This window comes from Kribbella sp. NPDC049174 (genome assembly GCF_043197365.1).
Taxonomy (GTDB): Bacteria; Actinomycetota; Actinomycetes; order Propionibacteriales; family Kribbellaceae; genus Kribbella.
In genome coordinates this window covers 1-57671 of the sequence record NZ_JBICSZ010000015.1, presented here as the reverse complement: position 1 = coordinate 57671, position 57671 = coordinate 1, and the positions used below count along the sequence as shown (strand labels likewise).

Annotated in this window: 47 protein-coding genes (1 of these 47 running past the window's edge); 23 read left to right on the top strand and 24 right to left on the bottom strand. The window is 67.5% G+C overall.

Annotated elements, in window-relative coordinates; genetic code table 11:
* Positions 1-115: the 5' end (the start) of a MerR family transcriptional regulator gene (locus ACGFIF_RS41370; protein ID WP_393162849.1), read on the bottom strand. 320 nt of this gene lie to the left of the window's left edge; 115 of the gene's 435 nt are visible here — the first part of the coding sequence; the start codon lies at positions 113-115; the stop codon falls past the left edge of the window.
* A 42-nt stretch (positions 116-157) separates the two neighbouring features.
* Positions 158-1192 (bottom strand): aminotransferase class V-fold PLP-dependent enzyme, encoded by a 1035-nt coding sequence (locus ACGFIF_RS41365; protein ID WP_393162847.1) that lies wholly within the window; start codon positions 1190-1192, stop codon positions 158-160.
* 87 nt (positions 1193-1279) lie between these two features.
* Between ACGFIF_RS41365 and ACGFIF_RS41360 the strand changes: the two genes are divergently transcribed.
* The gene (locus tag ACGFIF_RS41360) at positions 1280-2323 is read left to right on the top strand and encodes an aldo/keto reductase (RefSeq protein ID WP_393162845.1); all 1044 of its coding nucleotides are present in this window, start codon (positions 1280-1282) and stop codon (positions 2321-2323) included.
* Positions 2324-2348: 25 nt separating this feature from the next.
* Here the strand turns inward: ACGFIF_RS41360 and ACGFIF_RS41355 are convergent, their stop codons facing one another.
* Entirely contained in the window at positions 2349-2780 is a 432-nt protein-coding gene (locus ACGFIF_RS41355) for a MarR family winged helix-turn-helix transcriptional regulator (RefSeq protein ID WP_393162843.1), read from the bottom strand.
* A gap of 59 nt (positions 2781-2839) precedes the next feature.
* Here ACGFIF_RS41355 and ACGFIF_RS41350 point away from each other — a divergent pair, with 59 nt between their 5' ends.
* From ACGFIF_RS41350 to ACGFIF_RS41315, 8 genes are all read left to right on the top strand, one after another.
* A complete protein-coding gene (locus tag ACGFIF_RS41350; protein WP_393162841.1) occupies positions 2840-3244 on the top strand; it encodes a VOC family protein in 405 nt (134 codons plus the stop codon).
* A gap of 57 nt (positions 3245-3301) precedes the next feature.
* Positions 3302-3514: a hypothetical protein gene (locus tag ACGFIF_RS41345; protein ID WP_393162839.1), complete on the top strand. Its 213-nt coding sequence runs from the start codon at positions 3302-3304 to the stop codon at positions 3512-3514.
* A gap of 68 nt (positions 3515-3582) precedes the next feature.
* Positions 3583-4587 (top strand): LacI family DNA-binding transcriptional regulator, encoded by a 1005-nt coding sequence (locus ACGFIF_RS41340; protein WP_393162837.1) that lies wholly within the window; start codon positions 3583-3585, stop codon positions 4585-4587.
* A 178-nt stretch (positions 4588-4765) separates the two neighbouring features.
* Complete coding sequence (locus tag ACGFIF_RS41335; RefSeq protein WP_393162835.1) at positions 4766-6061, top strand: extracellular solute-binding protein; 1296 nt, start codon at positions 4766-4768, stop codon at positions 6059-6061.
* Positions 6062-6076: 15 nt separating this feature from the next.
* Positions 6077-7021: a carbohydrate ABC transporter permease gene (locus tag ACGFIF_RS41330; RefSeq protein ID WP_393162833.1), complete on the top strand. Its 945-nt coding sequence runs from the start codon at positions 6077-6079 to the stop codon at positions 7019-7021.
* On the top strand, positions 7018-7887 hold the full coding sequence (locus tag ACGFIF_RS41325) for a carbohydrate ABC transporter permease (RefSeq protein WP_393162831.1): 870 nt from the start codon (positions 7018-7020) through the stop codon (positions 7885-7887). The genes ACGFIF_RS41330 and ACGFIF_RS41325 overlap by 4 nt, the downstream gene beginning before the upstream one ends.
* A complete protein-coding gene (locus tag ACGFIF_RS41320; RefSeq protein WP_393162829.1) occupies positions 7884-8870 on the top strand; it encodes an arabinan endo-1,5-alpha-L-arabinosidase in 987 nt (328 codons plus the stop codon). The genes ACGFIF_RS41325 and ACGFIF_RS41320 overlap by 4 nt, the downstream gene beginning before the upstream one ends.
* A 32-nt stretch (positions 8871-8902) precedes the next feature.
* Positions 8903-10399 (top strand): alpha-N-arabinofuranosidase, encoded by a 1497-nt coding sequence (locus ACGFIF_RS41315; protein ID WP_393162827.1) that lies wholly within the window; start codon positions 8903-8905, stop codon positions 10397-10399.
* On the opposite strand, the gene ACGFIF_RS41310 is transcribed toward ACGFIF_RS41315, so the two are convergent.
* The gene (locus ACGFIF_RS41310) at positions 10383-10835 is read right to left on the bottom strand and encodes a GNAT family N-acetyltransferase (protein WP_393162825.1); all 453 of its coding nucleotides are present in this window, start codon (positions 10833-10835) and stop codon (positions 10383-10385) included. The genes ACGFIF_RS41315 and ACGFIF_RS41310 overlap by 17 nt on opposite strands.
* 25 nt (positions 10836-10860) lie before the next feature.
* Positions 10861-11574, bottom strand: coding sequence for a siderophore-interacting protein (locus ACGFIF_RS41305; RefSeq protein ID WP_393162823.1), 714 nt, complete (start codon positions 11572-11574; stop codon positions 10861-10863).
* An 89-nt stretch (positions 11575-11663) separates the two neighbouring features.
* Here ACGFIF_RS41305 and ACGFIF_RS41300 point away from each other — a divergent pair, with 89 nt between their 5' ends.
* Positions 11664-14255 (top strand): GNAT family N-acetyltransferase, encoded by a 2592-nt coding sequence (locus tag ACGFIF_RS41300; RefSeq protein WP_393162821.1) that lies wholly within the window; start codon positions 11664-11666, stop codon positions 14253-14255.
* Between the two features lie 108 nt (positions 14256-14363).
* Positions 14364-15860 (top strand): fibronectin type III domain-containing protein, encoded by a 1497-nt coding sequence (locus tag ACGFIF_RS41295; protein ID WP_393162819.1) that lies wholly within the window; start codon positions 14364-14366, stop codon positions 15858-15860.
* A gap of 161 nt (positions 15861-16021) precedes the next feature.
* Here the strand turns inward: ACGFIF_RS41295 and ACGFIF_RS41290 are convergent, their stop codons facing one another.
* Complete coding sequence (locus tag ACGFIF_RS41290) at positions 16022-16846, bottom strand: SAM-dependent methyltransferase (RefSeq protein ID WP_393162817.1); 825 nt, start codon at positions 16844-16846, stop codon at positions 16022-16024.
* Between the two features lie 89 nt (positions 16847-16935).
* A complete protein-coding gene (locus ACGFIF_RS41285; RefSeq protein WP_393162815.1) occupies positions 16936-17400 on the bottom strand; it encodes a response regulator transcription factor in 465 nt (154 codons plus the stop codon).
* Between ACGFIF_RS41285 and ACGFIF_RS41280 the strand changes: the two genes are divergently transcribed.
* Positions 17377-17610, top strand: a complete 234-nt coding sequence (locus ACGFIF_RS41280; RefSeq protein WP_393162813.1) for a hypothetical protein — start codon at positions 17377-17379, stop codon at positions 17608-17610. The two genes, ACGFIF_RS41285 and ACGFIF_RS41280, sit on opposite strands and share 24 nt — an antisense overlap.
* Positions 17611-17712: 102 nt before the next feature.
* On the opposite strand, the gene ACGFIF_RS41275 is transcribed toward ACGFIF_RS41280, so the two are convergent.
* The 6 genes from ACGFIF_RS41275 to ACGFIF_RS41250 all read right to left on the bottom strand — a co-directional run bounded on the left by ACGFIF_RS41275 (position 17713) and on the right by ACGFIF_RS41250 (position 34026).
* Positions 17713-17919, bottom strand: a complete 207-nt coding sequence (locus ACGFIF_RS41275) for a hypothetical protein (protein WP_393162811.1) — start codon at positions 17917-17919, stop codon at positions 17713-17715.
* A gap of 171 nt (positions 17920-18090) precedes the next feature.
* A complete protein-coding gene (gene treZ, locus ACGFIF_RS41270) occupies positions 18091-19818 on the bottom strand; it encodes a malto-oligosyltrehalose trehalohydrolase (RefSeq protein ID WP_393162809.1) in 1728 nt (575 codons plus the stop codon).
* Positions 19819-19823: 5 nt separating this feature from the next.
* Positions 19824-22229: a malto-oligosyltrehalose synthase gene (gene treY, locus ACGFIF_RS41265; protein WP_393162807.1), complete on the bottom strand. Its 2406-nt coding sequence runs from the start codon at positions 22227-22229 to the stop codon at positions 19824-19826.
* A complete protein-coding gene (gene glgX, locus ACGFIF_RS41260; protein WP_393162805.1) occupies positions 22226-24343 on the bottom strand; it encodes a glycogen debranching protein GlgX in 2118 nt (705 codons plus the stop codon). The genes treY and glgX overlap by 4 nt, the downstream gene beginning before the upstream one ends.
* 218 nt (positions 24344-24561) lie before the next feature.
* On the bottom strand, positions 24562-25227 hold the full coding sequence (locus tag ACGFIF_RS41255; protein ID WP_393162803.1) for a hypothetical protein: 666 nt from the start codon (positions 25225-25227) through the stop codon (positions 24562-24564).
* Positions 25228-25458: 231 nt separating this feature from the next.
* The gene (locus ACGFIF_RS41250; RefSeq protein WP_393162801.1) at positions 25459-34026 is read right to left on the bottom strand and encodes a DNRLRE domain-containing protein; all 8568 of its coding nucleotides are present in this window, start codon (positions 34024-34026) and stop codon (positions 25459-25461) included.
* A gap of 275 nt (positions 34027-34301) precedes the next feature.
* Here ACGFIF_RS41250 and ACGFIF_RS41245 point away from each other — a divergent pair, with 275 nt between their 5' ends.
* The 3 genes from ACGFIF_RS41245 (at position 34302) to ACGFIF_RS41235 (ending at position 37952) form a co-directional block, all read left to right on the top strand.
* Entirely contained in the window at positions 34302-34778 is a 477-nt protein-coding gene (locus tag ACGFIF_RS41245) for a hypothetical protein (RefSeq protein WP_393162799.1), read from the top strand.
* On the top strand, positions 34775-36907 hold the full coding sequence (locus ACGFIF_RS41240) for a bifunctional polysaccharide deacetylase/glycosyltransferase family 2 protein (RefSeq protein WP_393162797.1): 2133 nt from the start codon (positions 34775-34777) through the stop codon (positions 36905-36907). The genes ACGFIF_RS41245 and ACGFIF_RS41240 overlap by 4 nt, the downstream gene beginning before the upstream one ends.
* Positions 36908-37013: 106 nt before the next feature.
* Positions 37014-37952, top strand: coding sequence for a zinc metalloprotease (locus ACGFIF_RS41235; RefSeq protein WP_393162795.1), 939 nt, complete (start codon positions 37014-37016; stop codon positions 37950-37952).
* A gap of 47 nt (positions 37953-37999) precedes the next feature.
* On the opposite strand, the gene ACGFIF_RS41230 is transcribed toward ACGFIF_RS41235, so the two are convergent.
* Positions 38000-38671: a TetR/AcrR family transcriptional regulator gene (locus ACGFIF_RS41230; protein ID WP_393162793.1), complete on the bottom strand. Its 672-nt coding sequence runs from the start codon at positions 38669-38671 to the stop codon at positions 38000-38002.
* Between the two features lie 85 nt (positions 38672-38756).
* On the opposite strand from ACGFIF_RS41230, the gene ACGFIF_RS41225 reads away from it, so the two are divergent.
* Positions 38757-39449 carry a DUF4386 domain-containing protein gene (locus tag ACGFIF_RS41225; RefSeq protein WP_393162791.1) on the top strand — a complete coding sequence of 231 codons (693 nt, stop codon included), beginning with the start codon at positions 38757-38759 and terminating at the stop codon, positions 39447-39449.
* Here ACGFIF_RS41225 and ACGFIF_RS41220 read toward each other — a convergent pair.
* Complete coding sequence (locus ACGFIF_RS41220; protein ID WP_393162789.1) at positions 39418-41091, bottom strand: alpha-amylase family protein; 1674 nt, start codon at positions 41089-41091, stop codon at positions 39418-39420. The genes ACGFIF_RS41225 and ACGFIF_RS41220 overlap by 32 nt on opposite strands.
* Before the next feature lie 78 nt (positions 41092-41169).
* On the opposite strand from ACGFIF_RS41220, the gene ACGFIF_RS41215 reads away from it, so the two are divergent.
* From ACGFIF_RS41215 to ACGFIF_RS41205, 3 genes are all read left to right on the top strand, one after another.
* Positions 41170-41937 carry a S1 family peptidase gene (locus ACGFIF_RS41215; protein WP_393162787.1) on the top strand — a complete coding sequence of 256 codons (768 nt, stop codon included), beginning with the start codon at positions 41170-41172 and terminating at the stop codon, positions 41935-41937.
* A 127-nt stretch (positions 41938-42064) separates the two neighbouring features.
* On the top strand, positions 42065-43642 hold the full coding sequence (locus ACGFIF_RS41210; RefSeq protein ID WP_393162785.1) for a flavin monoamine oxidase family protein: 1578 nt from the start codon (positions 42065-42067) through the stop codon (positions 43640-43642).
* The gene (locus ACGFIF_RS41205; RefSeq protein ID WP_393162783.1) at positions 43639-44295 is read left to right on the top strand and encodes a Rid family hydrolase; all 657 of its coding nucleotides are present in this window, start codon (positions 43639-43641) and stop codon (positions 44293-44295) included. The genes ACGFIF_RS41210 and ACGFIF_RS41205 overlap by 4 nt, the downstream gene beginning before the upstream one ends.
* A gap of 7 nt (positions 44296-44302) precedes the next feature.
* Here the strand turns inward: ACGFIF_RS41205 and ACGFIF_RS41200 are convergent, their stop codons facing one another.
* Positions 44303-44527 carry a hypothetical protein gene (locus ACGFIF_RS41200; RefSeq protein WP_393162781.1) on the bottom strand — a complete coding sequence of 75 codons (225 nt, stop codon included), beginning with the start codon at positions 44525-44527 and terminating at the stop codon, positions 44303-44305.
* Positions 44528-44619: 92 nt separating this feature from the next.
* On the opposite strand from ACGFIF_RS41200, the gene ACGFIF_RS41195 reads away from it, so the two are divergent.
* The 3 genes from ACGFIF_RS41195 (at position 44620) to ACGFIF_RS41185 (ending at position 46504) form a co-directional block, all read left to right on the top strand.
* Complete coding sequence (locus ACGFIF_RS41195; RefSeq protein WP_393162779.1) at positions 44620-45510, top strand: LLM class flavin-dependent oxidoreductase; 891 nt, start codon at positions 44620-44622, stop codon at positions 45508-45510.
* A complete protein-coding gene (locus ACGFIF_RS41190) occupies positions 45507-45884 on the top strand; it encodes a cupin domain-containing protein (RefSeq protein ID WP_393162777.1) in 378 nt (125 codons plus the stop codon). The genes ACGFIF_RS41195 and ACGFIF_RS41190 overlap by 4 nt, the downstream gene beginning before the upstream one ends.
* A gap of 128 nt (positions 45885-46012) precedes the next feature.
* Positions 46013-46504, top strand: coding sequence for a hypothetical protein (locus ACGFIF_RS41185; protein ID WP_393162775.1), 492 nt, complete (start codon positions 46013-46015; stop codon positions 46502-46504).
* Here ACGFIF_RS41185 and aceB read toward each other — a convergent pair.
* From aceB to ACGFIF_RS41155, 6 genes are read right to left on the bottom strand one after another with little or no spacing between them, the layout of a single operon-like run.
* Positions 46501-48063, bottom strand: a complete 1563-nt coding sequence (gene aceB / locus ACGFIF_RS41180) for a malate synthase A (protein ID WP_393162773.1) — start codon at positions 48061-48063, stop codon at positions 46501-46503. The genes ACGFIF_RS41185 and aceB overlap by 4 nt on opposite strands.
* Positions 48064-48073: 10 nt before the next feature.
* The gene (locus ACGFIF_RS41175) at positions 48074-50116 is read right to left on the bottom strand and encodes a beta-galactosidase (RefSeq protein ID WP_393162771.1); all 2043 of its coding nucleotides are present in this window, start codon (positions 50114-50116) and stop codon (positions 48074-48076) included.
* On the bottom strand, positions 50113-51573 hold the full coding sequence (locus tag ACGFIF_RS41170; RefSeq protein ID WP_393162769.1) for a hypothetical protein: 1461 nt from the start codon (positions 51571-51573) through the stop codon (positions 50113-50115). Before ACGFIF_RS41170 ends, ACGFIF_RS41175 begins: the two co-directional genes overlap by 4 nt.
* Positions 51570-52385: a carbohydrate ABC transporter permease gene (locus ACGFIF_RS41165; protein ID WP_393162767.1), complete on the bottom strand. Its 816-nt coding sequence runs from the start codon at positions 52383-52385 to the stop codon at positions 51570-51572. The genes ACGFIF_RS41170 and ACGFIF_RS41165 overlap by 4 nt, the downstream gene beginning before the upstream one ends.
* Positions 52382-53329, bottom strand: a complete 948-nt coding sequence (locus tag ACGFIF_RS41160; RefSeq protein WP_393162765.1) for a carbohydrate ABC transporter permease — start codon at positions 53327-53329, stop codon at positions 52382-52384. Before ACGFIF_RS41160 ends, ACGFIF_RS41165 begins: the two co-directional genes overlap by 4 nt.
* 5 nt (positions 53330-53334) lie before the next feature.
* The gene (locus tag ACGFIF_RS41155) at positions 53335-54636 is read right to left on the bottom strand and encodes an ABC transporter substrate-binding protein (protein ID WP_393162763.1); all 1302 of its coding nucleotides are present in this window, start codon (positions 54634-54636) and stop codon (positions 53335-53337) included.
* A 134-nt stretch (positions 54637-54770) separates the two neighbouring features.
* Here ACGFIF_RS41155 and ACGFIF_RS41150 point away from each other — a divergent pair, with 134 nt between their 5' ends.
* Positions 54771-55781 carry a LacI family DNA-binding transcriptional regulator gene (locus ACGFIF_RS41150; protein WP_393162761.1) on the top strand — a complete coding sequence of 337 codons (1011 nt, stop codon included), beginning with the start codon at positions 54771-54773 and terminating at the stop codon, positions 55779-55781.
* Here ACGFIF_RS41150 and ACGFIF_RS41145 read toward each other — a convergent pair.
* Both ACGFIF_RS41145 and ACGFIF_RS41140 read right to left on the bottom strand, forming a co-directional pair.
* The gene (locus ACGFIF_RS41145; protein WP_393162759.1) at positions 55778-56635 is read right to left on the bottom strand and encodes an LLM class F420-dependent oxidoreductase; all 858 of its coding nucleotides are present in this window, start codon (positions 56633-56635) and stop codon (positions 55778-55780) included. The genes ACGFIF_RS41150 and ACGFIF_RS41145 overlap by 4 nt on opposite strands.
* A complete protein-coding gene (locus ACGFIF_RS41140; protein ID WP_393162976.1) occupies positions 56632-57186 on the bottom strand; it encodes a TetR/AcrR family transcriptional regulator in 555 nt (184 codons plus the stop codon). The genes ACGFIF_RS41145 and ACGFIF_RS41140 overlap by 4 nt, the downstream gene beginning before the upstream one ends.
* Positions 57187-57671: the final 485 nt, after the last annotated feature.

The following is a 57671-nucleotide window of genomic DNA, read 5'->3' as shown; positions in this document are numbered from 1 at the left end:
TCGACTCACGTCGTACCGGATCCGCAAGCAGGCCCTCGCGTTCGTAGAACCGCAGGGCGTGCACGCTCAGCCCGGTCCGCTCCGCCACCTGTCCGATGCTCAGTCCCGTGCTCATAGGCGGCACCTTAGCCCGGAGCTAGACCACCCTCTAGATGTTTTATCGCAAAGGTTTCAGCGCTGTCAGGGCCTGATGGACGTCGGCCGGCGTCGTGTAGATGTGGAACGACGCCCGCAACTTCCCGTCCCGGACGGCCGCGCGGATGCCCGCGGCGGCGAAGGCCTCCTGCGCTCCGGCCAGTGAGGTGCTGACGATGGCGGAGTTGGACGGCGGCAGGCCGAGCCCGTCGCGGAACTCGTTCGCCAGGTCGAGGTTGTGGCGGCGGATCGTCTCGACACCGATCTGCTCGACCAGCTCGAGCGCGGGTGCGGCGCCGACGTAGCAGAACCAGGCCGGCGACTGGTCGAACCGACGGGCGCCGTCGGCGAGCTCCATCCGCGATCCGTAGTACGAGTCGTGCACGGTCCGGCCGGCGTACCACCCGGCGGCCGACGGCCGGCAGAGCTCCTGCAGACGCGGCGAGAGGTAACCGAGCGTCGCGCCACGAGGCGACATCAGCCATTTGTAGGTGTGGACGACGAGGGCGTCGATCCCGTCCACGGTGAGCGGCAACCAGCCGACTGCCTGGCTCCCGTCGATCACCAGCAACGCGCCGATTTCCTTGCTGGCAGCAATCACCGCGGGCAGGTCGAGGACCAACCCGGTCGACGACTGCACCGCACTGACCGCGACCAGGTCGATCCCGGGCCGGATCGCCCCGACCAACTCCTCCCCCGGTACGGCGACCACCTCGACGCCTCGGTCCTCCTGCACCTTCCACGGGAAGACGTTCGAGGTGAACTCGACGTCGTCGGTCAGCACCTTCGCACCGTCCGGCAACGCGGTCGCGACCGGCGCCAGCGCCGCGGAGACCGTGCTGCCCACGAACACATCGGCCGCATCGGCACCGACCAGCCGCGCGAACGACTCCCGGCTGCGGGTGGTCGACTCGTCCCACGGCTCCCAGCTCGTCGCGCCGACCCGCCAGTCGGACAGCGCGGCCTGCAGCGCCTCCCAGGCGGGCCGCGGCGGCAGCCCGTACGACGCGGTGTTCAGCCAGCCCGGCTCCGGATCCCACAGTCCTGAGAACTCCACGTGCTCCACCCTACGCACGGCTTGACCTAGACAGCGCTCTAGCTCCTAGCGTTCGAGACAGCAGAACCGGGAGCTAGGAGCTTGTACATGCGTTATCGCACGCTGGGTGGGACCGGGATCGAGGTCAGTGCACACTGCCTCGGGACGATGATGTTCGGCGCGGTCGGCAACCCCGACCACGAGGACAGCGTCCGTATCATCCACGCCGCCCTGGACCAGGGCATCAACTTCGTCGACACCGCGGACATGTACTCCCGCGGCGAGTCCGAGGAGATCGTCGGCAAGGCGCTCAAGGGCCGCCGCGACGACGTCGTTCTCGCGACCAAGGTGCACTTCCCGCTCGACGACGGGACCCGCAACCGCAGCGGCAACTCGCGCCGGTGGATCGTCCAGGAGGTGGAGAACAGCCTGCGCCGGCTCGACACGGACAGGATCGATCTGTACCAGATCCATCGGCCCGATTACAGCACGGACATCGAGGAAACCCTGTGGGTGCTGACCGATCTGGTCAGCCAGGGGAAGATCCGCGCGTTCGGGTGCTCGACCTTCCCGGCCGAGGACATCGTGAACGCGTACCACGTCGCCGAGCGGCGTGGGTACGGGAAGTTCCGGACCGAGCAACCGCCGTACTCGCTGATCAGCCGGGGGATCGAGCGGTCGTTGCTGCCGACGACCCAGCGGCTGGGCATGGGTGTGCTGACGTGGAGTCCGCTGGCGTCGGGGTTCCTGTCCGGCAAGGTCCGCAAGGACCAGCCGGTCGATCTGACCACGGGCCGGGCCGCGCTGACGCCGTTCCGGTTCGATCCGTCGATCCCGGGGAACGCGGCCAAGTTCGACGCGGTCGAGCAGCTGATCGAGGTTGCCGAGGGCATCGGTTGCACACTGCCCGAACTGGCGCTGGCGTTCGCCACCACGCACCCGGCGGTGACGTCGGTGATCAGCGGGCCGCGCACGATGGAGCAACTCGACGGCCTGCTGAAGAGCGCCGACCTCACCCTGGACGATGCCACTCTGGACCGGATCGACGAGATCGTCCCGCCGGGCACAGATCTCTACCAGCCAGACGGCGCCTGGCGGCCGCCGTCGCTCACCACTCCGGCTCTCCGCCGCCGGCCAATCACCGAGCGCTGAGCCGCGACCGGCGCACAGACGGTGGTCAGTGATTGACAGAACGTGCCCGGACCTTCGTGACCAGGGCATGTAGGGTCGCCCGTTCGGCTGCGGACAGTGGCTCGAGGGAGGCCTGCTCCACCTCGCGGATCACCTGGCCGGCGGTGGTCAGCGCGGCTCGGCCCTTCGCGGTCAGGGTGATCCGGTAGCGGCGGCGATCCGCGGGGTCGCGCTCGCGACCGACCAGCCGTTTGCTGATCAACTCGTCCATCAGCCGGACCATGTCACTCGGGTCCATCCCCAGCCCGGCGGCCAGGCTGTTCTGCGCCGCCGGGCCGTGATCGCCGAGCTCCGCGAGGGCGGCGTACTGCCACAGCGTCAGACCCGGACGATCGGCCAGCCGGTCCGCGATCGCCCGCCGGCTCGCCACCGCCACCTTGTGCAGCACGAAGGTGGTCGTCCCCGCCAGAGTCTCCATCGGCCTATTGTAGGCTGATACCAATCGTTGGAAGTTACCAACTAATTGAGGAGCTCACGATGGACGCGCTGTACCCACGGCTGCTGGTCCGCGATTTCCCTGCCGCCGTTGACTTCTACCGGACCGCACTGACCGAGTTGTACGACGTCCAGCCGGTCAAGGTGATCCCGGAGGCGCAGTACGCGAACTGGGACCTGGACGGCCAGACCGGCCTGGTGCTGTTCGGCCGCACGATGATGGCGACCACGATCGGCACCGGCGACCTACCACCGGACGCTCCCACGCAGGACGCGGCCATGCTCGTCTTCAAGGTCGACGAGGTCGATACAGCGGTCGAGGCCCTGGCGAAACTCGGTGCGATCGTTCTGTCACCACCCCAGGACCGTCCGCAATGGGGCCCGAATCTCCGCACCGCCCACCTCCGCGCCCCCGACGGCACCCTGCTCGAGCTCCAGTCGTACTGAGGCTTTTCAATCGTTGGAGATGGGGCACTGAGAAGGGAGATATCGGAAGGAAACGACGTGAGGACGATGGAACTGCCGCAGTCGATCCGCAATGCCGCGGAACCCTGGACAGCGAAAGAACTGAGCATCCTGAAGAAACTGGCCGCCGACAATCTGCCACCCTCGGTGATCGGCATGCGACTCGGCCGGCCCGAGCGGGCCATCCTCAGCAAGGCGATCCAGGTCGGTATCACGCTCACCCCACTGAACCGCCCGCCGTACGGCGCTTGACCCACACCCGGTCGCCGGGTGCATTACGGTGTGTGGGAACCAGGGACCGGTGAGTCGGGGGTGATGCCGTGGCAGTGACGATGCGGGACGTGGCCCGGCATGCCGGGGTGTCGCCGAAGACGGTGTCCAACGTGATGAACGGGTATCCGTACATCCGCGAGGAGACCCGGATCAAGGTGCTCGCCTCGATCGATGCCCTCGGCTACCAGATGAACATCTCGGCCCGGAACCTGAAGTCCGGCCGGACCGGCATCATCGGCCTGGCCGTCCCCGAGCTGAGCAACCCGTACTTCGCCGAGCTCGCCGACGCGGCGATCGCGGCCGCCGGCGAGCACGGCCTGACGGTGATGATCGAGACCACCAACGCCGACCGTGAGCGCGAACTGACCGCGCTGGCCCGGCCGCGCGGCCATCTCGTCGACGGCCTGCTCTACAGCCCGCTCGGGCTCGGCCCCGATGATGTCGAGCAGCTCCACACGTCGACCCCGATGGTGCTGCTCGGCGAGCGGATCTTCCACGGCCCGGTCGACCACGTGATGATCGACAACGTCGAGGGCACCAAGGCCGTCGTGCGGCATCTGCTCGACCAGGGCCGCCGCAGGATCGCGGTCATCGGCATCCGTCCCGGCGAGCAGGTCGGCACCGCGGCCATCCGGTACGGCGCCTACGCCGAGACGCTCGGTGAGTACGGCGTACCCGTGCCGGAGCAGCTGGCCGTGTCGGGCGGGAAGTGGCACCGGTCGAGCGGAGCGGACGCGATGGAGGAGCTGCTCGCCACCGGGCAGAAGTTCGACGCCGTCTTCGCCCTCAACGACACGCTGGCCCTCGGCGCGGTCCGTGCGCTGACCGCACACGGCATCCGGATCGCGGACGACGTCGCGGTCGCGGGGTTCGACAACATCGACGAGGCCAGCTACAGCAGTCCGACCCTCACGACGGTCGACCCGAACCGCATCCAGATCGCCCGGACCGCGGTCGAGCTGCTGGTGCGGCGGATGGCCGGTGACGACTCCGAGCACCAGGAGATCGTCGCGCCGTACCAGCTGCACGTGCGCGAATCCACCGCCGGCTGACCGGTCACCCAAAGCCACCGGACCCGAAGGGTTGACGGTCCCGGAGCACCCGGGCATCATCTCTACACCGATGTAGTACACCGATGTAAAAGCATGCACCGGCCGTCCGTACCCGGGGCCGGCGCGGCGGTTACGCACGCCCGGAACCGTGCTCCACCCCCGCCAGGAGGACACGAAGATGCTGCCTGAATCACCCCCACCCCCAACCCGTCGAGCCGTCCTCGGCGGTCTGCTCGGCGCCGCCGGAGCCCTCGCCCTGAGCGGCTGCGGCAGCCTCGGATCCACCCCCCGGGTCCGGGAATGGAACCTGTTCGGCGGCGGAGACGGTGCCCGCCTGCTGCAGATCCATCAGCAGTACGTCGCCGAGCACCCGGACGTCCAGTTCGAGGCACACACCTTGGCCTGGGGCCCGCCGTTCTACACCAAGCTGGCGATGTCAGCGGCCGGCGGCCGGGCGCCCGAGGTGGCAACCCTTCACTTGTCCCGGCTGAAGGGTTTCAGCCCGGCCACCATGCTCGACCCGATCCCGGTCGACCTGCTCAACGAGGCCGGGATCCGCGAGGAGGACTTCCTCCCGGCGACCTGGAACCGCTGTGTCGTGGACGGGAAGCTGTACGCAGTCCCGCTGGACCAGCACCCGTTCGTCCTCTACTACAACACCGACATCTGCAAGAAGGCCGGCCTGCTCGACGCCGACGGCAAGATCAAGCCGGTCAAGGGTGTGGACGCCTTCGTGGAGATGATCAGGGCGGCCAAGGAGACGACCGGCAAGTACGGTGCCTCGATCGAGACGACCAACCCCTGGCGCATGTGGTGGACGCTCTACGGGCAGCTCGAGGGCAAGTTCTTCAACGAGGACGGCACCGAGCTGATCATCGACGACGCGAAGGCGCTCGAAGCCCTGGAGCTGATGGCGAAACTCGCCGCCGACGGCCTCGTCCCCCGGTCGGCCAACTACCCGGCCCTGGTCGCCCAGTTCACCAGCGGCGACGTCGGCCTGAGTTTCAACGGCGAGTGGGAGGTGACGACGTACCAGACCGCGAAGATGCCGTTCAGCATGGCGCCGTTCCCGGTCGTGTACGACGTACCGGCGTACGCCGGTGACGCGCACACGTTCGTGATGCCGCATCAGGCGAACCGGAGCAAGGACGACACGAAGGCGACGGTCGAGTACATCGCCTGGATGCTCAAGCACAGTGCGGACTGGGCGGCCGGCGGCCACATCCCGGCGTACCAGCCGGTGGCGGAGAGCCAGGACTACCTGGACCTCAAGCCGCAGGCGGAGTACCGCAGTGTCGCGCCGGACGTGCTGTTCGACCCGGACGCGTGGTTCAGCGGCTCGGGCGCCCAGTTGCAGAACGAGGCCGGGGCCGCCTTCAGCGGCGTCTTCTCCGGCCAGGCGACGCCGAAGGCCGCGCTCGCGCAGTTCAAGGCAGCCACCCAGACGCTGCTCGACACCCCGTCCCCGGTCTGACAGGAGGTCACCCCCATGGCCGTGCAGACACCACCTCGAGTAACACCTGGTACGCCGCCCACCGCGGTGAAACCTGAGACCGGGCAGCCGTGGAAGGAACGCTGGGCGGGACTGTTCTTCGTCGCGCCGTTCCTGCTGCTGTTCGCGGTCTTCCTGGTCTGGCCGACGGTTTCCGGCCTCTGGAACAGCTTCTTCAACACCAGTCTCGCCGGGGTCCAGCAGGAGTTCCTCGGCCTGCAGAACTGGCGGGAGATGTTCGGCGACCCGGCCGTCTGGTCGTCGCTGAAGAACACCCTCGTCTTCACCGCGATGAGCACCCCGCCGCTGGTGATCATCGCGCTCGTGATGGCCTTGCTCGCCAACCGGAAAGGGTTGCTGGGCTGGCTGTTGCGGTTCTCGTACTTCGCTCCGTTCGTGCTGCCCGCGACCGTCGTGACGCTGATCTGGGTCTGGATCTACCAGCCCGGGTTCGGCCTGGTGAACGGTCTGCTGACCGCCGGCGGGTTCGCCGAGATCGACTGGCTGAACACCGAGAACCGGGCGATGCTGGCCGTGGTGATCACGACCGTCTGGTGGACGGTCGGGTTCAACTTCCTGCTCTATCTCGCCGCGCTGCAAGGGATTCCGGCCCAGGTCTACGAGGCGGCCGCGATCGACGGCGCGAACGGCCGGCAGAAGCTGTTTCGGATCACGCTGCCGCTGCTCAGCCGGACCACCGGGCTGATCATCGTGCTGCAACTGGTGGCGTCGCTGAAGATCTTCGACCAGATCTACCTGATGACGAACGGCGGTCCGAACTACGCGACCCGGCCGATCATCCAGTACATCTACCAGAACGGCTTCACCAACTACCGGATCGGTTACGCGTCGGCGATCTCGTACATGTTCTTCGCGATCATCGTGATCGTCTCGGTACTGCAGTTCAAACTCTTCTCCGGCCGGAAGGAGGGGGCGGAATGACGACCGCCACGTTGCCGGCCGCGACCAGGTCCGGACCGGTCGAACCACGCTGGAGCTTCCCGAGGGTGGCGAGCATCGTCGGGGCGGTGATCCTGGCCGCGATCTGGCTGGTGCCGTTGCTCTGGGCTCTCGACACCTCGCTCAAGCCGGAGCCGGAGACCACCCGGTCCCCGATCACCTGGTTGCCCGAGGCACCGACTACGGCCGCCTACCAGAGTGTGATCGAGCAGGGCGACCTGCTCCGCTGGTTCCTGAACAGCACCATCGTGGCGATCCTGGTGACGGCGCTGACGTTGCTGGTCTCGGTGCTGGCGGCGTACGGCTTCTCCCGGACGAACTTCCCCGGCCGGCGGGCGCTGTTCGCGCTGATGATCGCGGGCATCCTGGTCCCGCCGCAGGTGCTGATCGTGCCGCTGTTCCAGGAGATGACCGGTCTCGGCCTGGTCGACACCTACTGGGGCATCGTGCTGCCGCAGGTGGTCGCGCCGGTGATGGTGTTCGTACTGAAGAAGTTCTTCGACGGCATCTCCCGCGACTACGAGGACGCCGCCCGGGTGGACGGCGCGACCCGGTGGCGGATCGTCTGGAGTGTGATGGTGCCGATGTCGCGGCCGATCCTCGTTGCCGTCGGCATCTTCACCTTCATCGGGGCCTGGAACAACTTCCTCTGGCCGTTCATCGTCACCACCGACCCGTCGATGATGACGATCCCGGTCGGGTTGGCCAACGTGCAGGGCTCGTACGGTCTGCGGTACGCGCAGATCATGGCCTCGGCCGTGCTCGGCGGACTCCCGTTGCTGATCGTGTTCGCGCTGTTCCAGCGGCACGTCGTCCGTGGTGTCGGTGACGCGGGGATCAAGGGATGAGGCGATTCGCGGCACTGGCCGCGGCGGCCCTCCTCGTCCTGAGCTCAACCGCGGGCGCCACGGCCTCGAAGGACCCAGGTGTTCCTCAGCTGACCGGCGACCTGCGCACGCACGACCCGGCATTGATCAAGGACGGCCGCGACTGGTACGTCTTCTCGACCGGCGACCCGGCCGTTGCCGACGGCACCGTTCAGGTACGCCGTTCCCCGGACGGACGCCACTGGACGACGGCCGACACGGTCTTCGACGCCATCCCGGCGTGGCTGCGAGCCGAGGTCCCCGGGGTGTCGAACCTCTGGGCTCCCGAGGTGATCGAGCACGGCGGCACCTATTACCTCTACTACTCTGCGTCCACCTTCGGCTCGAACCGATCGGTGATCGCGCTGGCGACCAACACCACCTTGAATCCGGACGATCCGTCGTACCGGTGGGTCGACCGCGGCGTGGTGCATCGCTCGGTGCCGACCGACGACTACAACGCGATCGATCCCGGTGTCGTGGTGGATCGCGCGGGAACGCCGTGGATGGCGTTCGGGTCGTTCTGGAGCGGGATCCGGATGGTCCGGCTGCAGTGGCCGTCCGGGCTCGCCGTTCCCGGTCAGGGCGAACCGCTCCGGCTGGCCGACCGGCGCGTCCCGCCGAACGCGATCGAGGCGCCGTACATCGTCCGGCGCGGCGACTGGTACTACCTGTTCGTCTCGTTCGACTTCTGCTGTCGCGGGTCGGACAGCACGTACAAGATCGCCGTCGGCCGTTCGCGCGCCGTCACCGGTCCGTACGTCGACCGGCTCGGCACACCGCTGCTGCAAGGAGGCGGCACGGTGATCCTGTCCGGATCCGGCTCGATGGCCGGCCCCGGCGGCCAGTCCGTCTCTGACGGCTGGCTGGCCCATCACTACTACGACACCCAGGCCGGCGGGGACTTCCGGCTCGGCCTGCGGCGGATCCACTGGGGGCCGGACGGCTGGCCCCGGATCACCTGAAACCAGCAATCAGTCACGACAGGAGCAACCTGGTGCCCTCTGCCAACATCACCCTCGACCCCGCGTTCACGATCGCGCCCGTGAACCGCCGGACGTTCGGCACCTTCGTCGAGCACATGGGCCGCTGCGTCTACACCGGCATCTACGAGCCCGGCCACGCCACCGCCGACGAGGACGGCTTCCGCAAGGACGTCCTCGAGCTGACCCGCGAGCTCGGAGTGTCCGTGGTTCGCTACCCCGGCGGCAACTTCGTCTCCGGCTACCGCTGGGAGGACGGCGTCGGCCCGCACGAGGGCCGGCCGCGCCGGCTCGACCTGGCCTGGCACAGTGTCGAGACGAACGAGTTCGGCCTGGACGAGTTCATCCGCTGGTGCGCCAAGGCCGGGGTCGAGCCGATGATGGCGATCAACCTCGGCACCCGCGGGGTGCAGGAGGCGCTCGACCTGCAGGAGTACGCGAACCACCCGGGCGGCACGGCCCTGTCCGACCTGCGCGAGCAGCACGGCGCGTCGCCGTACGGGATCAAACTGTGGTGCCTGGGCAACGAGATGGACGGCCCCTGGCAGATCGGGCACAAGACGGCGGAGGAGTACGGCCGGGTGGCGGCCGAGACCGCGCGGGCGATGCGGATGATCGAGCCCGATCTGCAGCTGGTCGCGTGCGGATCGTCCTCGTCGGCGATGCCGACCTTCGGCGACTGGGAACAGACGGTACTGCGGGAGACGTACGACTTCGTCGAGTACATCTCCTGCCACGCGTACTACGGCAACGACGACGGCGACACCGCGTCGTTCCTCGGCTCGGCCGTCAACATGGACCGCTTCATCGACGCCGTGGTCGCGACCGCGGACGCCGTCGGCGCGGAGCTGAAGAGCACGAAGAAGATCGACATCTCCTTCGACGAGTGGAACGTCTGGTACGGCGCCCGCTCGCGCCGGACCGACGAGGATCCGGACGGTTGGGCGGTGGCGCCGCGGCGGATCGAGGACGAGTACAACGTCACCGATGCCGTTGTCGTCGGCAACCTGCTGATCTCGCTGCTCCGGCACAGCGACCGGGTCGGCGTCGCCTGCATCGCGCAGCTGGCGAACGTGATCGCGCCGATCATGACCGAGCGCGGCGGCCCGGCCTGGCGGCAGCCCACCTTCCACCCGTTCGCGATCACCTCCCGGCTCGCCGCCGGTCAGGTACTGCGGCTGGAGACCGACTCGCCGACCGTCAGCACGACCAAGTACGGCGACATCACGGCGGTCGACGCGGTCGCGACGTACGGCGAGGGCAAGCTGGCGGTGTTCCTGGTCAACCGGTCCACCGAAGGCCCGATCGAGGTCACCGTCGACGTCAGCCGCGCCGGTGTCGCCACGATCGCCGAGGCGCTGACCATCCACGACGAGGACGGCCTGGCGACGAACTCCGCCGACCATCCCGACCGCGTCACCCCGCAGGCAGCCGACGCCAAACTGGTGGACGGCAAGCTGACCGTCACCCTCCCGGCGGTCAGCTGGGCCGCAGTCAGCCTGGCCGGCTGAACTGCGTGACGGTGACCCCCGGCGCGATCTCGATCCGAGTGGTCTCGTGGTAGCCGCGGGACTTGTAGAGGGTGACCGCCGGGGTGTTCGCCGTGCCGGTGGAGACCAGGCTGGTCCGCCGCGGTTCGAGGTGGTCGAGGTGGTCCAGCAGCGCGCGGCCGTGGCCGCGGCGGGCGTGGGCGGGGTCGACGATCAGGCGGGAGATGTCGACCGTGTCGTCGTCGGGGAACTCGTAGGCGACCGCGCCGACCAGGACGTCACCGTCGTACCGGCCGAGCCAGTGTTCGGTGGACGACATCAGGCCGTCGAGGTCCTCCTGGAGCGGCGGGATGCCGTCGAAGCCGATCAGTTCGGCCTCGACGGCGTACGCGTGGTGCTGGATCTCCAGCAGCCGTTCGGCCAGGGCTCGGTCGCTGAGGTCGAGGGGTCTGATCACGCGCGCCAGGCTACTGCCGGACCGCTCAGGCCGCGCGCCAATAACCGAGCGCCTTAACCCGGTGCTTCGGGATCGACAGGTCCTTCAGGACGTACGACGTAAGCGCGCGGGTGGTGGCCGTGTCGCAGGCGATCCACACGAACGCGTCGGCCGGGTCCCCGATGAATTTCGGCAGGTCCGCCTTCACGCCCTCGACCATGTCCGGGCGTGGAACGGTCCGCAGTTCGTGGTGCTCCGGGTTGATCCGGAACGGCAGTTCGTGATCGACATCGTGGGTGGTCTCGAACCAGATCGTCGCGGGCAGCTTCGGCGCGACCGCGAGCAGCGAGTTGATCGCCGGCAGCGAGGCCGGATCGCCGATCACCAGCATCCGCTCCGGCAGCGGGTCCGGCACCTCGAACCCGGTCCCCTGCACAGTCGCCTCGATCGTGTCGCCAGGCTCGGCCTTGCGGGACCAGTCGCTCGCGCACCCGTCGTGCAGCGCGAACTCCAGGCTGAAGGTGCCCGCCGCGGCATCCGGATCGACCAGCGTGTACGCCCGCTGATGCGGCTTGCCGGCGTTGTCGAACCACAGCCGCACCCACATCGTCGGGTGGACGCCGATCGCCTCGAGCAGTCCGCCGTCGGTGAAGTGCACCCGGCGGTAGCGCTCCGTGACCTGTTCGGCACCCGTCACGGTGAAGGTGAAGTCCTTCCCGCGGAACAACTTGAGCACCACGTGTTCCCAGCCATGCCCCACGACTTTCCTCCAGCGAGAATGGCCGTTGCGGCCGAAGGTAGCTGCCTTGTAAGTTAGCCCAGCCTAACCTAACTGAAGCGAGGACTGCAGTGAATGCTCGGGTCTTCCGGGACGCGTACGGCGTACCGCAGCTGCAAGCGGGAGACCCGTTGGCGCTGGTGTACCTGCAGGGCCTCAACGCGGCTCAGGACCGCGCCTGGCAACTGGAGCTCGAGCGCCGCCGGTTCCTCGGGACGAGTGCGGCCTTCCTCGGTGCGGAGGCCGCGCCGTGGGACGTGTTCGCACGGCAGGCACGGCTCGCCGACACCGCACAACGCTGCTTCGAGGCGCTCGACGACGAGCTGCGCGAGTGGAACACGGCGTACGTCGAGGGCGTCAACCACGCGATGCCGGTCGGAGCGGCCCGGGCGCCCGAGTTCGCCCAGACCGGGCTGACCACCCAGAAATGGGAGCCGTGGGCACCGCTCGGGATCTGGCTCGCGGTCCACATCCTGTTCGCCGGCTTCCCGAGCAAGCTGTGGCGGACGCACGTCGCCCGTCATCTGGGCGAGGAGGCCATCGAGCTGTTCTCGTCGGAGGGCCCGCGGACCGCGGGGAGCAACGGCTGGCTGATCCCCGGCTCCCTGACCAGCTCGGGCCAGGCGATCATCGCGGGCGACCCGCACCGCTTCATCGAGAGCCCGGGCGTCTACCAGCAGATCCGGTTGTCCTGCCCCGAGTACGACGTCCTCGGCCTCGCCGTACCGGGGATCCCGGGGATCGCCCACTTCGGCCACACCGGCACGGTCGCCTGGGCGATCACCAACGCGATGTCGGACTACCAGGACCTGTACGCCGAACAACTCCGGCGGACCGGGTCGTCGGTCGAGGCGCTCGGCCCGGATGGCTGGAAGCCGGCCTCGAGACACATCGAGGTCATCGAGGTGGCCGGTGCGGATCCGATCGAGATCGAGGTGATCGAGACCGAACGCGGTCCGGTGATCATCGACAACGCCGAGCAGACCGTCAGTCTGCGGTACCCGCCGCGGGTGACGGGACGGCTGGGCTTCGAAGTGCTGCCGAAGTTGCTGCGGGCAACCACTGTCGGTGACGTCGACGCTGCGCTGGAGACGTGGGTGGAGCCGGTCAACGTGGTGCTGGCGGCTGACACGTCCGGTGGCCTGTTGCACCGGACCGCCGGCCTCGTCCCGACGCGTCACGAGTCCAACCGGCTGCGCGTCGTACCGGCATGGGACGCGGATCATCAGTGGCAGGGCTGGTACGAGCCGATGCCTCGGGCAACTGTCGACGGCCCGGCGGTGATGGCGAACGCGCGTGAGCTGGCCGCGCCGATGGGTGTCGAGTTCGCCGCGCCGCATCGATCCCGGCGGATCCGGGAGCTGCTGGGCTCGCAGCCGACCTGGTCGGTGGACGAGATGCCGTCGATCCACTCCGACACCTATCTGGGCTCGGCGGGCAGTCTGCTCGACGTGCTTGCCGGCTTGGCGGATCTCTCGCCGGAAGCTGTTGCCCTGCGCACCGAACTGCTCGAGTGGGACCGGCGGATGGACGCGTCGAGCACCACCGCGTCCTCGTTCGCCGCGGTCCGCAAGGCGCTCGTGTCACGGTTGGCCGACCGCTTCGCCGTACTGGAAGGTGATGCCGGCTGTCCGGAGGTGTTCCAGCCCTGGATCGACCCGCTGACGCATGTGTCGTACGCACTGGAGAATCTGCTCGGCACCGACCTGCTTCCCGAGGTCAACGTGAGTTGGCTGGCGCGTGAGGCCCTCGAGGAGGTTGCCGCGCGCAAGCCCCGGCCGCCGTGGGGTGAGACCCATCAGTTGTCGCCGCTGCACATGTTGCGTGGTCCGCTGTTCGCGCCGGGCGAGGAGCCGATCGACCTCGGACTGTCCGGCGATCACCACTGCGTGATGTCGACGTCGAGCCTGCCCGGTCTCACCGACGTGTGCATCCGCGGTTCGGCGGCGCGTTACGCCTTCGACCTCGCGGACCGCTCGGCCAGCGGGTGGGTGGTTCCGTTGGGGGCGTCCGGGGTACTCGGGGATCCGCATCACCACGACCAGCTTCCGCTGTGGCTCCGTGGCACGCTGGCCCCGGTCCACGGTGAACTCACTCGGGTCGAGAGCTCCTTCGAGCACGTGGTCGACGGGTTCGGCGCGGTGCGGATCGTCGAGGCCGATCCCGACCGCGACCTGGACCTCATCCACGGCTGGGTGACGGCCGAGCGGGCCGGGTTCTGGGGGATGGGCCATTTGTCCCGGGACGAGATCGCCGGGATCTACCGGTTCCTCGACTCGGTGCCGACGCATCACGTGTACCTGGTCTATCTGGACGACGTACCGACGGCGCTGCTGCAGACCTACGATCCGCAGGCGGATCCGGTCGGAGCGGCGTACGACATCCAGGCCGGCGACATCGGCCTGCACTTCCTGGTCGCCCCCGGCGACCCACGCCCGAACTTCACCGGCAACCTGCTCAGGGTCCTCGGACAGTTCTTCTTCGTCCACCTCGGCCACCCCCGCGTCGTCGTCGACCCCGACATCCGCAACGACCGAGCCATCGACCGCTTCCACCGCACCGGCTTCGTCCTCGGTTCCGAAGCCAAGATCACCTACCCCGACAACACCACCAAGACGGCCCAGCTGGCCTTCCTCACCAAGGACCGTTACCTGGGCGGATGACAAAATGCCCTTGATGGCCGAGATTCCGCTCGACGCGCTGGTGCCGCACGCAAGCGGGCCGGTCGCGTCCAGGGCGACCTGTGCCAACTGCCGCTCGCGGCCACCCGGATGTCCTGCCCAGTCTCGGCGCCGAAGGGCCACAAGGGCGCACTGACCGTGATCGGCACCAAGGCGGTCTTCGTCGACCTGACCGCCCGCGACGTCCATGCGCTGTCCGATGACGGGTTCGGCGAACGCACCGGGCTGGGCGAGGTCGACGTACCGGACAATGCCCTTGTCGCGGGCAACGATCTCGACGGCCGGGTGGCGATCGTCGACCCCGGCAAGGGCGTCGTCCACCTGGTCGACGTCGGTACCCAGCCGGCCGCGCCGATCACCAGGCCGATCAGGCCCGGCACGTACGACAAGGTCGCCTCCTCCGGTCAGGGCCTCGCGCTGCTGGACCGGAAGAACGCGGATCTGGTGCCCCTGGGCCGCGACGGCAAGGAGACCTCACACCAGAAGGTCGCGAGCCGGCAGCGGGACGACGAGGAGAAGCGCGAGCCGAACCTGTTCCGCGGTGACGACTCCCGGGTGTACGTCGAGAGTTCGAAGGGCGACCGGGGCGTCGTGGTCGACCGCGAGGGGAACGCGGAGACCGTGGAACTCAGCACCGACGGGCAGGACAACCGCGAGAAGCCGGCCAAGCCGATCCAGACTCCCACCAGGACCCCGCCGCCCGCCAAGACTCCATCGCCGGTCAAGACACCGCCGCCGCCCGTCAAGACGGAGACACCGGAGCCGCCGGACCGCACGACCACTCCGCCCGGCGGTGACAGGAGGACGCCTGGGAAGACGCGGACGACGCCGCCGCGAAAGACGACCCGGCCGAGGTCGACACCCACCAACCAGGCGACCGCGAAGGCAGGCCGCCCGGGTGCACCGGTCGGTGTCAGAGCCCGGGCCGGCGACGGTTCCGCGACCGTGACCTGGCAGGCCGCTACGCCGAACGGTGCCGCCATCACGTCGTACAAGCTGAGCTGGTCCGGTGGATCCACCACGGTCGCCGGTACGGCGCGGTCGGCGACGATCACCGGTCTGGCCGACACGACCGGGTACTACATCACCGTCCAGGCAGTGAACCGGATCGGGGTCGGTCCAGCGGTCCGGTCGAACCGGGTCGAGCTCAAGTGGACCGTGGCCGAGTCACCGCGCGAGCTGCTGGTGAAGTCCGACGGCGTCAGCGGGACGCTCGTGCTGGCCTGGGACACCCCCGACATGAAGGACGGGACGCTCCTGAACTATGCCGTCACGATGGGCTCGCAGACGAAGACGACGACGGCTCAGCAGATCACCTGGTCCGGGCTGACCAACGGGAAGAACTACACATTCGTGGTCCGGGCCGTCACCCGGGCGCCGGACGGCCTGGAGCTGACCGGCTGGCCGGCCAGCCTGACCGCGGCTCCGGTCGGCGCGCCGCAACGGACCAAACGTGTGGTCGCGTCCCGTGGTGCGGGCGCGGAGTACAAGGAATGCCAGCCGCCGGCCTGCGCGTTCGTCCAGGTCCGGATCGAGAACCTGCGGCCGAACACGGACTACGAGATCAAGCCGTGGACGTCGAAGTAGGGCAACTTCAACCCCGGCGCGACCCTGCGGACGAGCTCCGAAGGGCATCTCCTGATCGACGACCAGTTCCCGTGTGGCGCCGTCGGTCAGACCGTCTGGGCCACCGTCACCGGACCTGAAGGCACGTACACGTCCAACAAGTTCGTCTGGAACTCGGACGGCTAGTTCTTGACCGCGAGGACGGCGGCGATCAGGCGTTGCCATTCGGTCAGGTCGTCGACGGGCTCGGGGTTGCGCCACTCGACCGCCGGGACCAGGCCGGGCTCGAGGACGGTGAAGCCGTCGCCGAACAGCGCGAGGATCTGCTCGTCGGTGCGCCACCGGCCGCGGCCCAGCGACCCCTGCAGCACCTGCTCCAACTCCTGGCTGCGTGGGTCGTTCTCGCTGCGGAAGTGACTGATGAAGATGTGGCTGCCGGACGTGATGCGGTCGGACCAGAACTTGACCAGGCCGGCCGGGTCCTCGTCGTCGTTCACGTGGTGCAGGGTCGCGCTGAAGACGACGGCGACCGGCTGCTCGAAGTCGATCAGCCGCCGGGTGTCCGGGTGGTCGTAGATCGCCTTCGGCGTGCGCAGGTCGGACTGGAGCACGGTGGTGTTGTTGTTCTCGGCCAGCAGTGCGCGGCCGTGCGCGAGCACGATCGGGTCGTTGTCGACGTACACGACCTTCGCGTCCGGGTCGTACCGCTGGGCGACCTGGTGCACGTTGTCGGCCGTCGGCAGCCCGCTGCCCAGGTCGATGAACTGCCGGACCCTGCGATTCGACACCAGTTCGCGGATCGCGCGGATCAGCGCGCCGCGGTTGTCGTGCGCGATCTGCTGCGAGCCGGGCAGGTCCTTGATGAACTTGTCCCCGAAGGCGCGATCGACGGCGAAGTTGTCCTTGCCGCCGAGCAGGTAGTCGTAGGTCCGCGCGATACTCGGCTTGTTCATGTCGAACCCGGGGTACGGCGGCTTCTCCGGCACCTGCTCGTCTCCAACGGCCATCGCGGCGGTCCCTCCGATCCGGTATTGACCCCAATCACTCTATGCGATGCGGGGACTACGTGATCTCGGGCCCCGGCCTGTCCGCCGGATCAGCTGGCCCGTTCCAGCAGCCAGCCGCGGTCGGCCGCCTTCACACCGGCCTGGAAGCGGCTGCGCGCGCCGAGCCGGTTCATGATCTGCGCGACCATCCGCCGTACCGTCCGGACCGAGATGCCGAGCTGCGCCGCGGCCACCTCGTCGGTCGCGCCGAGGGCGAGCAGCCGCAGCATCTCCTGCTCACGCAGCGACAGATCGGTGTCGTCGGGCAGCACGTCACCAGCCAGCGGTACGGCGTCCGGCCAGATCCGCTCGAAGAGCTCGATCGCCGTAGTGACCACGCTGGTCAGCCGCAGTACGGCGACGCTGCCGTTCGCCGTATCCGCGGGCAGGACCGCGACCCCGCAGACGTCGTACCGGCAGCGCGTCGGTGGTCGGTGCGTGGGCCGAGGCGCGGACAGGCTTCGCGCCCATGGCGTGCCGTGACCGCGGGGATGACGGTCCGGGATCTGGCGCACGCCGCGCGCGAACTGCCGGACACCGAGACAGGACTCACCCGCGTCGCGCGGGCGGTCGATCACGCGCTCTGGTCCGGCGGGCCGGGTGGTGCGGAGCTCAGTCAGCAGGCGTGGACCGGCGTGCGGGAACTCCGCAAGGCACTCGGGGCACGGCCGTGGCTGGACCGGCTGCAGGCATCGCTCGAGGTGCGAACGCTCTTCAGCCGCTGACGTGCATGCCGCAGCGGCCGTCGGGTTCCGGCACGACGGCCGCTGTGGTGACTCTCGGCGAATGTGCGGTGACCTGGTCTGGCGGGCCCTGCCACCGACTCGTCAGCCGATGACGGTCTTCTTCTCGTCCCTGCCGAGGTGCTCACGGCCGGCCGGATGCCGTTCGCGCGGTTGCTCGTGCAGTGCGTGGTCGGCCGTTCGTGGCGCCGGGCACACCGGGCCGCGGCGGATCGGACCGCCACCCAGCCTCCGGCTCTTCCACTGCTTCTCTTCGTAGTCGTAGTAAGTGTCGACGCCTCCGACTGTCATATATGTCCTCCCGTCAACCCCGCGTCCCCTGCTGGCGCATTCAACAGTCCGGCACGAGTGGCCTGTTTCACAAGCAATTCCGGAAATCCCCATCGACAAACGGATTCGAACAGCCGGATGTGTTCGATTCCCCCACAAACCTGCACCAAACCCGTTTAATGCTTGACGTTCTCAGACCACCACGACGGCCACGCCGTGACCAGCCAGCCGGACACCGTCGGTGACCGGATCCGCCGTACCGAAGGCCATCACCTGGTACGACGGGGTCCCGTCGACCGGCACCACGGCCTCGCCGGCGGCCAGGTTCACGACGATCCGGAAGCGGCCGCGGGTGACCACAAGCCAGTCGCCGTCGGCGTCGAAGGCGATCCCGACCGAGTCCAGCCGATCGTCGCGGAGGTCCGGCGTCCGGGCCCGAAGCCCAAGCAGGTCGCGATACCAGGCGAGCAGCTCGTGGTGCGGCGGCTCGTCCTGCTCGGACCAGTCGAGGACGGAACTGCGCCAGGTCTCGGGATCCTGCGGGTCCGGGATCTCCTCGGCGTCCCAGCCGTACGCCGCGAACTCCCGCCGGCGACCGGTCCGGACAGCCTCGGCCAGCTCGGGTTCGTCATGGTCGGTGAAGTAGCGCCAGGGCGTGGAGGCACCCCACTCCTCACCCATGAACAACATCGGTGTGTACGGCGAGGTGAGCACGAGCGCGGCCCCGATCGCGAGCTGGCCGGGTGTCAGCGCGGGCCGGTCACCGAGCGCGCGGTTGCCGACCTGGTCGTGGTTCGAGGTGTAGGCGAGGAACTCGCCGCCACGGTGCCGGGCCGGGTCGACCGGCCGTCCCCAGTCCTTGCCGCGGAAAGTGGAGTACGACCCGTCGTGCAGGAACACCTGGGTCAGCGTCTTGGCGAACACGCCGGGCTCACCGAAGTCCACGTAGTACCCGGCGCGTTCACCGGTCAGCAGCGTGTGCAGCGCATGGTGGAAGTCGTCGCTCCACTGCGCGGTCATGCCCCGGCCGCCCTCGTCCACCGGCTCGACCATGCGCGGGTCGTTGAGGTCCGACTCGGCCACCAGCCCGAGCGGCCGGCCGAGCTGCTTCGACAGCTCCGCGGTCTCCGACGACAGCTGAGCCAGCAGGTGCGTCGGACTGTCGTCAGCCAGGGCATGTACGGCGTCCAGCCGCAGAGCGTCGAGGTGGAACGACCGGAACCACCGCAGCGCGTTGTCGCAGATCCACCGGCGCACCTCGGTGCTGCCGGTGTCGTCGAGGTTGATCGCCGGTCCCCACGGTGTGGTGTGCCGGTCGGTGAAGTACGGCCCGAATTCGCCCAGCCGGTTCCCACTCGGTCCGACGTGGTTGTAGACGACATCGACGCAGACAGCCAGGCCGACCTCGTGACAGCGATTCACGAACCGCTGCAACGCTTCCGGCCCGCCGTACGGCTCATGGACGGCGTAGAGGTGCACACCGTCGTACCCCCAGCCGTGCCGGCCTGGAAACGCAGCAACCGGCATCAGTGAGACCACCTCGACGCCCAGCGCCACCAGGTAGTCCAAGTGCCCTGCAGCCGCGTCCAGCGTGCCTTCCGGCGTGAACGTGCCGATGTGCAGCTCGTAGAACACAGAACCCCGCACATCCCGACCGGTCCACTCGCTGTCCGTCCAACGGAAGTGATCCTCGTCGAACACCCTGCTGAACCCGTGTACGCCGTCCGGCTGCCAGGCACTGCGTGGATCCGGCAGAGGCCCGACCCCGTCGACGGTGAACGCGTAGTCCGTCCCGGGCCGGGCCTCGACCACGTCCCGGCGCCACCAACCGTCACCCGCCCAGCGCATGGGCAGGGTGCCGTCCCGGAGCACCACGTCGACAGACGACGCGGAAGGTGCCCAGACGCGGAAGGTGTGCACGGGCTTCAGCTCCTTACGAGCAGGGCCACCGGGAGGTCCTCCAGCAGTTCGTGGATGCGGGCTGATCCACTACCCACGATGCGGCCGGTCAACACGTTCTTCCACTCACCACTCGGCAGGACCACCGTGCTCTCGCCCCAGCCGCCCAGCCGATGCAGAGCGGCCGGGAGGCGGGTGGCGACTGTGATGACTGCGTCGCCGCGGGCGAAGGCGACCGCATGGCCGTTGGAGGTTGGCAGTGGGGTGTAGGTGCCGGTGAAGGCGTCCGGGTACTGCCTGCGGATGCGGAGTGCTCTGGACGTGACGAGCAGCTTCTCGTCGGCGAGGTTGTCCGGCTTGGCGCCGTCGTCGAGACGCTGCAGACGGTCGATCCGGTGCTGATAGTCCACCGGCCGCCGGTTGTCAGGGTCCACCAGCGACAGGTCGACCAACTCTGTGCCCTGGTAGACATCCGGTACGCCGGGCATGGTCAGCTGGACCAGCTTCTGGCCGAGCGTGGCCGCCCGGACGAACTCGGTCTGCCTGGCGGCAAAGCGTCGTACCGACTCCACGACGGCTGCGTCCGCGAGGACTGCGGTGGCGAAGGTGACGACGGCCTGTTCGTACTCCTCGTCCTGGGCGGTCCAGGTGGTGTGGCGCTTGGCCTCGCGGATCGCCTTGAGGAGATAGGCCTGCAGACGATCCTCAGGGAGCGGACCGTCGTCCCAGGTGCCGAAGAGCGTCTGCCAGAGCAGGTACTCCGTGCTGCCGTCGAGCAACGGACTCCGGTGGTCCTCCGACAGTCGCCGCCACTCCCGGACCGCCTCCGACCAGGCGGCAGGCTGCTCGGACAGCACACCGAGCCGTGCCCGCACATCCTCGGATCGCTTGGTGTCGTGGGTGGAGAGCGTGGTCATCGTCTTCGGCCAGTGCTGGTTCAGCCGGGCCGCGAAGGCGTGGAACTCCTCGGGAGTCACGCCGAAGTGCTCCGGATCCCCACCGACCTCGTTGAGCGACGAGAGCCGGAACCACCGGTAGAACGCGGTGTCCTCGACCCCCTTGGCCATCACCGGACCGCACGTCTGCTGGAACCGGATGATCAGCTCGTGCCGCGCGTGCTCGTCGATCCTGCTCGCCGTACCGGTCTCCTGGCCGAGCAGCAGGTGCAGTACGACGTCCAGCGTCTCCTGCCGGTCCTCGTCCAGGTTCTCCCGCGCCTTCTCGGCCGCACGCTCCAGAGCACGAACAGCATCCGGTCCAGGCTGCTCCCCTGGTACGACATACGCGCGGTAGATCTCGAAGTGGACGAGTAGCTCCACGACCACCTCGTGGAACGCACGACGGGTGTGGTCACGCAGCCGTACGTCGTCCTGGCAGATGCGGGCCAGCAACTCCACCAGCCGGTGCACCTCGGCGTACTGCCCGTGCTTCACGACCTCCCGCTTGGCCTCCTCCACCACCGGGCTGAAGTCAGCCGGCTCACCAGTCAGCTCGGAGTGGAGCGCTGCGAGCGGTGCAGCACCGGCCGGGTCGACGAAGAGACCTCCGACGCGCAGTAGGGCGTCGTACCCGGTGGTGCCGGCGCAGGGCCAGTCGCGGGGGAGCTCCTCGTCGCCTTCGAGGATCTTCTCCACCACGACCCATGCACCACCGGTGCGCTCGGCCAGGCGGCGCAGGTACCCACGCGGGTCGGCCAGACCATCCGGGTGGTCGATGCGGAAGCCGTTGAGCTTTCCCTCGTGCAGGAGCTCCAGCAGCAGCGCATGCGTGGCTTCGAAGACCTCCTGCGTCTCCACCCGGACGGCAGCGAGTGTGTCCACGTCGAAGAAGCGACGGTAGTTCAGCTCCTCGTCAGCGACCCGCCAGTGCGCCAGTCGGTACCACTGCTCGGTCACCAGCTCCGCGATCGGCAGGTCCGCCGTCCCTGGCCGCAACGGGTACTCGTGCTCGTAGTACCGCAGTACGTCGCCGTCGACCGACAACTCGTTGTCCGCCAGCACCCTGCCGATGCGCTGACCCAGCACCGCCATCAACAACGGCTGGTTCCCCGAACCCCAGTCGACGTCGAACCACTCCGCGTACGGCGACCCCGGCCCATCCCGCAGCACCGACCACAGTGCCTTGTTGAGCCGAGCCGGCGTCGGCACCGCCACGTGATTCGGTACGACGTCCGACACCGCACCCATCCGATGGTCGACCAGCCGTGCGGCCAGCCGGTCGAACGCAGGACGACCCCCGGCCGGCTCGGACAGCCGACTGTGGTCCACCACGTCGTACCCGTGGGTGGAACCGGGCGCGGCCTGGAGGATCGGAGACAGGTACGCATGGGAGATCCCGAGGCTGTGCAGATACGGGACGACGGTCGCGGCGTCGTCGAACCCGAATCCGGCATGCAACTGCAGCCGGTACGTCGCCTGCGGGACCGAGTTCATCCGGCCGCCTGCCTCGGGCGGGTCAGGACCAGCATGCCGTGGGCCTCGATCCGGATGGTGCTGCCCGCGAGGTGCTCGCCTCCCTCGGCACGACCGGTCGGCCTGATGGTGTCCACGACCACGGACCACGCCTCGCCGTACTCCTTCGCGGGCAGCAGGAATTCCTCCGGCTCGTAGTTGCTGTTCAGCAGGATCAGGAACGAGTCGTCCACCACCGGCTCTCCGCGCGGGTCCGGCTCCGAGATGGCGTCACCGTTGAGGAACACGGCCACTGCGCGGGCGTCGTCGCGGCTCCAGTCGCCGTCCTGCATCTCCTGGCCGTCGGGGGTGAACCAGACCAGGTCGCCGAGCCCGTCGACCCCCGTGTCGCCGTGGAAGAACCGGCGGCGCCGGAACACCGGGTGCTCGTGGCGCAACCGGACCAGCGCACCGGTGAACTCCAGCAGGTCCTGCTGCTCCTCGGTGAGGTCCCAGTTCACCCAGGCGAGTTCGTTGTCCTGGCAGTAGACGTTGTTGTTGCCCGACTGGGTCCGGCCGAGCTCGTCGCCGTGGGCGAGCATCGGAACACCCTGCGAGATCAGCAACGTGGCCAGGAAGTTGCGCTGCTGCTTGCTCCGCAACGTGATCACGACGGCATCGTCGGTCTCGCCCTCGGCGCCGCAGTTCCACGAGCGGTTGTGGCTCTCGCCGTCCTTACCGCCTTCGCCGTTGGCCTCGTTGTGCTTCTCGTTGTACGAGACGAGGTCGCGCAGCGTGAAGCCGTCGTGCGCGGTGATGAAGTTGATGCTCGCCAGCGGGCGCCGGCTGTCGTCGCGGTACAGGTCCGACGAGCCGGTCAGCCGCGAGCCGAACTCGGCCAGCGTGTACTTCTCGCCGCGCCAGAAGTCGCGGACGGTGTCGCGGTACTTGCCGTTCCACTCGGTCCACAGCGGCGGGAAGTTGCCCACCTGGTAGCCGCCGTCGCCGACGTCCCACGGCTCGGCGATCAGCTTGACCTGGCTCACCACCGGGTCCTGCTGGACCAGGTCGAAGAACGCCGACAGCCGGTCCACTTCATGGAACTGACGGGCCAGCGTCGACGCGAGATCGAACCGGAATCCGTCCACGTGCATCTCGGTGACCCAGTAACGCAGCGAGTCCATGATCAGCTGCAGCACGTGCGGGTGCCGCATCAGCAGGCTGTTCCCGGTCCCGGTGGTGTCGTAGTAGTGCGACTTGGCCGAGTCCACCAGCCGGTAGTACGCCGCGTTGTCGATGCCCTTGAACGACAGCGTCGGGCCGAACTCGTTCCCCTCGGCGGTGTGGTTGTAGACGACGTCGAGGATCACCTCGATGTCGGCCTCGTGCAGCGCCTGCACCATCGTCTTGAACTCGGTCACCTGCTGGCCGCGGCCGCCCAGCGAGGAGTAGGCGTTGTGCGGGGCGAAGAAGCCGATCGTGTTGTAACCCCAGTAGTTGGACAGGCCCCGCTCCTGCAGGTGCCCGTCCTGGGCGAACTGGTGGACCGGCATCAGCTCGATCGCGGTCACCCCGAGCTCCTTCAGGTGCTCGATGATCGCCGGATGCCCGATCCCGGCGTACGTGCCGCGGATCTCCTCCGGCAGCGCCGGGTGGGTCTTGGTCAGGCCCTTCACGTGCGCCTCGTAGATGACCGTCTCGTGGTACGCGTGCTCCGGCGGGCGGTCGTTGCCCCAGTCGAAGAACGGGTTCGTCACCACCGAGAGCATGGTGTGCTCACGGTTGTCCATCGTGTTCAACTCGTCCGGCTTCGCGAACCGGTAGCTGAACAGCGACTCGTCACCGTCGATCTGCCCGTCGATGGCCTTCGCGTACGGGTCCAGCAGCAGCTTGGACGGGTTGCACCGATGCCCCTCGGCCGGGTTGTACGGCCCGTGCACCCGGAACCCGTACCGCTGACCCGGCTGCACCGCCGGCAGGTACCCGTGCCAGACGAACCCGTCCACCTCGGTCAGCTGCACCAGCTGCTCGGACCCGTCGTCACCGATCAGCGCCAGATCTACTCGTTCAGCAACCTCCGAAAACACCGCGAAGTTCGTCCCGGAGCCGTCATACGTGGCTCCGAGGGGGTAAGGACGACCAGGCCATTTCTGCACCAGACGACAGTAGCCACCTCGGTCCCCAGACGAAGCATGGCGGGGTGTTTTGGTGCGGAGTGTTCATCAGTCGGAGCAGGCCTCCGGCTCGTCGAAGTGGCCCGGCGTGCCCGGGTACGCGCTTCCCGCCGTACGCCGCGTTGCAATGGGTGAACAGGTTGTACGCGCCGTTCCAGTCGATCAGCCGGTCGCCCCCTGGAGCTCCTCCAGGCACCGCATCAGCCGTTGATCCAGCCAGTGGTCGAGGAGCGTTGCAAGGCGGCGATGAGCGACGCCCCCAAGCGATCGGGGTTCAGCCGGTTGGCCTGGATCGGTGAGTCGAGTGGCTCGGTCGCGAACTGGTCACCGCGCTGGTCCCCCCGGATCGACCACAGCGTGGCCTCGCTACCAGGGGAAGCGAATTCAACACGGACAACCACCGATTGCGTGTAGAGCGTCCGCCAATCCACCCCACCGACGAAGTCCAAGAACTCAGTCAACTGGTCCTGGACTTCGGACGACTGCTCGTCCAGGCGAGACAAGACTCCAGCCAAAACTGCGCCGACCGCCGCGGGCTCGCTGCTCGCAGGCAATCTTGCGAATGGCTCGGTGATGACGTAACTGGAGCTTCCATCGGAGAATCGCCTGCCGTGAAAGACCAGCTCGTTCCGGAACAGGTACACATCCGCGGAGGGCTGGTGTGCCACCTCGCGGCTCGGTTCATCCAGCCAGTCCGACTTGTGTCGCCACGTGGTGTTGCCGAGATGATCCCCGATCGCCTTCGCCAGGAGCGGACCTGATCTTGCCTGGCTCTGCAGTGCGAGCATCCTGCTCCGCACAGCATTCCTCGGTATCTCATGGAGGATCGCTTCCTCGAGATCACCATCCGGGCTCGCGAGCAGCACCTCGACCGCCTCGTACCACCGCTGCAGCAGATCGTCGTCCGCGCGGTCCGTCGCCTGCCTCAGCACACCACCCAGGAGAACATCCCGGGTCAACGAGTGAGCCAGCAGCCAGTCGGCGCCGAAGGCCGAGGCGCGAAGATCCGATGCGATCTGATCGCGCCATTCCGGAAACGCGTCCGTCAGATAAGCCGGGTATGTGGAACAAGTCACCTCGGTAATGATTGCCTTCTCCTACGACACTGGCGCTTGACAGTGGAACAAGCAAGAGTTCGCACCGGGGAACAACATCTCATCCAATTGATTCGGCTGACCATTGTACGCTCGAAAGGCTTCCACGTACATCGGAACATCAAGGACGAAACCAGCCACCCCGAGTGTTCTTCCGAACATCGACAACGGTCCGCGCACCCGCAGCGTCCTCGTATAGGACTTCGGATGGATTTCATCGAACTCGGAACCAGTGTGCCTTGCTACTGCCTGGTTCGCCGCGATGCCCTCCAGGGTGCTCTTGAACACTGCCCGCTTGTTTCCCTGGTCGAGATCGGCGTCGATCGTTCCCCCCTGGTCTTTCAGCTGCAGCACGTCCCACAGTTCCTTGAACTCGCCATGAGCGATCGCCTCCTCCCGCGCGGTCAACAGGGCCCTACCTTTATTGAATTTCAACTGATCATTCGCCCGAAGCAGTTCGGCGTATCCTGCGGCGAGCGAGATCGCCTTTTGATGATGCAATTTCTTGTTGACCCTGTTTCCGGTCGCCAACTCGTAGCGCAGCGCCGCGGCAGTCTTCCCATCACCCCTCCCGGAGACCGCCTGCTCCCGTATGTAAGTGGAGTCCAGGAGGTCCTGCAACTTGGCGTTGGTCACCGTCGGCGGGCGGAGGGGAGATTGGGACACCGGGTCGACCCGGTCGCCGTTGTCGTCGATGGCGTAGTGACCGTCCACCTCCACGCCGGTGACAGGGTTGCCGCCGGCGAAGGCGTAGCGGTTGCTGGTCCAGGGGTCGAGGCCCAGGTCGAGGTCGGCCAGGGCGCCGGTGTAGGTGTCGCGGGTGAGGAAGCGATTCAGGCCGGGCGAGTAGTTGCGGAAGCCCATGTCGTAGGAGGACGAGGACTGGTCCCAGCGTTTGGCGTTGAAGCGGTAGACGTTGTAGGGCTCTTTGCCGGGGTTCTGGGCTTCGGGCTTGTCGACGCCGGTGAAGCGGTCGTCGTCGTTCTTGCCGTACGCCGTGTAGCCGTAGGTCGAGCGGGTGTCGCCGGCTTCTGACGTGAGAGTCTCGACGTCGCTGTGCGGGTTGTAGCCGTAGTACGAGTCCTCCGAGCTGCCGTCGGTCTTGAACTTCACCTGCGACAGCCGCGAGCCCCACGGTGAGTACTGGTACGACGCCGTGACCTGGCCGGCCACCTCCTCGGAGAGCACCTCGCCCGACAGACCGAGGTAGTTGTACTCCGTGGTCTTCGCGCCCTCGACCTTCGAACTGGTCCGGTCGAGTGCGTCGAAGCTGGTCTCGGTCGTCTTCGTCGAGCCGTCGTCCTGCAGCTGGCGGTGCTTGATGATGCGGTCGTAGCCGTCGTACGTGTTGCGCTCGATCACCTTGCCGCCGGCCGACACTTGCGACAGCCGACCGAACGGATCGTACGTGTACGACGCCGTCGAGCCATCCGTTGTCGCGGTCAGCAGCCGGTTGCGGTCGTACGAGTAGGTCGTCGACGCGCCCTTGACCGTCTGGGCGACCACGTTGCTGGCCGCATCATGGGTGTACGACTCCGTCGACAGCACCGTCGACCCGCTCGCGTCCTTCTTCTCCACCTTCGCGACCCGGTCGAGTGGGTCGAACGTGTAGGCGTAGACGTTCTCGAGGTAGGCCGAGTGGTTGTCGGCGTTCTGGACCTTGGCGGTGTCCTTGGTCCGGTGACCGTTGGGCGAGTACTCCATCGCGTGCTGGGAGACCAGCGTGCCGTTGGACTTCTTCTCGATCTGCGACGAGACCAGTCCGTCGAGGTAGTACTCGCTGTCGACCGTGTTGCCGTTCGCCTTCGTCTCGACGTCGGTCTGGCCGCGGGCGGTGTAGGTGTACGACGCGATCTTCGGCGCCGGATCCGACGCCGTCTTGGCGTTCTTGACCTGCTCGACCAGATCGCGGACGTCGTAGCTGTACGACGAGTACTGGTCGTTCTTGTCGGTGACGTCGTCGAAGGTGCGCGTCACCGGCGCGCCGTTCTCGTTGTACGTGTAGGTGGTCGTCTTGAGGAGGGTGCTGCCCTTCTTCTCCTCGACCTTGGCCACCTGGTTCAGGCCGTTGTACGTGACGGCGTAGTCGCTGACCTTGGCGGCCGGCTGGGTGTCGGTGATCTGCAGCAGGTTGCCGTTCGCGTCGTACGCGTAGGTGAAGTCCTTCTTCTCGGTGTCCGCCTCACCCGTGTTGTCGCGCACGACCTTGACCGCGTCGGCGACGACAGTCCCGGTGGTGGCCGGAGCCAGCGTGACCGAGCCCGTGGTCGCTTCCGCGAAGGTGAACTCCCCGAGACTGACCCAGGTGCCGGCGCCGGTGGTCTGGTTGACCGGCTTCGCCACCGGTGTCGATCCGGTGCTCACCGCGTACGGCGCTGCCGTCGAGGCACCCGCGACGGACGGGTACCGGACGTAGACGGTGTACTTGCCGTCGGCCGGGACGTTGAGTTTCCAGGTGTGCTTGTCCGTGCTTCCGGTCGCCGCGGCGTGGGTCCGGTAGTTCGTCCCTTGGAACCCGGTGCCCGTCGTGGCGGTCGCCCACGTCCCGGTGGCCTCGACATCGCCGGTGTCCGAGTTGTCCACGAGCGAGACGTGCAAGCCGACCGGTACGCCGTCGTCACTGCGCGACTTGAGCTTGCCGTCGGGGAAGAAGTCCCACGTCATCGTGCGCGACGACGAGCCACCCGCGCTGGTCAGCGTCCGCGCGGTCTGCTGACCCAGATCGTTGTAGCCGTAGGTCGCCGCGATCTCCCACGGGTCGGTGCTGGACTTGACCCAGCCGTTGTCGAAGTACGTGTACGACGTGTCGTTGCGCGTCGTCTGGCCTTCGGACGCCGGTGCGCTGACCTTCGTCACGTTGCCGACCTCGTCGTAGGTCATGACGGTCTTGTCCGGCGTGTTGTAGCGCGCGTCGTCCTCGTCGTACGGCGCGATCTGCTCGGCCGGCCGGTTCAGGGCGTCGTACACCGTGACCTGGGCGAAGTCGTCCGGGTCGTCGGTGGTCTCGACACCGCGCGGGCTGGTCACCTTCGTCTGGTTGCCGACCTGGTCGTACTCCACCTGCGTGGTGCGGTACGTCACCGCGCCGCCGGCGTCCTTGCTGTGCGGGACCTTGACCTGGACGGTCTTGCCCCGCTCGTCCAGCGTGATCAGCGTCTTGTTGCCATCGGCATCCGTCGAGCTGATCACGTTGCCGTCGCGGTCGTACTCCTGGGACGTGCTCTTGCCCGCGGCGTCCGTGGACGTCTTGGGCCGGTGCGCCTTGTCGTACGTCGTCTTGGTGGTGAAGTCGGCCGGGTCGGTGGTCTTCGACTTCCGCGGATCGACGACCGTCACGACGTTGCCGACGTTGTCGTACTCGTAGCTGATCGTGTCGTCCTGCGCGTTGTCGACCGACAGCAACTGGTAGATCGGGTCGTACGTGTACGTGGTGACGAAGTCCGTCGTCTCCGGCGTCAGGACGCCCTTCGGCTCGGTCTGCTTCAGCAGGTTGCCGACCACGTCGTACTCGTACTTCGTCTCCCGCTCCGGTCCGGTCGCGAGATCCTTGGGCGCCTTCGAGGAGATCAGCTGGTCGGCGTCGTCGTAGGCGTTGGTCGAGGCCGCGCCGTTCGGGGCGGTGGCCTGCGTGACGTTGTCGTTGGCGTCGTACACCGGCGCCGGCGTGTTGATGTAGAGGTTCGCGGCCTCGTCCTTCGGCACCTTCGTGGTCATCGGGCGGCCGAAGACGTCGTACGTGTAGCTGCTCGTCTTGAGCTTGGCGTCGGTGACCGCCAGCACGTTGCCCCGGAGGTCGTACCCGAAGTCCGTCGACTTCGTCAGCGCGTCGGTGATCCGCTTCGGGTACCCGGTGTCGTCGTACAGCGAGTACGTGGTGGTGTGGTTGTTCGCGTCGGTCGAGGTCTTCAGCTGGCCGAGCGCGTCGTAGGTGTACTTGGTCGTGTAGTCGTCGGCGGTCGCGGTGGCGTTGCCCTTGGGGTCGGTGACCGACATCAGGTTGCCCAGCGGGTCGTAGCCGAACGTCCAGACCCGCCCCTCCGGGCTGGTCTTCCGGATCAGCTCACCGTAGAAGCCGTTGCCGCCGACGTTGTAGCTCAGCACCGTCGCGGGCGTCCCGTTGGCGTTGGCCTCGGCGTCCTTGATCGTCAGCGGAAAGCCCGTCTTCGGATCGTAGGACCAGGTGCTCCTGGCGCCGTTGGGCTCCTCGAGCTGGGTGACGTTGTGGTCGTCGTCCCAGCTGAGCTTGGTGACCTCGTTCTTCGCGTTGGTCGTCTGGACCGGCCGGCCGAAGCTGTCGGTGAGGTACTTGGTCGCGCGCGGCGTGGCGTCGGTGACCGTCGTCTCCACCGTGGCACCGGGGACGGTCACCGGCACGTAGCCGAATGTCGTCGTCTTGCCGAGCCGGTCCGTCAGCTTCTCGAGCTTCCACTTGTCCTTCGGATCCGTCGTCGCGGCGAAGTACGACAGGTTCGTCGACTTGCCCCGCGGATCGGTGATCCGGACCAGCTTGGTGTTCTTGTTGGTGTTGGTGGCGTCGTAGACGAACTTGAACGTCTTCGCCAGGCTCGTCCCCGCGCCGTCCACGAGCTCGGCCATCAGGCCCTTGTCGGTGTACGTGAACGTCACCTTCCGGCCCGAGATGTCCGTGATCGACTCGACCTGGTCGATGATCTTCGGGTTCGTCAGGTTCGTCGCCGCCGTCTTCACGCCGGCGTCGTTGATGTAGCTGTACGCCTGACCCTTCTCGAAGTAGTCGAGCGTGAGCGTACGGCGGCCGGCCGCATCGGTGATGTAGTCCAGGAACTTGACCGGCTTGTTCGCGCTCTTGCGCTCCTCGTAGGTGAACAGCGTCTCGTTGCCGTTCTTGTCCCGGATGACCGACTGGAAGCCCTGGTCGTCGAAGAAGAACTGGGTACGGTCGGGCCGGGTCAGCACCCACGCGCGGTTGACGGAGGTCTTGTTGTCCGGCGGGTCAGCGACCTTCTGCAGGTACAGGTGCACGCCCTTGGGGTGGTCGTAGTCCCACTTGGTCTCGTCGGTCGTGCCGTGCTTGTTCAGCGCGAACGTGTGGCTCGTGCCGTCCCCGTCGGTGAGCGTGATCTCGGTCGGCCACTTCTGCCCACGCGGATGGAAGTCCAGTGCCGAGCCCAAACGGTTCAGCGTCGACGTCGACAGCGACCATCCGTAGCCCATCGAGGAGGCCGAGGTGTCCAGGCTGTTGTAGGTCATCCGCACGAACGTGGACGCGCCCCGGCTGGGGTTCGACAACGCGTTGTAGCTGAAGGCAACGTTCCCGGTGGCCAGGTTCACCATGGCCGAAGAGCCCGCGCCGGTGTTCTTTCCGGCGTACTGGTAGAACTTCTCCAGTCCCAGCTGGTCCGAGGTCGGGTCCTCGACGGCGGCGTTCTGGTTCAGTGCTCCCACGCCCCCGGTGGTCTTGGACAGCCAGGCGCCCGTCGTCTTGTGGCGAAGATCCCATTGCAGGACGAAGTCTTCGCGCTTGTTGCTGGGATCGGCTGCCGTCGGGCTCTTCACCTGAGCCGTCACCTTGACCGCTGCCCCTGGAGCCAGATCGGCGGGCAGGGCCGTGTCGAGACGGTTCGCCGCCGACGTCACCTCGGTACCGTCGGGCAGCGTCCAGTGGTACGACAACGCGTAGTCCGACGACTTCAGGGCGAACGCCTGCGTGTTCGTGATCGTCACGTCGACCGGGTACTGCGCGGCAGGCGACTGCCGCTGAGGCGTCTTCGGCGCGTGATACGCGGACTCCGGCGTCTTCGTCAGGTAGGTGACCTTCAGGATCGGACGGAGCAGCGGCTCGGCCGCTTCGGCGCTGAGGAACAGCGCATGACCGGTGCTGGTCTCGGTGGCCTGCTTGACCAGGAAACCGTGCTCACTTCCGGCCGTGTTCACCCAGTTCTGTACGGCGGTCTTCGCCTGCCACCAGTGCCAGGTCGGATCCGGTTTCATGTTCGCGGCCGGCACGTAGTCCAGCATCGAGCCGAAGTCGCCGCCCGCCGTTGTCCACGGCGTCGTCGAGTTCGCCTTCAGCCACGTGGTCGACGCCTCGACGAAGGTCTTGCTCAACGCGTGCGCGTTGAGCTGGGCCGCGGTGCCTTCGTAGTGAGCCTTCCAGAGCCCGAACTTGGCATCGAGAATCGTGGAACCTGCCGGAATGCCGGCGGTGACGGTGCCGAAGTTCACGACGGCCCGCGTCTTGCCATAGGTCGAGTTGTTACCGACCTCGAGCCAGGGCTCGCCCTCGATCTTGTCGAGATTCGTCGCGGACTGAACGCTCGACAGTGTCGAGTCGGCCGACGCCTGGAAGTACTTCACCACCTGACCTGCCTTCGGCAGGCGGGCAAGTTGCGTCGCCGACGGGGTCAGACCTCCGTCCTTCGTCTTGACGGCGACCATGTAGTAGTAGCCGTCGCCTTCGTCGGAGGTGTCGTCGGCCGGAGTCGGCTCAGCACTCGTGTCCACGTACGTCGTCGTGCCGGTGGGTACCGGCGAGACCAGCGTGTCCGGGGTCGGGGTGAAGTTCTGGAAGATGCTGCGGTGCACCTGGTACTCGACGATGTCGTCGGCGGTGCTGGTGCTCGGGTCGGCGTACGCGCTCCAGTTCAGCGTGGCGCCGGTCGCGGCGATCGTGGTCGGCGTACTGAGGCTGACGCCGGGGCGGCCGTAGGTGATGACCAGCTTGGGCCGGTTGGCATGCCGGTGGACGTCCGAGCCGTTGTAGGCGTACTCGCTCGCCTGGTAGACCGGTCCGCCTCGCCCGAGGGTCTCGTCCGTTGCCTTGACCACGATGCCGTTGTTCGGCGAACCGTCGAGCCAGTACTGCACCATGTTGCGCACGCTGAACGTGTGCCAGACGCTGCTCTCGCCGGCGTCCTTCGTGTCGTAGGCACGCTTGATGAGCCGCATCGTGTCGGCGGTCGTGACCTTGCCCGCGACGTCGCCCATCGTGATCCGGTAGCCACCACCCAGGTTGAACGGCAGCGATCCGAGGGCCTTCAGGACGTTTCCGCTGCCTTGGGTCTGGTCGACCGTGTAGTTCGACGTACCCCCGCCGTGCAGAACGCTGTACGGCGTGTTCGTCGCGCGGTCGGATCCCTGGAGGTATCCCGCGTAGACGTCGTAGTACCCCGTCTCGGTGACGTCCGGCATCCAGGTGAACGACGAACCCGTCGCGGCGTCGTTCTGGTACTTGTAGCCGCCTCCGTCCGCCGCTGCCGACGTACCGGCGAGCCAGGCTCCGACCATCGACGTCTTGCCGGTGTAGCTGTCGTCGACGTACGACATGTTGTAACCGAGGCTGCCCAGGGTGGTGTTGACCGAGGAGTTCCAGTTGACCGTCGACTCGGTCCAGGCCGAGGCCCCCAGACGCGCCTCCAACTGGACGGCGTTCGCGTTGGTCTGGAACGTCTGGTCGAAGTACAGCTTGAGCTGCGCCGAATCGACCGTCGTCCCGGCAGGCACGCTCGAGATGTCGAATTTCAGCAGGCTCCGGCGCTTGCCCGTCGTGGTCGTCCCGACCTGCAGGCCGCTGATGCCTCCGTAGTTGTTCGCCGGCAGGCTGGAATCCACCATCGCGTCCTGCGCCTGATCCGGCGCCGGTTCCACCGCGATCGTGGGGTCGATCACCACCGGGTACTGGCGGTCCGGGCTGTTCAGCCAGGCAACGTCGGCCCGCACGGTGATGTCGATGTTCGCCCCGTGCTGCGTGACCGTCTGAGTCACCTGGTCACTGAAGGCCTTGCCGTACGGCGACGACGCGTCGTCGCGCGCGTCCGTCATGAACGGCCGCGGCATCGTGAACAGCGGTCGTCCGACCCCGCTCTGTCGGTAGAAGGCGATCGAGCCGTCCGGCTGCTGCTCGGCCTTCACCCCTGCCAGCTTCAGCGTGAAGTGGTACGTCGGATCGGCCGGCGCCGACTCCAGGACGATGCTCTCCTTCAGCTGATCCGGGCCGACCTCGTACACCAGATCGGCGTCGCCGAAGACGTCGGGATAGGTGACCGTGTCACCGGAGCTTGCCGGGGTCAGCACCTTCGTGCTCGGCGTGCCGAGAGTCACGGTGCGACCGTCCAACTCGAACCTGACCAGCTGATCAGGCCGGTTGCCGAAGTAGCTGCGGAAGCTGTTCGTCTCGTTGGCCAGGCTGAAGCCGGTCGCCTTGCTCGTTCGGACGGTGGTGTCGATCGGCTGCAGGCTGCCGTCCGGCGCCCGGAAGTGAACCGGCTCGGAGGACAGCTCTACCTCGCGCCGGCCGTCCGCCAACTCGAACGTCTTGCTGGTCGGCGTGCGCTGTCCGGCGAGCTCCTTCACCCGTCGTGCGTCGCGCTTGACCGGCGTCGGAGTCTGCTCGCCGCGAGGCACCCCGGCAGGCAGGACGGCGTTGAGCTCCGGATCGGGCTGCCCGATCTGGCTGCGCCAGCCCTGCAGCTCGGCGGCCTGCGCAGCCGCCGCCGAGTGAGCAGGCCGGGCAGCGGCCTGAAGCGGGAGGTTGGGAGCGACGAGGGCGACGGCGAGGGACATGGCCGTCAGGGCGCGGCGGGAGCGGGACATGCCGGGCAAGCTCCTTCGGGTGAGCCCGGGACTCGCGGTGAGGTGCGCTTCCGGGGCGGACGGGGCGGCGCGGCGGGACGGCCGGGCGCGTGCATGCTGACACGCGGGCGGACGGCGAAGGAATCGCTACCGGCTGGTCATGTCACTTGCTGCAAGCGGTGTAACGCTGAGGTGTTGTCTCGCGATCGCGCGCGACGAAAATCCTTGTGATGCAAGCGTTTGACGCAGTGGGGCGGGTTTTGGAGTACCGGTGAGGCTAGTAAGATCTCGCGCTTGTGAAGTCGCCCTCCGTCCGGCGGCCGGTTTTCTTGGACTCGACCGGGCGTCGCCATCGAGCCATCCGGCGCGGCGGTGCGTTGCTCGCCGTACCTGTTGTGGGGTACCTGATCCTGCTGGTCAGCAGTCTGCTCGGTGGACCGAGTCTGGACACTCCGCTCGTTCCGTTGCCGGAGGCCGGGAAGCCGGCGGTCGAGAAGCCGCTGGTGCCGCCTGGGCCGGCCGCCGTGCAGTCCGAGCGTCCGAGCGAGTCGGCCGTGACGCCGGACCGCGCAACCGAGCCGACGAGCACACCCACTTCGAGTAGTACGCCGGTCCCGAGCAGCACGCCCACCGTCGTACCCACCCCGACGATCGCGCCGACCACTCCGGTGACCGGATCACCCACCACCCCACCGGGTAAACCCACTACCGCACACGCCAGCAACAAGCCGACCGTGCCGCCTGGTCGGACCAAGTCGCCGTCCAGGCCGTGAGTCGTCCGGTCGCGCGACGCGCGAAACCCGTCCCGCTGCGCACCCACTGGGTCGTGCTGACTGTGCTGCTCGTCTGTCTGTCGAGCATGCTGGTTCTGCACGGCTACACGCATCACATGTTCGGCACCGAGCCCGACGGCGCGGTCACGGCCGGCGGGCCGGCCGGCGCCGTACCGCGGAAGGTCGTCGACGGCGGTCCGGTGATCGACGCGCGGCCTGCCGACATCCGCTCGGTCCGGCCCGCCGCGCGGACCATCGCGCTGACCTTCGACGACGGCCCGGATCCGGTCTGGACCCCGAAGGTGCTCGATCTGCTCAAGGCCCAGAAGGTCCATGCGACGTTCTTCGTCGTCGGCACCGAGGTCGCCGCCCACCCGGAGATCGCCCGGCGGATTGTTGCCGAAGGCCACCAAATCGGCGTGCACACGTTCACCCACGCGAACCTGGGTACGGCGGCCGGCTGGCGCCGATCGCTCGAGCTGCGGCAGAGCCAGCTGATCCTGGCCGGCGCGACCGGGATGAGTACGCCGCTGCTGCGACCGCCGTACTCGTCCGAGGCGAACGCGCTGACCAACGCCGACTGGACCTCGATCGAGGCGGCTCGCCAGGCCGGCTACCTGACCGTGCTGAGCACACAGGACAGCGAGGACTGGCGGCGACCGGGGACCACCAAGGTGATCGCCAACTCGATGCCGCGCGGGACCGCGGGGCAGGTGCTCCTGATGCACGACGCGGGTGGCGACCGGAGTGAGACCGTCGCCGCGCTGGCCAAGCTGATCCCGACGCTGAAGTCGCGTGGGTTCAAGTTCGCGACCGTGAGCGACTCGGTGGGGCTGCCGCAGCCCGTGCACAAGGCCAGCCTGATCGAGCGTGGGCGTGGCCTGGCAGCCATTGGGGCGCTGCGGATCAGTGACGGCGTCCTGACCCTGCTGACGTGGTTCCTGTACGCCGCCGGCGCGCTGAGCGTGCTCCGCGCGATCACCACCGTGGTCGCGGCGCGGCGGCACGCCCGGCAGCGGGACTGGTCGTGGGGTGACCCGGTGACCGAGCCCGTCAGCGTGATCGTCCCGGCGTACAACGAGAGCGCCGGGATCGAAGCGGCCATCCGGTCACTGGTCGCGTCGGACCACCCGATCGAGGTGATCGTGGTCGACGACGGTTCGACCGACGGTACGGCGGACATCGTCGAGGCACTGCGTATCCCGGGCGTCCGCGTGATCCGGCAGCGGAACGCGGGGAAGCCGGTCGCCCTCAACACCGGGCTGCAGGCTGCACACTTCGACCTGATCGTCATGGTCGACGGCGACACGGTGTTCGAGCCGGACGCGGTCCGGATGCTGATCCAGCCCTTCGCCGACCCATCCGTCGGAGCCGTGTCGGGTAATGCGAAGGTCGGCAACCGGCGAGGGCTGCTGGGTCGCTGGCAGCACATCGAGTACGTGGTCGGCTTCAACCTGGACCGGCGGCTGTTCGACCTGGCCGAGTGCATGCCGACCGTGCCCGGTGCGGTCGGCGGCTTCCGTCGTACGGCGCTGGAACGGATCGGCGGGCTCAGTGACGTGACACTGGCGGAGGACACCGACCTGACGATGGCTCTGTGCCGGGACGGGTGGCGGGTCGTCTACGAGGAGCGTGCGGTCGCGTGGACCGAGGCGCCGGCGTCGCTGGGTGCGCTGTGGCGGCAGCGGTACCGCTGGTGCTACGGCACGTTGCAGGCGATGTGGAAGCACCGTGGTGCGTTGGTGCAGCGCGGTCAGGCCGGCAAGCTCGGCCGACGCGGTCTGAGCTACCTCCTGATGTTCCAGGTGCTGCTGCCGCTCCTGGCGCCGGTGGTCGACGTGTTCGCCCTCTATGGCCTGCTCTTCCTCGATCCGCTCCGGGTGGGGCTGGTCTGGCTGGGCTTCCTGGCCTTGCAGTTCGCCATGGGTCGCTATGCGTTCCACCTGGATAGTGAGCGGGCTGGACCGCTGTGGACGCTGCCGCTGCAGCAGTTCGTCTATCGGCAGCTCATGTACCTGGTCGTCATCCAGTCGGTGTTCACCGCCCTCGCCGGCTCCCGCCTCCGCTGGCAAAGGATGGAACGCTACGGAAGCCTGCGCTCCCCTGCGAGCACCGAAGGTTTTCCCTAGACCGCGGGGAATTTGGCGGTGATCGCTTCCGGAGACGGGAAGTTGTTGCGGAGGATGCCGGGCAACCGGCCGCCCGCCCAGCGGCCCGACCCGGAGGAGCGCATCCATGCGATCTTTCATCACCCGTCCCCGCGCCCTGGCGGTCATGCTGGCCGGTACGGCGCTCGTCTTCAGCCCACTCGGTGGTCAGGCGACCGCCAAACTCCCCGCGGACCAGGCAGCCGACTGCTTCGTCCCGTCGGCCAGTGCGTCCGCCAAGGGTGGCCACGGTCCGGACACCCGGGACGTGTCGGCCGCCGAGCAGAAGGCGATCGAGGCCCGGACCGCACAGCTGCTGAAGGCAAAGGCTGCCCGCGGTATCGCCGTACCGAAGGGTGCGCTGGCGGCCGCGACCGTGCCGGTCTACGTCCACGTGATGCGCGACGCAGCCGGCGCCGGTGACGTCACCGACAGCCAGATCGCGCAGCAGATCACCGTACTGAACAACACGTTCGCCGGCGGAGAGTCCTCGGCCGCGGCGAACACCGGCTTCACCTTCACGCTGGCCGGGACATTCCGCTACAACAACAACCAGTGGCACAAGGACAAGCAGAGCAGCACGTACCGCAAGCAGACCCGCAAGGGCGGCGCGAACGCGCTGAACATCTGGCTGGTCGACTTCGCCTACCTCGGGATCGCCACGTTCCCGTGGGACTACGACCGCAGCCCCGGTGTCGACGGCATCCGGGTGCACTACGACTCGCTGCCGGGCGGCAGCATCGCCAACTACAACCTGGGCGAGACCGCCACCCACGAGGCCGGCCACTGGTTCGGGCTGTACCACACCTTCCAGGGCGGCTGTACGACCACGAACGACGAGGTCTCGGACACGCCGGCGCAGAGCAGCTCCACCAACGGCTGCCCGGAGGGCCGTGACTCCTGCTCACTGCCGGGCCTCGACCCGATCCACAACTACATGGATTACTCGTACGACTCCTGCTACAACCAGTTCACCTCAGGCCAGAGCACCCGCATCAGCAGCATGTGGACCGCTTACAGGGCTTAAGGTCTAGACGTGGCCACCCCGGCATGCGTGGCCGGGGTGGCCACCTTTCACGTCGGGTCGATGCCGTCGAGCAGGCGGTGCAGCCCCCAGAGGTACTGGTCCGTGGTGATGTAGCGCGACATCGTCGGCGCCGCCGCGGCCGATCGCGGGAACACCTCCGCCGGGATCTGAGCGAACCCGGCCCGCCGGCGCGCCACCCGATCATCCTCCGGCGGCAGCGGCCCGGGGCCGGTCTCGTCGGCGACCTCGAGGGCGATCGCTCCCAGGACGTACACGATCAGCAGGTACGTCGCCCGGGCCGCGTCGGCAGGCTCGACGCCGGCACCGATCAGCAGATCCAGCAAGCGTTCGTTCAGCGCGGTCGCGCGCGGGCCGTCCATCGGACCGCTCATCAGCAACGCGGCCGCCCCCGGGTGCGCGACCAGCCGACGGCGAAGCTCCACCGCGAGCGCCTCCACCCGATCCCGCCACGGCTTGCCCTCGTCGGCGAACTCACCGGCATCCGCCTCGCCCAGCAGTTTCTCCACCAGCGCGCGGACCACCGCCCCCTTGTCGGGGAAGTAGGTGTAGACCGCGTTCGGCGCGACTCCGACCTTCGCCGCGATCCCGCGGATCGACGCGGCCGCCGGCCCGCCCTCGTCCAGCAGCACCAGCGCCGCGTCGAGAATCTCGTCCTCACTCAACGTCCGCCGCGGCCCCGGCCGGCCTCTTGTCGCCATCCACGCCTCCTAACTCTGGACAGCGTACAGGATTAGATGCAGACTAACTCTGTACGCCGTACAATTTCGTCGGAAGGCACCCGTCATGCGCCGGATCACCGGAGTTCTGTTCATCGTCAGCGCGGTCAGCTTCGCCGTCGCCGCGACCGTTCTGTCCGCCACCTTCGACTGGCCGGACATCCTGCGCGAACCGGCCGACGAGGTGCTCACCTCGTTCGCCGCGGGCGGATCGAGCCTGGTCTGGACCTGGTTCGCCACCGCCTGGACCTACGGACTGCTCGCGATCCCGATCCTGATGTTGCCCAGAGCAATCAATCGGGAGAGCTCGACCCTGCTCCGGGTGGCGACCGCGATCGGCGCCGCCTCGGTCCTGCTGGCCCTGATCGGCTTCCTACGCTGGGTCTTCGTCGTGCCGCCGCTGGCCCGGGCGTACGCCGAGGGCGATCCGGCGGTCGTCGCCGCGTGGACCGCTCAGCACCAGTACGGCGGAGCACTATTGGGCGAGCACCTCGGCCAGATCCTCGCGATCATGTGGAGCCTCGGCGTCAGCGTGGTCATCCTCCGCACCAACGCCCTGCCCCGCTGGATCGGCTGGGCCGGGCTGGCGGCGAGCCTGCTCTACCTGGTCAACCAAGGTGATGTGCTCGCCACCGCTCTGCCCGACTTCCCGGTCTGGGAACCGGCCGGATTCGTCGGCAGCACGGCCTGGGGACTGTGGACCGTCCTGCTCGGTCTCGCGCTGATGCTCAGACGATATAGCGATCGCCCGGGCGGATGATCCGGAGCCAGCGGGCGCCGTAGGGCTCCAGTTCGATCTCGAGCACGCCGTCCTCGCCGACGTTCGTCGTACGGTCCTCGAGAAGGTCGACTGCTCGCACACCGACTCCCGTGCCGGCCACCGCGAGGGTCGTGCGGGTGGGTTCGGCGCCGAAGTTGTGGACAGCGACGATGCGGCCGTCCTCGCAGTCCGAGCGGTGGGCGAACACAGTCGGCGACTGGTGCTCGAGGATGGTGCAGTCACCCCAGGAGAGCTCGGGGCACTCGCGGTACCGCTGGGCGAGGAGCTTGATCCAGTTGAGGAGTGACTCGGGGTCGCGACGCTGGGCCACGACGTTGACGTGCTCGGGGCTGAAGTCGCCCTCGGGGACGGCGGCGGCGAGGTCGTTCGGGTCCGCGGTCGAGAATCCGCCGTTCGCGTCGGCCGTCCACTGCATCGGCGTACGGACCGCGTTCCGCCCTTCGATGGCGAGGTTCTCGCCCATACCGATCTCCTCGCCGTAGAACAGCACCGGCGTACCGGGCAGCGAGAACAGCAGGCTGTAGACCATCTTGAGCCGGGCCGGGTCGTTGTCGAGCATCGGCGGCAGCCGGCGGCGCAGACCGCGGCCGTACAGCTGCATGGACTTCTCGGGGCCGAAGGCGTCGAAGACCTCCTGCCGCTCCTCGTCGGACAGCTTGTCCAGCGTGAGCTCGTCGTGGTTGCGAACGAACGTGCCCCACTGCGCCTCCTCCGGCGGATCCGGACGCTCCCGCAGCGCCTTCGCCAGCTCGGCCGGGTTGCTCCGCGCCAACGACAGGTAGAGCCGCTGCATCCCGATGAAGTCGAAGGACATGGTCAGCTCGTCAGCGTCCTCGTCACCGAAGAAGGTCCGGGTGTCCTTGTACGGCAGGTTGACCTCACCGAGCAGCATCGCCTGCCCGCTCCGCCGGGACAGGAAGGCCCGCAGGTCACGCAGGTAGTCGTGCGGGTCCGGCAGGTCGGCCACGTCGAGCGAGCCCGCCGGGTCGATCAGGAACGGTACGGCGTCCACCCGGAACCCGGACAGCCCCAGTTGCAGCCAGAAGCCGATCACTCGCATGATCTCTTCGCGCACCGCGGGGTTCGTGATGTCGAGATCCGGCTGGTGCTTGTAGAACCTGTGCAGGTAGTACTGGCCGGCCTTCTCGTCGTACTGCCAGAGACTGTCCTCCTGGTCCGGGAACACGATGCCCTTGTCCGCATCCGCCGGCGGCTCGTCCCGCCAGACGTACCAGTCCCGGTACGGCGACTGCCGCGAAGCCCGCGCGCTCTGGAACCACGGATGCTGGTCGGACGTGTGGTTGACGACCAGGTCGGCGATCACCCGCATGCCCCGATCCTGGGCGAGCGTGATCAGCTCGACGAGATCGCCGTGCGTGCCCAGCCGCGGATCGACACCGTAGAAGTCGGTGATGTCGTAGCCGTCGTCGCGGTCCGGAGTCGGGTAGAACGGCATCAGCCACAGGCAGGTCACCCCCAACTCGGCCAGGTGGTCAATCCGCTGACTGACCCCGCGCAGATCACCGCGCCCGTCGCCGTCGGTGTCGAAGAAGGTCTCGACATCCAGGCAATACACCACTGCGTTCTTCCACCAGACATCCGCGGTTTCTGTCAGCCTCATGGCTCCCTGTCCCCACCGCGCGAGGAACTACACTGACACTTGCGTAATCAAACGGTCACTTGGAGTAAGTTCGTTGGCATGCTGAGACGGGCTGTTGTGCTTGCCGGGGTTCTTCTGCTGGTGTCCGCCGGGGCGGTGTCGGCTTCGGTCGACAAGCGGGTGATCGTCGGTGGGACGTTGGCGAGTGTCAGTGAGGCGCCGTGGGCGGTGGCGTTGACGAACTCGCAGTCGTCGCGGCCGACCGGGCGGTGGTGTGGTGCCGTTCTGGTGGCGCCGGACAAGGTGCTGACGGCCGCGCATTGCATGGTCAAACCGGTGTCGACGTACACGGCGGTCCAGGGCCGGGCCGAGTTGAGTGACGACTCGACCGGGCGGGTGTCCGGGATCAGCAAGGTGTGGATCCATCCGGGCTACAACACGAAGAACAACCGCAACGACTTCGCCGTCCTCACCCTGGCCCAACCGTTCACGCAGGTCCCGGTGATCGCGCTCGAGACCAACCCGAAGGCTGACCGGAAGGGCGCCGTACCGACCGTGTACGGCTGGGGCGACACCGCGGACACCGGACCGGACGACACCCTGCAGAAGGTCGCCGTACCCGATCTCGGCGACGACACCTGCCTGGCGAACAAGGAGTACGTCGCCAACGGGTACGCCGCCGCGTCGAACGTCTGCGCCGGCAACGGCACCGGCGACGCCTGCCAGGGCGACTCCGGCGGCCCACTCGTTCTCAACGGACGCCTCCTCGGCACCGTCTCCTGGGGCAAGGGCTGCGCCGACCCTGCTTTTCCCGGCGTTTACGCGGAAATCGCACCCGTCGTCAAGGCACTCGGCGCCCAGCTCTGAACAGGTTCGTTAACCCGAAACATACCTGTCAGTACCGGTCGCAGCTCCTCATCAGACGGACACAGGGCAGAAACACCAAGTCCTTACCTTTCTGTGCAGCTACTTAGTTGCCCAGTGAGGAGAAGGCATGGCGCAGACCAGACGTCAGTTCCTGCAGCAGGTCGGTATCACCGGTGGAGCCGGTGTCATGTATTCCACGATGTCGGCGCTCGGCCTCACGGGCGTCGCCGAGACTCCCGCGTACGCCGCTCCGTCGCGGGTCGAACTGAACGGCCGCGGCAAGCACATCGTCATCCTCGGTGCCGGGATCGCCGGACTGACCTCGGCGTACGAACTGCTGAAGGCCGGTTACAAGGTCACCCTGCTGGAGGCCCGCAAGCGCCCCGGCGGCCGGAACTGGACGGTCCGCGGCGGCACCGTGGAGACCGACCTGGCCGGGAACACCCAGCGGGCGACGTTCTCTCCCGGCGAGTACATGAACGCGGGCCCGGCCCGCCTGCCGCAGCACCACGTGACGCTCGACTACTGCCGCGAGCTCGGCGTCGCGATCGAGCCGTTCGTCAACCAGAACGCGGACGCGTACCTCTACCGCGAGGGCACCACAGCCCTGTCCAACAAGCCGATCCGGCACCGCACCGCCAAGGCGGACGTCTACGGCTACGTCGCCGAGATGCTGGCCAAGGCCACCGATCAGGGCGCGCTCGACGGCCGGCTGACCGGGACCGACAAGGAGGCGCTGATCGGGTTCCTCAGCAGCTTCGGCGCGATCGGGAACAAGGCGGCCGGGTTCGCCTACACCGGCGCCGGCGGCCGGCGCGGCTACGAGATCGAACCCGGTGCGGGGATGGAGGGCGGTACGACGGCCGCGCCGTACGCACTCAGCGACGTGTTCGCCAGCGGCGTCGGCAACTACTTCTCGTTCGAGTTCGGCTGGGACCAGGCGATGATGATGTTCCAGCCGGTCGGCGGGATGGACCGGATCCCGTACGCGTTCGAGAAGGCGATCGGCCGGGAGAAGATCCAGTACGGCGCCGAGGTGACCGGTCTGCACAACACCGCGGCCGGTGTCCAGGTCACCTACCAGACCGGAGCGCGGACCCGGGTGATCACCGCGGACTACGCCATCTGCACGCTGCCGCCGCACCTGGCCGCGAAGGTTCCGTCCAACCTGCCCACGCCGATCATCGAGGCGCTGAAGTACGCCCGTCCGACGAACGCGGGCAAGATCGGCATCGAGTACGGCCGGCGCTGGTGGGAGGAGGACCACCGGATCTACGGCGGGATCACCAACAGCAACCTCGACACGGTCAACACCTGGTACCCGTCGACCGGCTTCCACGGCAGGCGCGGCACCGTGATCGGCTACTACAACACCGGCGCCAACGCCAACGTGTACGGCGCGCTGACACCGGCCGCCCGGCTGGACCGAGCCCTGATGCAGGGCACCAAGATCCACGGTGACGTGTACGGCAAGGACGTCAAGGCGTCCTTCTCGGTGAACTGGCTCGGGACCAAGTACTCCGAAGCGGCCTGGGTCAGCTGGCCGTCCCAGACCGACGGGATCTACGCCCGGCTGCTCGAGGCCACCGGCAACATCTACTTCGCCGGCGACCACCTGTCCCACACCATCGCCTGGCAGCACGGCGCGATGGTGTCCGCCCGGGCGGCTGTGACCGCCCTGCACAGTCGGGTGACCAGCAGATGAAACACAAACTCCTGATCGGGTTCGTCGTCGTGGTGATCGCCTCGTGCTCGTTCACCGCCGGAGCCGCCGGCTGGTGGAACAAGCCGAAACCGCCCAACCCCGGCACGGTCGTACCGGTGCTGCCGGCCGGCCAGGCCAACCCGATGATCGCCAACGGTGTCGGCATCGGGGCCAACACACCGATCTACAAGACCAGCGGGCTCGGCCCTTCGGCACTCAACCCGGGCGCTCCCGCGGGGTCGGAAGCGGCGTACATCGACACTGTGGTCTTCCCGGGTGGGACGCTGCCGGCGGGCGTCACCATCACCGAGGCCCAGGGCATCAACGTGCTCCGGCGGATCGGCGAGAACCTGCAGGCCCAGGGTCTCTCGTACGCCGATGTCTACACGATGCGGGTGTTCCTGCAGAACGCGTCCGGCGCCGCCACCGCCGACTTCGCCGGCTGGAACCGCGCCTACCGCCAGTACTTCGCCAACACCGACCTCACCACCGGTCAGTACGTCCCTGTCCCACTCGGCACGGCGGCCCCCGCCAAACCGTTCGTGGTCAACAAGTCTCGCCCCTCGCGCTTCGCCCTGGAGATCGAGAACCTCCCGGTGAACGGCTGGCTCGTCGAGGTCGAGGTCGACGCCGCCTACCCCACCAAGCGCTGAACAGCGGTTACAGCACCGCGCCTCGTGGCGCGACCTCAACGGCGGCGACTCCTCGTGCGTACAGCACGAGGAGTCGACCGCCATGTTCGCACTGAAGCATGCCGGCTTCGCCCGCCAATGCGGCGACAGCGTGCGCGACAACTTCGTCATCATCGGCCGCGCCAGACTCCTCGTAGGTGACATCCAGGTGGTCACCGCTGATGAGCCGGACCCGCAACACAATGCTCGCCATTCTCGCAGCCTAGGCGCGCCGCCCCGTCGTTGACAGTGCGCCCGGCGGGCCACAGGCTGCAGTCAACGGCGTCGGCCGTGGGAGGAGGGCCCATGCGGCACGGGATCTACTTGCCGAACCAAGGGGCTTTCGCTGACGTGAGTGTGCTCGTGGAGCTGGCGCAGTCGGCTGAAGCGGCCGGATGGGACGGACTCTTCATCTGGGACGAACTGCTGCCCCTGCACCCGCACACGGACGCGGTCCGAGAAGCGCTCGGTGAGTCCGACGACGTGGCCGACGCGATGGTGGCGCTGACGGCGGTGGCCGGGGCGACTGAGCGGATCCGCTTCGGGACTCTGGTCACGGCGGTTGCCCGGCTGCGGCCGGAGGCGTTCGCACGCCAGGCGGTGACGCTGGATCGGCTGTCAGCAGGCCGCTTGGTGCTCGGGGTCGGCCTCGGTCACCCGGATGACCAGTTCACCGCGTTCGGGATGGACGTGGATCTGCGGACCAGGGCGGCGATGGTCGACGAGTTCCTCGAACTGGTGGACCGCCTGTGGACCGGCGAACGGGTCGACTTCGAAGGCGAGCACTACACCTGCCGCGATGTCTCCCTCCAACCCACGCCGCTCCAGCACCCCAGAATCCCGATCTGGATCGGCGCCGGCGGCTCTTTCCGCCCACCCCGCCGCCGAGCCGCCCGGTGGGACGGGTTCGCCCCAGCCAGCGAGCAGTGGCCGACGGTGGTGATCCCGGCCGAAACCTACGCCGACATCGCCGAGGACATCCGGGCCGTCCGGACCTCCGATACGCCGTACGACGTCGTCCTCATCGGCAACGCCGACGCGACCGAACCCACCCCCGCCACGATCCCGCAGTACGAACGCTCCGGCGTCACCTGGCTTCTCACCCAGGCCCTCACCGTCCCCGATGCCCGCGCCCGCATCCGCCACGGTCCACCCGCTGGCGGCAGCGCTTCGGGCGGAGGCAGACTGCTGGCATGAGTGAGCCTGCTCGGGTGATCAAGGCAGGGGACCTGGTGGCCGCCGATCCGACGTCCGGGATGCTGCGGATGCGGGCGTTCGAGCTGCCGATCCTGTGGTCCGGGCAGGTGATCACCGAGCCCGGCGCAGTCTCGGGCTGGCATCACCACGACAAGAACGAGAGCAGTCTCTACATCGTGTCCGGCGTACTGCGGCTGGAGTTCGAGGGGAGTGACGAGTACCTCGACGCCGTGGCCGGCGACTTCGCGCACGTGCCGGCGTTCACGGTGCACCGGGAGAGCAATCCTTCCGGTGCACCGTCGCTGGCGATCATCGCCCGGGCCGGCGGCGGTATCCCCACCGTGAACGTCGACCCACCCGAGCGATTCCTCTAGCCGGGCAGGCCAACGCCGCACTATCTCGGTTGTCAGAGCTGTTCGTCTGCTGGCAGGCTCCCAGCGGCTGCCGATGGAGGCAGTCACCTGGAGGGGGAGCCTTGCTCGGAGCCTTCGGGGTCGACCACATGCTCAGGTACATCGCGGAGAACAAACCCGACTACGCCGACGAGTCGGAGAAAGCGCTGTCGAGACGGGAGCTGGACTCCGCCCTCACCGCCGTCCCCGCTCCCGGTCTGCGACAGTTGCCGGCGGCGTGCGCCGACAGCAAGCGCAAGGTCGGCGTGATCAGCGACCTCTCGGAAGACGCCGTGGCGGCAACGGTGCGAGCGCACTCGCTCGAGTTGCACGTCGGCACGATCTCCGCGCGACGAGGGCTCGACCTCGCCGTGTTCGACACGGGGCATGCCGCCGAGAGGGCGGCAGATCAGCTCGGCGTCCCGGTCAGCTCCTGCTTGTTCGTTGGTGGTCGTTGGACCAGGATCCGCGCCGCTCAGGAGGCCGGTGCGGTCGGACTGGGTTGTGAGTGTGGGCGTGAACCTCGCAAGTCCCTCGCCACGCCACAGGTTCCGGTGGTACCGAACCACGCGACGCTGATCCAAGCGCTACTTGCCGCTTAGGAGAAGCGTTCGTACGCCGGCAGTGTCAGGAAGTCGACGTAGTCGTCGGCCAGGGCTACCTCGAGGAAGAGGGCCCGGGCGGACTGGTAGCGCAGGTACTGGTCGAGTTTGGCGATCTCCTCGTCGGCGATTCGTTCGACGAGTTCGGTGGTGACGGTTTCGCCGGTGTCCAGGACGACGCCGTTCTGACGCCACTGCCAGATCTGGGAGCGGGAGATCTCGGCGGTGGCGGCGTCCTCCATCAGGTTGAAGATGCCGACCGCACCGAGACCATCGAGCCACGCGGCCAGGTACTGGATGGCAACGCTCACGTTGTTGCGCAGCCCGGCCTCGGTGACCTCGCCCGGTGTGGCAGCGACGTCCAAGAGCTGCTCAGCGGTGACGTGGACGTCCTCGCGAAGCTTGCCCAGCTGGTTCGGCTCCGACCCCAACACCGAGTCGAAGACCGTCCGGCACGTCTCGACCATGCCGGGGTGCGCGACCCACGACCCGTCGAAGCCGTCACCGGCCTCGCGCCGCTTGTCCGCCTCGACCTTGGCGAACGCCTGCTCGTTCACCGCCGGGTCCTTGCTCGGGATGAACGCCGCCATCCCGCCGATCGCGTGCGCGCCGCGCTTGTGGCAGGTCCGGACCAGCAGCTCGGTGTACGCGCGCATGAACGGCACCGTCATCGTGACGCTGTTGCGGTCCGGCAACTGGAAGTCCGCACCCCGGGTCCGGTGCGTCTTGATCACGCTGAACATGTAGTCCCAACGGCCCGCGTTCAGCCCGGCCGAGTGCTCCCGCAGCTCGTACAGGATCTCCTCCATTTCGAACGCGGCCGGGTAGGTCTCGATCAACACGGTCGCCCGGATCGTGCCGCGCGGAATACCCAGGTATTCCTGCGCGGTGACGAACACGTCGTTCCACAGCCGCGCCTCCAGATGCGACTCCATCTTCGGCAGGTAGAAGTACGGCCCTTGGCCGCGGTCGATCTGCAACTGACCGCAGGCGGTCAGATAGAGCGCGAAATCGACCAGCGACCCGGACACCGGTGAACCGTCCACCTGGATGTGCTTCTCCGGCAGGTGCCACCCACGCGGCCGGACCACGATCGTCGCCAGCTCCTCGTCCGGCTTCAGCTCGTACGACTTGGCGTCGGTGCTGAAGTCGATCCGCCGGGTGATCGCGTCGAGCAGATTCAGCTGGCCGCCGATCACGTTCTCCCACAGCGGGGTGTTCGCGTCCTCCTGGTCGGCCAGCCACACCTTCGCGCCCGAGTTCAGCGCGTTGATCGTCATCTTCCGGTCGGTCGGCCCGGTGATCTCCACCCGCCGGTCCACCAGTCCGGGCGCCGCCGGCCCGACCCGCCAGTCCGGGTCGTCCCGCACGTCCTTGGTCTCCGGCAGGAACCCCAGCGACGCGCCGGCCGCGATCTCGGCGACCCGCTCCCGGCGACGCTCGAGCAGCTCCTGCCGCCGCCCGTCGTACTCCCGGTGCAACTGCTCGATCAGCCCGAGCGCGCGCTCGGTGAGGATCTCGTCGTACCGCTCGTTCATCGGCCCGGTGACGTCTGGCACAAGAGACTCCTTAGCTGAGAACCACGACTTCGTGATCGGTGATGCGGTCTACCCCGACCGTAATCCAGCCGTCCTGCTCGTTCACGTCCGCCTCCACACCGGCGACCAGGAAACGAGCCCTGCTGCCGGTCGCACGGACCCTGACGGTGAACGGCCCGGACGGCGTGAGCTCCTCCAGCCGGCCGCGCCACGCGCCGCCCTGGTCGAGGTTGACCAGGTGCAGGACGTGCGTGTCGCCCTGCTTGTAGAGCTGGCAGTCGAGTACGCCGGCGCCCTCGACCTGCAGCGGGATGTCGTCCCGGGCCGCCCACCGGACCAGGTTCGCCAGCAGCCGGCCGTGATCGGGATGGTGGTACTGCGCGTACAGCCGGTCGAGGTCGGCCGCCAGGTACGCCGTGCTCTCGCCGAGCACCAGTGCCGGGATGTCGGTCCGCGGCTCGGCCATCCACGACTTCTCCGGCGGATAGATCGGGAACGGCGGTACATACGTCACCGCCGGCCCGGAGGCCCGGACGACCTCCAACTGCCCACCGAACGGCAGCACGTCCGTGTCGTCGAACCCAGCCGCGATCCCCCGATCCTCGATCCGCAGATAGGTATGGGCGTCGTACGTCTCCCAGTCGACCTTGCCCGCCTCGAACCGTTTGCCCTCGTGATGGACGCCGAGCAGTTCGGCCAGCGCGAAGTCGTCGCGCCGATCGCCCCACTCGTCGTACAGGCTGGACTCGCCGGTCACCACGAGCCGCCCGCCACCCTCGACGTACGCCGTCAACGCCGCGCACTGTGCGTCGGTGAGAACACCGACGTTCGGGACGATCAGGACGGCGAAGGACGAGTCGATCTCGTGGGTCGGCAGATACGGGATCCTGGCCCGGATCAGCGCGTCCACCCAACCGCGATAGGGCAACTGACTCGTCATCTCCGGATCGGCCTTGCCGTGGAAGTCCACACTGCGCTGACTCCACAGCAGGCCGACCGTGGCGACGGGCTCCCGGTTCACGAGGTAGTCCTGATGCTCGAAATGCCAGCCGAACAGCGGCTCGGCCGTCGCATACTGCCGCCGGTCCTCGTGCACCGAGCCGATGTGGTGCCACCACGGCTGGATGCCGCCGGCGAACCCCTCGAGCGCCCACATCCGGGCCTCCGGCTCGGGTTTGCTCCCGAGCCGGAACGTCGGCGTCCCGGCGTCGTACATGGCCGTGCTCTCCGGGATCAGCGTGTCCCAGCCGAGCAGCCCGTGCAGCCGCTTGCCACTGTCCGCGTTGGCCTGGAAGCCGCTCTCGTCGTGCCGCCACTGCGAGTCGAGCAGGAAGATCGGCGCCCGCTTGCAGATCTCCACGTCGTCGCGCAGTCGCTTGCTCTGCGCAACGACCTCACCGCCGTTCATACCGATCCACAGGCAGTCCGGTCCGCCGGCCCGCTGAGTCACCTCGTTGTTCAGGTCCCACACCGCGAGCCGCCGGTCGTAACTCCAGCGGATCCATTGCCGGTACGCCGGATCCGCCCAGTCGACGCCCGCCGGCAACTCCTGGCCGAAGCTGTCCCGGCAGTTCGGGCAGTAGCAGATGGAGTCCCGGCCGAGGCCGCTCCAACTGTTGTCCGTGATCCCGTCCGGTGCGCTGCGCTCGATGATCTCCTCGAGGATCCCGGTCAGGAAGTCCCGGTAGTACGGCCCGGTGACACAGGCGACGTACAGCTTCCCGGCGCGATAAGGGTTGCCGTCGGCATCGACCGCGAACCAGTCCGGGTGCGCGTCGTACAACTGCTGGTGGGCCCGGTTGGAGTCCATCCGGGCCAGCACGGTCAGCCCGTCCGCCTTCGCCAGCTCGACGATCTCGCCGTACAGGTCGCGATCACCGAGGAACTCGGCCCGGTGCTGCAACTCGAACCGGCTCGGGTAGTACGCGACAATACCGCCGGCGTTCACGATCACGCCCTGCACCCGGGTACGACGCCAGTGCTCGCGCCACCACTCGGCGTCGTACCGGGCCGGGTCCTTCTCGGTCAGGTTGGTCTGCGCCCACCGGAAGGTGCGCTGGTACCAAGGTTTCACTGGAGACTCCGGACGGCATCCCCGGCGCCGGACAGGTTCTCCAGCAGCATCTCGGAGTACTTCCGGCTGAGTACGACGCCCTCCGCGCCGCCCTCGAACGCGGCCAGCGTCGCGTCCCGGACCGACTCCCGTGTGCAGGCGGTCAACTCGCCCTCGTTGTCGTCCCAGTTGATCTTGGTGCCGAGGTCACGGGGCTTCTCGAGCCGCTCCTTCGTGACGCCGACCGGGATGTCGATGTCGATACCCGGGTAGATCTTGCTCTGCCCACCGACACCGGCGACGGCCCGCTCGGTCTCCCGCCGTACGTAGTCCGCGGTGAAGCCGGACTGCGGCAGCTTCTCGTAGTCGCCCTCGTCGAGTTGCAGCAGCTTCATCATCAACGGGTAGACGTCCTCCGGGTCCGCGTCGGCGAACAGCGCGCCGCAGATGCTCTTCACCCAGGTGAAGAACCGCGGCCCGGCACAGTTGTTGTAGATGACGACCTTGATGAAGTCGGAGAACTTCGCCATCTCGGTGTAGTCCTGGTCAGCCCGGTAGAACGGGCTGAACGAGATGTTGTGGTAAACGTGCCAGCCGACCTGCACCTCGGGCGAGATCGCCTTGGCGACACCGTAGATGTCGCGGTACAGCTGCCGCTGACTCTCGGTCCACAGCGTCTGCCAGGCGAGCACCTCGGGGTAGTTCAACAGGATCCGCCAGAACGTCACGAACGCGCCGTCGACCGGCCGCTCACCGGCGCCGACCCGCTGGTTCCACTCGACCAGCTCGCGGTAGCCACGCATCGCGCGGTCGACGTCGATCCCGCGATCGCGGCCGAACTGCTTGCAGTGCGGGCAGAAGCAGCCGACCTCGGCCACGTCGACCGTGCCCTGCATCAGCATGTTCAGCGGACCCGGCCGCTCCGAGCACCAGGCGAGCCCGTCGAGCTCATAGCTCTGCAGGTAGTCCTCGACGAACCCGAGGTGCCAGTTGCGGTAGTCCGGGTTGTTGAAGCACGGCCGGCGACCGGGCCGGCCCCACGCGTCCACCTCGAGCACCTTGACGAAGTTCGGGTAGGTCCGCAGCTGACGGGCCCCACCGCTCTCCTCCATCCAGGCGAACGACTGCATCCCGCGCTCGCGCGCCTTCGGCACCACCTCGGCGAGCAGGTCGAGCTCCGGGTGCTCCGGTGCCCGGCCGGCCGCACCGAGCACGGTGTTGCCGTAGTACTGCGGATGCGGCGTCGCGTAGTTGCCGCCGACCCACCCGAGGTCGTAGTCCGATCCGCCGTGGTCGGGGATCGGGTGGCCGGGGATCTGGCGTCCGCCGGTGCCCCGGGTCCAGGTCGGTGTGGCCAGGAACAGCGCGTTCACCGCGCCGCGCTCGGCCAGGATGTCCAGTGTCTGGTCGACCCCTTCGTCGACGAACGAAACCGCTCCGATCTGCATGGCAACGAGCCGGTCCGGCACGGTGCTCACCCCTTCATTCCTGTCATCGTGATGCCCTGGATGAAATAGCGCTGTGCAAAGAGGAAGACGGCGATGACGGGGACCACCGAGACGGTCGCCCCGCACATCAGCAGACTGATCTGGGTGAAGTACTCGCCCTGGAACTGGGCGAGTGCCACCGGCAACGTCTGCAGGTTCTCGGAATTGATGTAGATCAGCGGACCGAACAGGTCGTTCCACGACTCGAGGAAGGTGAACACCCCGATCGCGGCCAGCGCCGGCTTGGTCTGCGGCAGCATGATCCGCCAGTAGATGCCGAACGTGGACGCCCCGTCGATCTTGCCCGCGTCCTCGAGCTCCTGCGGGATGGTCAGGAACGACTGCCGCATCAGGAACGTCGCGAACACCGGGGTGAGCACCTTCGGCACCCACAGCGGGTACTGCGTGTCCACCCAGCCGATGTGGCGGAACACGATGTATTGCGGGATCAGGTAGGCGATCCCCGGGATGATCGAGGTCGCCAACAGCACCATGAACGCGAAGTCCCGGCCGGCGAACCTCAGCCGCGCGAACGCGTAGCCCGCCATCGACGCGACGATCAGGATGCCGACCACGTTCAGCCCGGCCAGTTTCACGCTGTTCCACAGGAACATCGGGATCAGTTCGAAGATCTGCCGGTAGTTGTCCCACTGCGCGTCGCTGGGCAGGAACTGCGGCGGCACCGACAGCACCTTCGCCTCCGGCCGCAGCGACGCACTGATCATCCAGACCAATGGCGCCAGGAAGGCCACCGCGAACAGCGACATCACCAGGTACTGCGAGGTCTTGCTCACCAGCCTCATGAGTAGAACACCCACCTCTTCTGGAGCTTCCACTGCAGGAAGGTGACGGCGGCGATCACCGCGAAGAGGATCCAGGCCATGGCCGAGGCGTAGCCGATCTTCCCGAAGCTGAACGCGTTCTGGTAGATGTTGAAGATGTAGACGCTGGTGGCGTGGCCGGGCCCGCCCTTGGTCATCACGTAGATCAGGCCGAACACCTGGAACGACGTGATGAACTGCGTGATCAGCAGGAACAGGAAGTGCGGTGTCAGCAACGGCAGTGTGATGAACCGCAGCCGCTGGAACGCTCCGGCCCCGTCGATCTTCGCGGACTCGAAGTACTCGTTCGGGAGGCCCTGGAGACCCGCGAGCAGGATGATCATCGGATAACCGATGCCCTGCCAGACGCTGACCACGATCACCGCCGGCATCGCCCAGGTCGAGCTCGACAGCCACTGCGGCCCGGTCACGCCGACCTGGCTCAGCAGCCCGTTGACCACCCCGTTGTCCGGCTGGAAGAACCAGAACCAGACGAACCCGATCGCGACCACGTTCGTCACGTACGGCGCGAAGTACGCCGTCCGGAAGAACGCGACACCGCGGATCGGCCGGGCACACAGCAGTGCCAGCACCAGACCGATCCCGATCGTCAACGGAATGCTCGCCAGGGTGAAGTAGACGGTGTTCTTGAACGTCTGCAGGAACAGCGGGTCGTCGCCGAACAGATCGGTGAAGTTCTTGATCCCGACGAACTTCGGTGCCGAGATGCCGTTCCAGTCGGTCAGGGACGCGCCCATCGAGACCAGGATCGGGAAGAACTGGAAGGCCACCACACCGACCACGATCGGACTGATGAACAGCCAGCCGACCAGGTTCTGCTTGCGGCGCGCCCGCCGTACCTCGGCCCGGTGGTCCGGCACCTCGGCCTCGATCGCCGGCGGCCTGGTTGGTGTTGTCGTTGCCATCGACATCAACCCTTCAAGGCGTTCTCCACCTGTGGCTTGATCTGGTTGAGGACGTCGCCGACCGGCTTCTCGCAGTTGTAGGCCTGGTCCAGCGCGGGCCGGTACAACTCACGGGCGCCGAGCGTGTTCTTGGTCTGGTTGGTCGCGGTCAGGTGCTCCGCGGCCTCGCCGAACAGCCCGATGTGCTCGGGCATCTTCCCGTCCGGCGCGAGCTGGGCGGCGACCTTCTTGTTGATCGGGGTGAACGCGCCGCCCTGCAACAGGATCTTGCCGCCCTCCTCACCGGCCAGGAACTTGAGCAGCGCCCAGGCCTGGTCCGGATTCTTGGCCGCCTTCGGGATGCAGAACACGATCACGCTGGCCTCGGTCTTCTGCTCCACATCGGCCGGCGGCGGCGCGACGTCCCAGGTGAAATCCTTCACCGTCGTCCGCATGTACGGAACCGTGCCGAAGGTCGCGTACATCATCGCGATCTTGCCCTGGGCGAACAGCTGGTTCTGCACGTTGTCCTGCTGCAGTGCGGACCACGGCGGCTGCACTTTGTCCTTGCAGGTCAGATCGGTTGCCCACTGCAGGGCTTCGACCTCCTTGGCGCCGGGCAGCGTGAACTGCGACCCGTCGGTGGAGTAGATGCCGGTCTGACTGCCGTGGTTGACCGTGAACGTCTGCTCGTACCCGGTGTCCAGGTACACCAGAGCGCCGTACTGCTTTTTGGCCGGATCGGTCAGCTTCTTGGCCCGGTCGGCGAAGTCCGCCCAGGTCCAGCTGTCCGGCGACCAGGTCGTCGGCGGCAGCGGTACGCCGGCCTGCTTGAACAGATCGACGTTGTAGAAGATCAGCCGCGGCTCGTAGCCGAGAACCCAAGCCGTGTGCGAGCCGTCCGGCTGCTTGGGGAACTCGTACGCCTCCTTGGCGAACGCAGCCGTGTCCAGACCGTCCTTCTCGATGTACGGCTTCAGGTCGAGCAGTGCTCCCTGCTCGGAGAAGCCGCGGACGAAGTCGTCGTTGATCCGCATCACGTCCGGCGGACTGCCGCCCGCCAGCAGGGTGCGCATCTTGGTGTCGTACTCCTGGGTGACCGCGGGCTGCACGGTGACCGACGTACCGGACGACTTCTCGTACGCCTGGATCGCCTGCTCGAGCGGCGTGCCCTTGACCTGTTGCCAGTTGAGGAAGGTCATTGCCTTCCCGCCACCTGCATTGCCGTTGCCATTACCGCCACAGCCGGCCAGTACACCGCCGGCCGCGAGTCCCGTCAGTCCGGCGAGAAACCTGCGGCGGCTCAGGTTGGAGTGGGTTGTCTGCACCGGAATCTCCCATCCGCGAGGGATGAATACGTATACAATGAATACGTATACACATCTCCGACGGCGTGGTCAACGGCGAGAGGTGACACTCTTCAGTAGGGTTTCGGGTTCTGAGCAGGAGGGGAGGGCGGATCATGACGCGACCACCGACGAGCCGTGATCTGGCTCGCCTGGCCGGGGTCTCACAGGCCACGGTCTCGCGGGTGCTGACCAACAATCCGAAGGTCAACGCGGAGACCCGGGCCCGGGTGCTGCAGGTGCTGAAGGACGCGAACTACACGCCGAACGCACTGGCCCGGGCGATGAAGACCGGCCGGACCGACACGATCGGCGTGTTCATGACCCGGGTCACGAGTCCGTTCCACGCCGAACTGCTGGACGAGATCGGCCGGGTGCTGAGCGCGCTCGGGCTGCACATGATCCTGTGGAACATCGAGCACGACCCGGAGGAGTCGGTCGGCAAGGTGCTCCAGCAGCGGCTGGTCGACGGGTTCCTGCTGACGTCGGCGACGTACGACTCGTCCCTGCACACGATGGCGGTCGAGTCCGGGACACCGACCGTCCTGCTGCACCGCGGCATCGACGGTCTCGACTGCGACCAAGTGGTCGGCGACAACTATCAGGGCGCGTACGACGCCGGCCGCTACCTCGCCGAAGCCGGGCACACCGAGATCGGCCTGGTCACGCTGGCACACACCGGGAACACCTCCCGGGACCGCGACCTCGGCTTCCGCGCCGCCCTCGCCGACGCCGGCCTCCAGATCAAGCCCCGGAACGAGGTCATCGTCGGGGTCCCCCATGCGGACGGCCACGCGGCGGCGCAGAAACTCCTGTCCGCGAAGAAGCCGCCGACCGCGATCTACACCGTCACCGACCTGCTCGCCTTCGGCATCCTCGACGGCGCCCGCGCACTGAACGTCCGCGTCCCCGACGACGTCTGGGTCATCGGCTTCGACAACACCTCACTGGCCGCCTGGGAGTCCTTCGACCTCACCTCGGTCGAACAACCGATCCACGCCATCGTGGAAACCGGCGTAGACCTCCTCCGCCGCCGCATCGAAACCCCCGACCGCCCCACCGAAATCATCACCCTCCCCTGCCCCCTGGAAATCCGAGGCTCCACCGCCAACACCCCGTGGCGTTAACGGAGTCGCGGCAGGACATCTCGCAGTACGGCGGCGTGGTCTTCGGGGCGCTTCAGACCGAGCTTCATGGTGTTGACGGCGAGGTGGGTGGCGCCTAGGTTGCGCCAGCCTTCGACGAAGGCTGGCCAGTCGTTCTCGGGGATCTCGGCGAGCGTGAGGCGAGGTTCGATGCCGATGGTGGCGGGATCGCGGCCGGCTTCGGCGGCGTACGCCCGGAGGCGGTCGACGCGCGCCTTGGCCTCAGCGTCCGGCTCGGTCTGCGGCATCCACCCGTCACCGATCCGGCCGGTACGACGAAGTACCGCCTCCGCACCACCGCCGAACCAGATCGGGATCTGCCTCCCCGGCAGCGGGTTCAACCCCGCCTCATCGATCTGATGGAACCTCCCGTCGTACGAGATGACCGGCTCGGCCCACAGCCGCCGCAGCACATCCACCTGCTCCTCCAGAAAGGCCCCACGCTGCTTGAACGGTACGCCGAGCGCCTGATACTCGACCTGATTCCACCCGATGCCCACCCCCAGCCGCAGCCGACCACCACTCAGCACATCAACCTCAGCGGCTTGCTTCGCAACCAGAGCGGTCTGACGCTGCGGCAGAACCAGCACACCAGTCACCAACTCGACCGACGACGTGAACGCCGCCAGGTATCCGAACAACACGAAAACCTCATGAAACAAGGACTTGTCGGTGTATCCGGTCCAGCCCGGCCGGTTCGTCGGATCTGCGCCAAGCACGTGGTCATACGCGTGCACATGCGTGTACCCGGCCTCCTCGACCGTCGTCGCCCAGTCGCGGACCACGCCCGGATCCGCGCCGATCTCCAACTGCGGGAACACGGCACCGATCTTCACGCGGACGCCTCCGTCAGTAGTTGAATCAATCCCTGGACGGCGAGCTCGAACGGCTCGTCGGAGTTCGCGGCGCGGGCCAGGACATACCCACCCTGCAGCACGGCGGCGATCGTCGCCGCGATCTGATCCGGGTCGAGACTCGACGGATACTCGCCCTTACGTTTGCCCTCAGCAACAATCTCCGCGAGTCGCCCGCGCAACCAACGGAACGTCTCGTCCACCGGCGCCCTCAACTCCGGATCGGCCATCACATCCGGATCCGCGGTCAACCGCCCGATCCGGCACCCGCGCAACACCTCACGGTCCCGCTCGAGGTAGTGCGTGATCCGCTCGGTCGCCGTACCAGGACTCGCGAACTGCCCCTCCGCAGCCTCACGCAACTCCGCCCCCGACCGCTCGATCGCGGCCTTCGCGAGCTGGGCCTTCCCACTGAAGTGGTGATACATGCTGCCCTGCCCAGCATCAGCAGCCCGCTGAATCGCCTTGGGACTTGTCCCGACGTACCCACGCTCCCACAACAATTCCTGAGTACTACGAATCAGCCGCTCCATCGTCTCCACCCCAAAACTGTACCTACCCACAGGTACAACCGCCGCCCTACACCGCCGCACCACTCGAGCCCAAACCACCCCGCTACGCCCGCTCCGTCGCGTGCTCGCAGCTTGCTGCACACGTGTGGACGCCATGCATGATGACGCCCCGGGCAACACATCCAGGCTGAGCACATTCAATGCCCGCTGAGACGAGCTCATCCGAACCTCAGCCATGGCATGACGACGCCATCGTCGAACTCGCATGCACCGAGGATGGCCTGCGGCGTCGTCGCACCGCAGCGCCCATGCCTATCCGGTTTCCGCAACCCGACAGTGTGACGTTTCCCCTTGTGGATAAGGGATTCCGAGCCGCCACGAGTTTGCCCACCACCCACCATCACCTAAGATCGAACACATGTTCGATGGAGATCTGACCATGCTGTCGACGGCCGACCTGCTGGAGTCGGCCGCCGAACACCGTGCCGAGGTCAACCGCCTCGACG

Bases quoted from the DNA above. Each gene is read 5' to 3' on its own strand.
- ACGFIF_RS41360 (WP_393162845.1), top strand. From the start codon at position 1,280: ATGCGTTATCGCACGCTGGGTGGGACCGGGATCGAGGTCAGTGCACAC.
- ACGFIF_RS41355 (WP_393162843.1), bottom strand. From the start codon at position 2,780: ATGGAGACTCTGGCGGGGACGACCACCTTCGTGCTGCACAAGGTGGCG.
- ACGFIF_RS41350 (WP_393162841.1), top strand. From the start codon at position 2,840: ATGGACGCGCTGTACCCACGGCTGCTGGTCCGCGATTTCCCTGCCGCC.
- ACGFIF_RS41335 (WP_393162835.1), top strand. From the start codon at position 4,766: ATGCTGCCTGAATCACCCCCACCCCCAACCCGTCGAGCCGTCCTCGGC.
- ACGFIF_RS41330 (WP_393162833.1), top strand. From the start codon at position 6,077: ATGGCCGTGCAGACACCACCTCGAGTAACACCTGGTACGCCGCCCACC.
- ACGFIF_RS41325 (WP_393162831.1), top strand. From the start codon at position 7,018: ATGACGACCGCCACGTTGCCGGCCGCGACCAGGTCCGGACCGGTCGAA.
- ACGFIF_RS41320 (WP_393162829.1), top strand. From the start codon at position 7,884: ATGAGGCGATTCGCGGCACTGGCCGCGGCGGCCCTCCTCGTCCTGAGC.
- ACGFIF_RS41295 (WP_393162819.1), top strand. From the start codon at position 14,364: ATGTCCTGCCCAGTCTCGGCGCCGAAGGGCCACAAGGGCGCACTGACC.
- ACGFIF_RS41290 (WP_393162817.1), bottom strand. From the start codon at position 16,846: ATGGCCGTTGGAGACGAGCAGGTGCCGGAGAAGCCGCCGTACCCCGGG.
- ACGFIF_RS41280 (WP_393162813.1), top strand. From the start codon at position 17,377: ATGACGGTCCGGGATCTGGCGCACGCCGCGCGCGAACTGCCGGACACC.
- ACGFIF_RS41275 (WP_393162811.1), bottom strand. From the start codon at position 17,919: ATGACAGTCGGAGGCGTCGACACTTACTACGACTACGAAGAGAAGCAG.
- treY (WP_393162807.1), bottom strand. From the start codon at position 22,229: ATGAACTCGGTCCCGCAGGCGACGTACCGGCTGCAGTTGCATGCCGGA.
- ACGFIF_RS41250 (WP_393162801.1), bottom strand. From the start codon at position 34,026: ATGTCCCGCTCCCGCCGCGCCCTGACGGCCATGTCCCTCGCCGTCGCC.
- ACGFIF_RS41235 (WP_393162795.1), top strand. From the start codon at position 37,014: ATGCGATCTTTCATCACCCGTCCCCGCGCCCTGGCGGTCATGCTGGCC.
- ACGFIF_RS41230 (WP_393162793.1), bottom strand. From the start codon at position 38,671: ATGGCGACAAGAGGCCGGCCGGGGCCGCGGCGGACGTTGAGTGAGGAC.
- ACGFIF_RS41225 (WP_393162791.1), top strand. From the start codon at position 38,757: ATGCGCCGGATCACCGGAGTTCTGTTCATCGTCAGCGCGGTCAGCTTC.
- ACGFIF_RS41220 (WP_393162789.1), bottom strand. From the start codon at position 41,091: ATGAGGCTGACAGAAACCGCGGATGTCTGGTGGAAGAACGCAGTGGTG.
- ACGFIF_RS41215 (WP_393162787.1), top strand. From the start codon at position 41,170: ATGCTGAGACGGGCTGTTGTGCTTGCCGGGGTTCTTCTGCTGGTGTCC.
- ACGFIF_RS41210 (WP_393162785.1), top strand. From the start codon at position 42,065: ATGGCGCAGACCAGACGTCAGTTCCTGCAGCAGGTCGGTATCACCGGT.
- ACGFIF_RS41205 (WP_393162783.1), top strand. From the start codon at position 43,639: ATGAAACACAAACTCCTGATCGGGTTCGTCGTCGTGGTGATCGCCTCG.
- ACGFIF_RS41200 (WP_393162781.1), bottom strand. From the start codon at position 44,527: ATGGCGAGCATTGTGTTGCGGGTCCGGCTCATCAGCGGTGACCACCTG.
- ACGFIF_RS41195 (WP_393162779.1), top strand. From the start codon at position 44,620: ATGCGGCACGGGATCTACTTGCCGAACCAAGGGGCTTTCGCTGACGTG.
- ACGFIF_RS41190 (WP_393162777.1), top strand. From the start codon at position 45,507: ATGAGTGAGCCTGCTCGGGTGATCAAGGCAGGGGACCTGGTGGCCGCC.
- ACGFIF_RS41185 (WP_393162775.1), top strand. From the start codon at position 46,013: ATGCTCAGGTACATCGCGGAGAACAAACCCGACTACGCCGACGAGTCG.
- ACGFIF_RS41165 (WP_393162767.1), bottom strand. From the start codon at position 52,385: ATGAGGCTGGTGAGCAAGACCTCGCAGTACCTGGTGATGTCGCTGTTC.
- ACGFIF_RS41160 (WP_393162765.1), bottom strand. From the start codon at position 53,329: ATGGCAACGACAACACCAACCAGGCCGCCGGCGATCGAGGCCGAGGTG.
- ACGFIF_RS41150 (WP_393162761.1), top strand. From the start codon at position 54,771: ATGACGCGACCACCGACGAGCCGTGATCTGGCTCGCCTGGCCGGGGTC.
- ACGFIF_RS41140 (WP_393162976.1), bottom strand. From the start codon at position 57,186: ATGGAGCGGCTGATTCGTAGTACTCAGGAATTGTTGTGGGAGCGTGGG.